Origin of the sequence: Bacillus sp. A260 (genome assembly GCF_009861435.1) — a bacterium.
Classification (GTDB): Bacteria; Bacillota; Bacilli; order Bacillales; family Bacillaceae_G; genus Bacillus_A; species Bacillus_A cereus.
On record NZ_CP046398.1, the window covers coordinates 5,236,544 to 5,286,434 of the forward strand.

Genomic DNA, 49,891 nt, shown 5'->3' on the forward strand with positions numbered 1-49,891 from the left:
TTTTAAACATAATAGACTAAATAAAATAACTAACCCGATTACCGATGAAGGCATTGGAATTGGTAAATGTGTTGCAATAATATTAGAAATTAACATAATAGATGAGAATATGAATGCTTGTGATAAGAAACTATATACTTTTTTCGTACTCATTTTGGCCACCTCTTTCGATTTGGTACCTTTATTGTATAGAATATAACCGCCTAAGTAAGCGTTTACATAACGGAATGTCAAATATACAGAATCAGTTACAAATATAAAAGGATGAAATACAAAAGCTGCTTCTTAAATACGAAGCAGCTTCTTGAGTTCTTTTGCATATGTACGACTAACAGGTACTTTTGATCCTTCTTTCATAATTAAATTATAAGTAGAGTTAAACCATGGCTGAATTTCAGTAATATGATTAATATTTGCAATAAAGCTACGATGAACACGCATGAAACTTACTTGCGGCAACTTCTTTTCCAAAATCACAAGTGTATCGTGTGTTACATATGTTTCCCTCATTGTTTTTACTGTCACTTTTCCGTCCACAAGTCCTACATATACAATATCTTCAATATTAACAAGTACGATTGATTCTTCAATTGGTAATGCTAATTTATGCATCTCTACTGTTACATCTGTCCCCTTTATTTCGTGCTTCGTTTCTATTTGCGATTGTTTTTGTTTTTTATACTTCTTTAATGTCTGCACAATACGCTCTTCATCAAATGGTTTTAAAATGTAGTCTAACGCATCTACTTCAAATGCTTGCAGTGCATATTGATCATAGGCAGTAGCAAATACAATTGCAGGTGGATTTTTCATCTTCTTTAATATATTGGCGATTTCAAATCCGTTATCATCGGATAATTGAATATCTAAAAACACAATATCTGGTCTACTTTGCATTAGTTCTTCTAATGCGTCTTCCACACAATCAGCCTCACCAATTATCTCAACTTCTTTCGTTCTCTCTAATAAATACTTTAGTTCATCACGTGCTAACATTTCATCGTCAACTACTAATACTTTTAACAATCTGCTCTTCCTCCCCTACTTTTTTTGGAATAACAAAAGTAATCTCTGTCCCCTCATTTAATTCACTTTCGATATGAAGCATCGTTTCTTTTCCAAATAATCCAATAAGACGTTCATTAATATTATATAAAGCTGTTCCAGTCCCTTTCTTTGACGAAACTACCATCTTTCCTAATTGTTCTAAACGTTCTTCCTCAATTCCCTGCCCATTATCTTTTACTTCAAAATGAACCATACCCTCTTTTTCAAAAACATGCACTTCTACTTCACATACTGGTTGCTTCTTCGGAAAAGCGTGTCGCAATGCATTTTCAACCAATAGTTGAAGAACAAATGGTGGTACTAAAGTTGTCTTTAGCTCGTCCTCAATATACATCTTTACCTCATACTTATTTGGGAACCTTGCTTGTTCTAAGGATAAATATGCCTGTACATGGTTTAATTCTTGTTCTAGTGGAATCAATAACTGACGTGCCCCTTGCAAATTACATCGGAAATATACGCTAAGCTGTAATAATAACTTCCTTGCTTTTTCTACATCTGTTCGGCATAAAGCTGATACTGTATTAATCGCATTAAATAAAAAATGCGGGTTAATTTGTGCTTGTAATGCCTTTATTTCCGCATCTTGCAATAATTTACTTTGCAACTCAGCTTCACCTAATTCAAGTTGTGTAGAGAATATTTTTGCTAATCCTTCTGCTAATTCCTCTTCCACACGACTTAACTGGTTAGGATTTTTGAAATACAGTTTTAATGTCCCTATTGTATTTCCATGTGAAGTTAGTGGAATAACAATCGCCGCTTGCAAAGGGCAGCCTTCATGTTGACAATTAATAACCTCACGTGATTTTGCTTTCATTATTTTCCCTGTGTGTAACACTTCTTTCGACAAACCAGTTATTAAACTATGTGACGGAATATGGTGATCTGATGCTAATCCAACATGAGCTAATATTTTCTCTGTATCTGTTAAGGATACCGCATCTGTTCCTGTAAAGCGGTGAATAATTTGTGCCACATGCTTACACGATTCTTCTGTTAAGCCTTGGCGAAAATATGGTAACGTTTTATCTGCAATACGTAATACCTTATGAGTCTGAAGTGCCTTTGCGTTCTCTTCCTGACGCAAAATAGCTTGTATCATAGAAAGTAAAATAAAACTTCCAAAACTATTTACAAGGATCATTGGTATCGCAATTGTTTTCACAATGCTCATTCCATCCTCTACAATTAATAGGATCATAATCATTTCTAAAGAAACGATAAAAACACTTAAAATCGCTGAAAACTTAGGGGTAATTGTACGGTTATATTTTTTAAAAATGTATCCGATATAACCAGTTATAACGCCTGCTAAAATTGAAGAGATTGCACAACTTAGAGCTGTCGTCCCTCCAAGCATATAACGGTGAATACCAGCAATTGATCCTACCCCAATTCCGACGATAGGACCACCAAGCAATCCACTAATTCCAACACCCATAATACGTGTATTTGCAATGGTACTCGATGATGAAACACCTTGTAACCAATTTTCATTCATAATCGTATTTCCTGCTATTTCAATCCCAGTGTAATTGCTTACAATTGTAAATACCGAAAAAATACAAATAAGCTTAAGCTTATCTACATAGCCATCCTGTTTATGAAGGAGGCGTCTGAAAGTTTTAATATGAGAGAGTAAAAATCCTAAAATAACTATAAGTCCGACTCGTTCAATCATCATGAGTACTAAATTTAGCATCTTTGATTCATTCCTTTTTATTTAGTTAGTTTTATTATGGGAAAATAATGAAGTCGGCGTCAAGAAGAACGAAATGTTTTTTGAAATATTTTACACATAATAACTTCCTCTTTATTTGACAATACATATAGAAGAGTGCTAAAAATAAAGTAATATAATACAGTCCTTTAACCCAACCCCGTGAGGTTGAGAAGGAAGTCGGAATACAATATACGTATGTTCTTTTCTTGGGGATACGTATGCTTTTTTGGCCTTCTCATCATATCAGGTGAGAAGGCCTTTTGTTATTCTTCCATAGCGACTGTAGAAAATAAGGAGGAGTAATAATGAACGTCACTACTGATGTACAACAAACAACAGAGGAGACAAAAGCGAAAAGATATAAAACATTATTTGGTTCTGCGCTAGGATATGCAGCAGAAGGTTTAGATATGTTGCTATTATCTTTCGTACTTGTCTATATTTTAAAAGAGTTTCACTTAAGTCCTGTTGAAGGTGGAAACTTAACTTTAGCTACCACAATAGGAATGTTAATTGGTTCTTATTTATTTGGATTTATTGCTGATTTATTTGGCCGTATTCGTACAATGGCCTTCACAATCTTACTGTTTTCACTAGCAACCGCACTCATTTATTTCGCAACAGACTACTGGCAATTATTAATTCTGCGCTTTTTAGTTGGAATGGGAGTTGGTGGTGAATTCGGAATCGGAATGGCCATCGTAACAGAAACATGGTCTAAAGAAATGCGCGCTAAAGCGACATCTGTTGTTGCACTTGGATGGCAATTTGGTGTACTGATTGCTTCACTCCTTCCAGCATTTATTGTCCCACACTTTGGATGGAGAGCCGTTTTCTTATTTGGATTAATTCCAGCTTTACTAGCTGTCTATGTCCGTAAAAGTTTAAGTGAACCGAAAATATGGGAGCAAAAACAACGCTACAAAAAGGAACTATTGCAAAAAGAAGCTGCAGGTAAATTAACAACTACTGAAGCAGAACAACTAAAACATATAAAAAAATTTCCACTTCGAAAGTTATTTACCAATAAAAAAGTAACAATTACAACAATTGGTCTTATTATTATGTCGTTCATCCAAAACTTCGGATATTACGGAATCTTCACATGGATGCCCACTATTTTAGCAAATAAATATAACTATACATTAGCAAAAGCAAGTGGCTGGATGTTCATTTCTACCATCGGTATGCTAATTGGAATTGCAATCTTTGGTATTCTAGCTGATAAAATTGGTCGCCGTAAAACTTTTGCAATCTATTATATTGGCGGTACAGTATACTGTCTCATTTACTTCTTCTTATTCACAGATTCAACATTATTATTATGGGGAAGTGCATTGCTTGGATTCTTTGCAAATGGAATGATGGGAGGATTTGGAGCAATTTTAGCTGAAAACTATCCTGCTGAAGCTCGCTCTACCGCCGAAAACTTTATTTTCGGTACAGGACGTGGGTTAGCTGGATTTGGGCCTGTTATTATTGGCTTACTTGCTACAGGTGGCAACCTACTTGGAGCATTGTCCTTGATTTTTATCATCTACCCAATCGGGTTAATTACAATGCTACTATGTGTACCAGAAACAAAGGGAAAAGTATTAGATTAAACGTAAAAGAGGAAGCATCTCATTTAAGATGCTTCCTCTTTTACGTTTTTATTTATTTTGATTTACTAGCCTTCTGAAATAAGAATGCAGTTTTATCTTCTTCTTTTACAATACCTTGTTTTAATGCTAATTCTCCCGCAACTTTAGGCGCTAACCATAGCATTGGGAATAACAAAATTGATACCGGAACTGCCGTCACCACGATAAACGATTGTAGCGCATTAATACTTCCTTCACCCATATATAAAAGAATTGCTGCAACTGCGCCCATAATAAGCGACCAAAAAATTCGCAAACTAATTCTAGGATCTCCGTCTCCAGTCACTGCCATTGAAATAGAATACGCCATTGAATCTCCTGTTGTCACTACAAATAAAATTGTTAATAAAAGAAATGCTGGTCCAATAATATTAGAAAGTGGCAATTGCCCTGTAATTGCAATCATAGCTGCCGGCATACCAGATTCACTTAATGCGTCCGAGATAGATCCAGGATTCATCAACTCATAAAACACGCCTGATCCACCTAATATAGTAAACCAAAATGTTGTAATAATAGGTGCGATAATTCCAATTGCAACGATGATTTCTCGAATCGTTCTCCCTCTTGAAATTCGACTCACTAAAATTGCCATCATTGGTCCGTATCCAATAAACCATCCCCAGAAAAAGATTGTCCAAGATCCTAACCAACTTGTATCACCACGGTATGTGCTCATCGGTATAAACTCATTTACATAAAATCCAAACGAAGAAACAAACGAATCAATAATAAATCCACCTGGCCCAAATAGTAATATGAATGCCATTAACACAATTGCTAATCTAACATTTAAATTACTTATAATTTGAATCCCTTTATCAATACCTGTTACTGCCGATATGGTAGACACGGCCACCACACAAACAATAATTGCTAATTGAGTAGTAAACACATCAAAAACTCCAAATAATTCTTGTAATCCATAACTTGCTTGTAAACCTAAAAATCCAATTGGGCCAATTGTACCTGCAGCTACTGCAATAATTGCAGCTGCATCAATTATCGTTCCAAGCAGGCTCTTTCTTAATTTTTCCCCAAAAATAGGATATAAAAGTGTTCGAGGTTTTAGCGGCATATCTTTATGATAATGTCCATACATCATAACTACCGCACTAATTGTACCTAAAATCGTCCATGCTAAAAATCCCCAATGCATATAACTTTGTGCTAAAGCAGGCATGACTGCTTCTTTCGTTCCAGCAGATATACCATCATGTATTGGTGGCACCGTCATCAAATGATACATTGGCTCTGCTGCTGCCCAAAAAACGCCACCTCCAGCAAGTAATGTAGACATAATAATAGCAAGCCATTTTGCCGTACTAATCTCAGGTTTTTCTAATCCCCCAAGCTTAACTCTCCCATATTTGGAGAAAGCCATACACATCGCAACAATAAATGTACCTAATAATAAAACTTGCCAGAAGGCACCGAAATATTTAATTGAAAAAGCGAAACTTTTATTAATCGCACTCTCTACATAATCCTTGTTCAAAAAAACTGCAATTACAAATAATAAAAGTGAACCACCACTAATAATAAATACAGGCCAATCAGTTTTTCGACTCTTCATCCTCATTTATACTTCCTCCTTCCTCAGCAATCTAAAAAAACAACTTTATTATGTTTTATTGTTTAAACCTAAAACATAATAATTATATATGCATAACATTTTATCGACTTCCCACATACTTATGTTGTCCCTAAAAATATGCCAAATCCCTTATTAAAAAGAAAAATTCTCTTCCTCTTACATAAAAAAGCAAAACAAAAGACCTTATATTTCTATAAGGTCTTCGAAACAGAAATTTGATTATAACATAAGGTACTCCTTGGTTCAAAAAGCCTCTTCCAAAAATAACCGAGAGTAAAGGCTTCCATTTGCTACATAACAGTAATTAAAAAAAATATATTTTGCAGAAAAAAACTGCACTAAATATTATTTATGAAAGAAATTTGGCTTCAAAATTTCATTCGGATACGGTTTATGATAAATGTGAGTGGTAGCTGGAGATAATGGCGGAATAAGCCATACCCAATTACCTGTTACAACACGACCACAAGCAGCTTCTTGCTTCTCAAATTGCTGAAATTGTTGTGCAGCAGTATGGTGATCAACAATACTAACTCCTTGTTTTTTAAAGGAGTGTAGTACGGCAATATTCAACTCAATTAGCGCCTTATCTTTCCATAAGGTACCGTTTCTCGATGTATCTAAATCCATCATCTCCGCAACAGCCGGAAGTAAATTATAACGATCATGATCTGCTAAGTTGCGCGCCCCAATTTCTGTTCCCATATACCATCCATTGAACGGAGCGGCTGTATAAGAAATACCGCCAATTTCTAAACGCATATCTGAAATCATTGGAACACCATACCATTTCACTCCAAGTGATGAAATAGGGTATTCTGGGTGTTCAATTGGCACTTCTTTTACTTCTTCTCTCGGAATTTCTTTATATGTAGGTGCCTTCCCGTTTATAGAGAACACAAGTGGCAATACATCGAAATTCGTACCTTCTCCTTGCCAACCAAGCCCCTGACAAAAGTCCGTAAATGTAGCGGAATGAGAATCACCAATCACTCCCGTTTCTGTTTTATATCCTGCATATCGAATCAATTGGTGATTATAAATTCTTATATTATTTTCTTCACCTTGATATTGCTTAAAAATCGTAATGGTTGGTTTAACTTTCCCGTCGTTCGTTGCATATTTAATATGATGAATTAATGCATTATATACACCCTCTTCATCATTTACTTCGCGCGCATCTAATATGTGCATCTTACTCCAAAATAGTCTTCCAATACATCTATTACTGTTACGCCATGCCATTCGTGAACCATGAACAAGTTCTTCAAATGTATGCTCATATGTCCCTGTCTTCTCTATCTCAATTTGAATTTCTTTTATACGTTCTTCTATCAATTGTTCTTTATGAAGCTCCTTATAACAAATCGTAATAAAATTACTTGCTTCTTCTATTAATTGTTTCGTTTTACTCATAAACAATCTCCTTCTATTTCAACAAAACCCTGCTACTTTACAGTATAAGCAAAAAGGATAGGAGTCACAAATGAAAGTGAGAGTGTTACTTTTATTGTAATATTTTTCAGAAAATTAATGGACTTACTATTGACTTATATGGAAAATGGGTGTATTTTTGACTCAGGTAAAGTATTTTTACCTAGACCAACTTTTCAAATAGAAAGGAGGTAATGTTATGTCTTCATTTCAATTGCCAAAGCTTTCATATGACTATGATGAACTAGAGCCACATATTGATAGCAATACACTTTCCATTCATCATGGAAAGCACCATGCGACATACGTAAACAATTTAAATGCTACTTTAGAAAATTATACTGAATTACATAATAAATCTTTAGAAGAATTGCTATGTAATTTAGATACTTTACCGAAGGAAATTGTTACAGCTGTACGAAATAACGGTGGCGGTCACTATTGTCATAGTCTTTTTTGGGAAGTGATGAGCCCACGAGGTGGCGGTGAGCCTAATGGAGACGTTGCAAAAGTAATTGATTATTATTTCAATACCTTTGACAACTTAAAAGATCAACTTTCCAAAGCAGCTATTAGTCGTTTTGGAAGTGGCTATGGATGGCTTGTTCTTGACGGTGAGGAACTCTCTGTTATGAGTACACCAAATCAAGATACGCCTTTGCAAGAAGGGAAAATCCCCTTACTCGTAATTGATGTATGGGAACATGCTTATTATTTAAAGTATCAAAATAGGCGCCCAGAGTTTGTTACCAACTGGTGGCATACAGTAAACTGGGACCAAGTAAACGAGAAGTATTTACAAGCAATTCAATCACAAAAACATTAGTCGTACGTATAAGGTAAATTTGGTAATGTAAAATCAGTATTGTCGAAATCCTCCAGAATCCCCCGGATTGCCACCGGGGGATTTATGATTACTTCATTGTATTTATATAATGTTTTAAAACATTTTTCATTTCTAGTTTCAGCTCTCGGAACAAAAATCCGAATTCACGAGCCTTTCCATTATGTAATGTACAGTTAGTTACCTCATTATAAGGAGCTATATTTTCCCCAGCTTTCTGAATGAGTGCTTTTATTCCTGTCTTCTCTTCTATGAAATGAATAATTTCTTCCGTAGAAACTACCCCGTTACTACAGGCGTTAATTGGCCCTTTCACATTTTCCATTCCGCACCAAGCTAGAAACTCTCCTGCCTCTTTTTCATGTATAAATGACAAAGTTCCATCTACATGATCCACAACGATAGGTTTTTGGTTCACAATACATTCAACGTAAAATTGTAACCTTTTCGTATAATCGTTTTCTCCAATAACAACTGGAAAACGAACTGCAACAACTGGGAATGTTGCTTGTTGAAATACAACGGCTTCAGCTAATCTCTTTCCTTCACCATAATTGAAGTCATTCCTATCTCCATACGCGATTGCATAATCGTACGGATTAAAGTCTTCTTCTGATAAGCTTAGGGCAGGTTCATAGACGGCCATTGAAGATGTCATAACATATTTCTTCGTTTTCCCTCGTAACACTTCACATGTTATCTTCGCTGCATTCGAGCTATAGCATAAATTATCGTATACAATATCATAACTTTTTCCTTCTAGACACTTTTCTAGTAGCTTTCCATCTTCTCTATCAATAATTATTCTTTTTACTGCGCTACCAAAAGAATCTTCAGTAACTCCCCTCGTCGCAATCGTTACATCGTGCCCCTCTTGCAAAAGTGCTTCTACTAAATGTTTACCAAAAAATCTTGTTCCCCCTAGCACCAATACTTTTTTCAACTTCATCATCCCCATTTTAGCAAATTGTAAAATACTACCTCTCTATTATAAGTGCCAACATATAAAAAGCATGGAATTCGTTTAACGATTCCATGCTTTTCTACAGAAAATATATTAACGTACTCGATATTTATAAATACAATAACAGAAGTACAAAATAGAAATTACTGATACATAAACCCATAGTTCATATACAAATCCCTCTCCCCACACTCCCATAAAATAAAAGAGTGAAGGTAAAGTCAATGTTACCCATGATTGTACGAAGGCAATCCTTCCAAGATATTGATTAATGTTCTTCTTTTGTGTATTTAATACAAAGAATAAATACCAAAGTAATGCCCACATAAACCACGTTAACGCATTAACAACATCATGGAATTGAACAAATGAAACAACCATATAGAATAAGGCTATAATTGCTACCCAAATACAAAACCATCCTAGACCACTACTATCCATTCCTTTTATAAAAGTAACACCTACATATAAATAAGTTAATCCAAATAAGAAAGTAGCCGCATATGAATACACTGTCCAATTGCTTTGGTCAGAAATCATGATCAAATAAAACGGAATAATAATTTGTAGTGCACCCACAAATAAATTAAAAACACCCGCACTTTTCATCTCTGCTTTCCCTAATATAACAAGACTATTTAAAAATAAAGCTGCCCCTGAAAGTAATAATCCTACATAACCCATATATATTCGTGTGAAAATCTTTACCTTTCACACTTTTAACCTCCCCACACTATAAAGTGATACTTATATTATTTTTCTTCCCATTTAAAACTACATACATAATTTTTCATTCAAATAAGTCAGACCTCCTACCTCAAAAAGGAGCGAACTTAAAACGCTTTCAATAATAAATAATCCTATCAAAACATGAACTAGGATTCCTTGATTATAAACGGACTCTATCAATGATACAAGTGTTGGAATACTTTTCAATAATACGCTTTCAATTTCTATAAAAAATTAATAAAATAATACATTCCTCTATCTCATTCTACTACCTTCTAGCATAAGATATTGTAAAATCACATCATTTAAAACAGCGAACGTTCTTTTCTAGGTTCGCTAATAAAATTAATAAAAAATGACCTCTTGCTTTTATGCAAAGGTCATTTTTTTATATTCATCATTAAACTTTTAAATAGCCATTTTTATTATTTGATTGCCATTTCCAAGAATCTGCACACATTTCTTCTAATCCGCGTGTTGCCTCCCAGCCTAATTCACGCTTTGCTTTCGATGCATCAGCAAAACATACTGCTACATCACCTGGGCGACGCTCTGTAATTTTATAAGGAACTTTCTTACCCGAAACTTTTTCAAACGCTTCAACCATCTCTAGTACACTATAGCCCATACCTGTTCCCAGGTTATAAGCATCTACTCCCGTTGTACTCAGTACTTTCTCAAGCGCCTTTACGTGACCATTTGCTAAGTCCACAACATGGATGTAATCACGGACTCCTGTTCCATCTTTCGTTGGATAGTCATTTCCGAATACGCTTAATTCTTTTAACTTACCTACCGCTACTTGCGTTACATATGGCATTAAGTTATTTGGGATTCCATTTGGATCTTCTCCGATACGCCCACTTTCGTGTGCACCAAATGGATTGAAATAGCGAAGTAATGCGATACTCCATTCTGCATCTGCAAATGCTACATCACGCATAATTTGCTCAATCATTAATTTCGTTTGACCATATGGATTTGTTGCACTTAATGGAAACTCCTCCGTAATCGGTGACGTTTCCGGGATACCATATACAGTTGCAGATGAACTAAAGATTATCTTCTTTACATTATGTTTCTGCATTACTTCACATAGCACTAACGTGCTTGTAATGTTGTTATGATAATATGTTAATGGAATCGCTACTGACTCCCCTACAGCTTTAAATCCTGCAAAGTGAATAACTGCTTCAATTGCATTTTCTTCAAAAATTGCGTCAAGCGCTTCGCGATTTAAAACATCTTCTTTATAAAACTTAAATTGTTTTCCTGTTATTTCTTTCACTCGATTTATAGATTCTACCGAGCTATTCGAAAGATTATCCACTACTATAACTTCGTAACCGCTATTTAGTAATTCTACACATGTATGACTACCAATATATCCTGCTCCACCTGTTACAAGTATTGCCATAATTATAGTCCTCCATATTTCATTCATTATAAACTTCTCAAAGTATATCACATATTTCTTATCCTATGTTTAACATGCGAACACAGAAACTTACATTTTATCCCATAATAAATTTATAACATATACGATTCTAATCAGGTAATAAAAAAACGCCACATAATTTTTATTATGTGGCGTTTTTTTATTAAATTACATAACAATATACACTTAGAAAATGCGCAAGACTACCTAATAATACAAAAACATGAAAAATTTCATGATGCCCCATATATTTAAACTCTAACCATTTTGGCTTTGTTCCATAAATAAATCCACCAATTGTATAAAAAATGCCCCCAAGTACTAAGAAAATAATGCCTCCTGTACTTAAATTCTCAGCTAACGGTGCAAAGAATAACACAATTAACCAACCCATCGTAATATAAATTGCTGTCGATAACCATCTTGGACAATTAAACCAAAACATTTTAAATACAATGCCACAAATCGCAGTTGCATAGACTAAACAAAATAATAGTAAACCACTTGCTGAATTTAATGTAATTAAGCAAAAGGGTGCATATGTACCTGCAATTAATATAAAAATCATAGAATGATCTAGCTTCCTAAAGAAGTAAATAACACGTTCATTGGCCACAACACTATGATACACAGCTGACGCCGTATAAAGGACCATCATTCCAATACCAAACAAAATAACAGCTGTAATTGCAGCAAATGATGGCATCTTGATAGAAACTTTCACAAGCATAGCTAATAAGGCAATAAATGATAATATTGCTCCACCTAAGTGAGTAAATGCATTAACCGGTTCCCTTACATAAGCATTCATAATAACACCCCTCATATAATTACATGTAGTTTTGATAACTACATGTAATTATATACACATTTCTTTTTAAGGTCAACATTTACAATTCATTTGTTTCGTAATACCATATTTAAAGATATATTAAACATTAAGTTCCACTAAGTTATAAAAGTGAGGGATTCTACGTGGAAAATATAAATGAATTACTTGAGACATTGCATTTAGAAAAAAACATTAAACTTGAGGATATTCCAAATGTTGACTTATATGTAGATCAAGTTGTTCAACTATTTGAGAATACTTATGCAGATACAACGAGAACTGATGATGAAAAAGTATTAACTAAAACCATGATTAATAATTACGCAAAAGGAAAACTATTCATCCCCATCAAAAATAAAAAGTATTCAAAAGAGCATATGATTTTAATTAGCCTAATTTATCAATTAAAGGGAGCTCTCTCCATTAACGATATAAAAAGTTCATTAGAAACTATAAATGACTCCTTATTAAATGATGATTCATTCGAATTAAATACGTTATACAAAAATTATCTTGCTCTTACTGAAAGCAATGTCGAAAGCTTTAAACAAGACGTAAATAACCGTGTTACAGAAGTAAATGAGATTTCTTCCTTAGAAGATACAAAGCTAGAAAAATTTCTACTACTAACATCCTTCGTGACTATGAGTAATATGTATAGACGTTTAGCGGAGCAACTAGTGGATGATTTAAAAGAATCATAAATAAAAAACTATCCACCTATTAAAGTGGATAGTTTTTTATTTACTTAATTGCTTCATGAACTTTTAGTTGTTTCCCTTTAATCGTTGTAGTCTTCATGACTTTCAAGACGAGTGGTCCTTTTCCATTTAATATTTCAACATAAGAAACATTATCTTGTATCGTAATAATACCTATATCTTCTGCTGTAACACCTTTAATTTTAGCAATTGTACCGACGAAATCTACCGCCCTAATTTTCTTTTTCTTCCCGCCATTAAAGTACAGCTTCATAATGCCTTTGTTGATGTCTGCATTTTTATCTTTCTTTATAATTGGTTTAGCATGTATCTTTTCTTCAAATGCAGCTTTCTCTTTCATAACTTCTTCTTTTGAAGGTCCAATTGCCTTTGGAATTTCAAATCCAATATACTCCTCAATCTCTTCTAAAAATCTATTTTCATATGGTGTTATAAATGTAATAGCTTTTCCACTATTTCCAGCTCGTCCCGTTCTTCCAGTACGATGTACATAGCTTTCTTTTTCAAGTGGAATATCATAATTAATAACATGTGTAATATTATCAATATCAATTCCTCTCGCAGCTACATCTGTTGCTACTAAATAGCGGAATTTTCCTTTTCTAAAATCATCCATGACTTCAAAACGATCTTCTTGTACCATACCACCATGTATTTTGTCACAGGGATAGTTAGCTCGTTTTAATTGTCTATATACATGATCTACATTTTCTTGTGTACGGCAAAAAATAATACAGCTATCAGGATTCTCAATCGTTGTTACATCTTTAAGTAGTGAAAGCTTCTCGTCTTCTATCACCTCAAAAAGAGTATGTTCAATTTTATCCGTCGTAATCCCAGCCGCTTTAATTTCAATATGAGTTGGTGAATTCATATATGTACGAGACAATTTCTCAACATCTTCTGGAAGTGTTGCTGAAAATAACATCGTCATTCTTTTTGTAGGTAATTCATCAATAATTGCCTCTACTTGATCGATAAAGCCCATATTTAGCATCTCATCTGCTTCATCAATAACTAAATACTTCAAACACTCTAAAGAAAGGGTACCCTTCTCAATATGATCCAACACACGACCAGGAGTCCCAACTACAATATGTGTCTTTTGCTTTAATTCTAATTTTTGACGTGCAAATGGAGATTTCCCATAAACTGCCGCAGCCTTAATCCTTTTGAATCGACCTATATTTGTAATATCTTCTTTTACCTGTACCGCAAGCTCTCTCGTTGGTGTTAAAACTAATGCTTGTGGTTTATTCTCTTCCCACTCCACCATTTCACAAAGTGGAATACCAAATGAAGCTGTTTTTCCACTTCCAGTCTGGGACTTCACAACAAGATCCTTCTTTTGTAATGCAACTGGAATAACCTCACCTTGTACTTCTGTTGGATGATCATACCCTAACCCAGTAAGTGCCCTTACAATTTCCTTACTTAATTTATAATCAGAAAAACTTTTTTTACTCATATATTAACCTCATTTTATTCTGTATTATTTTCTTTTTTATCTTTTGTATACGTTACTATCACCCTACTTATTATACTTGAAACCTCACATAAAAGGTGAATCATGCCAGATTCATCTTTTTATATAGAAATAAACCTTTTCATTTCATATATTGTTCAACTACTTGATAACATCTTTTGCTCGTATTGTTAGCATTAACCTTTTTATAGTATCCTACATCCAATCAAAAAAATAAAAAGAATACATACAACCTTGTATAATTATCTTAATTTTTCAACCCTTCCCATAAACGAACAATAAAAACAAAAAAATGTTTTAAATTCGTTTTTAACGTTTTTTTTCAGATGTAAAATCTACTTTTTTAAAAAATGTTAAGAAATCCTTTGACTTCTTAATAAAAATAATGTAAATTATCCTATGGACGAACATTTTTGATTAATAAAAATAAAATATTCGTATTTTAGGGGTGTAAATGATGGAAAACGTATTTGACTATGAAGATATTCAATTAATTCCTGCAAAATGTATTGTAAATAGCCGCTCTGAATGTGATACAACTGTCACTTTAGGAAAACATAAATTTAAATTACCTGTCGTGCCTGCAAATATGCAAACGATTATTGATGAAAGAATTGCAACTTATTTAGCTGAGAACAACTACTTTTATATCATGCATCGTTTCCAACCAGAGAAACGAATCTCATTCATTAGAGATATGCAATCACGTGGATTAATCGCTTCTATCAGCGTTGGTGTAAAAGAGGACGAATATGAATTCGTACAACAATTAGCTGCTGAGCAACTTACACCTGAATATATCACGATTGATATCGCACACGGTCATTCTAATGCTGTGATCAACATGATTCAACATATTAAAAAACATTTACCAGAGAGCTTCGTTATCGCTGGAAACGTTGGAACTCCAGAAGCGGTAAGAGAATTAGAAAATGCTGGTGCCGATGCAACAAAAGTTGGTATTGGACCTGGTAAAGTTTGTATTACTAAAATTAAAACAGGCTTCGGAACTGGTGGTTGGCAGCTAGCTGCACTTCGCTGGTGTGCAAAAGCTGCAAGTAAGCCAATTATCGCTGATGGTGGTATTCGTACACACGGCGACGTAGCTAAATCTATTCGCTTTGGGGCAACTATGGTCATGATCGGTTCTCTATTTGCTGGTCACGAAGAGTCTCCAGGGGAAACAATTGAAAGAGATGGAAAACTTTATAAAGAATACTTCGGTTCTGCTTCTGAATTCCAAAAGGGTGAGAAGAAAAACGTTGAAGGTAAGAAAATGTTCGTTGAGCATAAAGGTTCTTTAGAAGATACGTTAATCGAAATGGAACAAGATCTTCAATCTTCTATCTCTTACGCTGGCGGAACAAAATTAGACGCTATTCGTACTGTAGATTATGTTGTCGTGAAAAACTCGATTTTCAATGGTGACAAAGTATATTAATTCTTAAATTAACTCGAAGGACAAGCATTTTCATGCTTGTCCTTCTTTTTTGTATATGAAAATGTAAAATATTTTAATTTAACTGAATTTTCTAGTATTATGTGTTTAGATAGTCTTAATAAGGGGGAGATACGACTTGAAAAATGTAATAGAAAATCGTCTTAATCGCGCAGAGGTACCCGCTGAACTAACATGGGATTTATCCGATTTGTATAATTCTGATGCCGAATGGCATACTGCATTAAACGCATTGGAAAATGATATACAGAAACTTGATTCATTTAAAGGGCATTTACATACTAGCTCCCACACTTTATTAAATTGCCTACTTTTAGAAGAAGAGCTTTTAATGACGTTAACAAAACTGTACTCATATGCAAATTTAAAAGAAGCTACTGATCGTACAAATCCAAGTATTCAAGCGAACTCTTCCAAAATTTCTGCTTTATGGACGAAAGTACATACTGCACTATCCTTTATTCATAATGAAATCCTCTCATTCGACGAAGGAACAATTGAAAGATGTTTAACTGAAGAAACAAAACTCGAACCTTTCCGTAAATCTTTACTAGAAATACTACAAAAAAGACAGCACACACTCTCTCCTGAAACAGAAGAAGCACTTGCTGCACTTGGCGAAGTTCATAGTTCTCCATACAAAATTTACGGCATGACTAAATTGGCCGATATGGATTTCACTTCTATACAAGACGAACAAGGAAACGAACTTCCTGTTTCATTCTCATTATTTGAAAGCAAATATGAATTTTCTCCAAGCACATATATACGTCGAAAAGCATATTCATCATTTGTTTCCACACTGAAACGATATAAAAATACAATTGCCACAACATATGCTACTGAAGTAAAAAAACAAGTAACACTTTCTCGTTTACGTAAATATGAATCCGTTACTCATATGCTATTAGAACCACAAAAGGTTCCACTTGAAATGTATAACAACCAACTTGATATTATTTATAAAGAACTAGCACCTCATATGCGCCGTTTTGCAGATTTAAAAAAGAGAGTATTAGGACTCGATCAAATGCTTTTCTGTGACTTACATGCACCTTTAGATCCCGAATTTAATCCGGCGATTACTTATGAAGAAGCAGGCACGCTCATTCAAGATTCTTTAAAAGTATTAGGCGATGAATATAGTTCCATAATCCAAAAAGGATTCAAAGAAAGATGGGTAGATCTTGCAGATAACGTAGGCAAATCAACAGGGGCATTTTGCTCAAGTCCATACGGCTCTCATCCCTATATTTTAATTACATGGCAAAATACGATGCGTGGATGCTTTACATTAGCACATGAATTTGGACATGCTGGTCATTTCTATTTAGCAAATAAAAACCAACGTATCATGAACGTACGCCCATCTATGTACTTTGTTGAAGCACCATCAACCATGAATGAATTACTATTAGCTCAGCATTTACTAGCGACTACTGACGATAAGAGAATGCGCAGATGGGTCATTCTACAACTACTTGGCACATATTATCACAACTTTGTTACTCATTTACTTGAGGGTGAATATCAACGTAGAGTATATGCTCTAGCAGAAAAAGGACAGGCCCTTACAGCTACAACTTTAACTGAAATTAAAACAAATGTCCTTTCGACATTCTGGGGAGATTCTGTAGAAATCGATGAAGGTGCGGGCTTAACTTGGATGCGTCAGCCTCATTATTATATGGGTCTATATGCTTATACATATTCCGCAGGCCTCACTGCATCCACTGCAGTAGCTCAAATGATTAAAGAGGAAGGACAACCTGCTATTGATCGCTGGTTAGATGTGCTTCGTGCTGGTGGTACAATGAAACCACTTGAACTAATGAAACATGCCGGAGTAGATATGTCAAAACCAGATGCAATCCGTAAAGCTGTTTCTTACGTTGGTTCATTAATTGATGAATTAGAGCATTCTTATCAAGAATAAAAAAATAAGCCCTCGCTTTAATGAGGGCTTATTTCATATTTACTTCCCAAAACGTTTGCGATATCCACATTTCCTGCAAAGTTCTTCAACCGCAACTCTTTTCGAAAATCCATCGACAATGTTTGTTGCCCTTTCACCTTCAATAATGTTAGAAAATGAATCATTATTAATATTCCCAAGGTTAATAATCCCTTCACCATCTAAACAACAAGGAATAACTGTTCCATTCGCTAAAATACCCGCTTGATTACGAAGTCCATGACAGAATCCTTTCCCATCATCCTCTTCCTCATGTAATGCTGGCCACTGGAATTCATAGTCTTGATTAATAAAGACACGTTCTGCAATTTTTATACCTTTTCCTGGTGTAAGCTTCTCTTCAATTTGATAAGCTAGATCAAATTCATTTTCAATTATAGATAATAACTCTCTATTTTTCTGGATTTCAGCATTTGTTTTATTATCCTGAGTTAAATTCCATAACCTTAACGATACAATTAAATCTGATTGACTTGTCGCTTCCCTAATGAAGGAAAGTATACTCCTTACATAGCCCTCTTTATCTTGCGAACCTGGATGTCCATCAAAACTATGCAGTGAAAAATTCATTTGTCTTAACGCAGGCTTATTTAACAGCCTATGTCTTCTCTTATTAATTAACGTTCCGTTCGTTGTAATATTAACTTTAAATCCTTTTTCATGACTTAAGTCTAATAGTTGATCTATTTTCGGATGGAGCAACGGCTCACCCTTCACGTGCAAATAAATGTAGTCTGTGTGAGGTTTAATTTGGTCTAATCTTTTAGCAAAATCCTCCACAGAAATGAATTGCTTCTGCCTTTCCGTCGGCGGACAAAAGCTACACGCAAGATTACATACACTCGTAATCTCCAAGTAAAACTTCTTAAACTTCTTCACCTTTAATTCCTCACTTCTCTAACTACTTATACTTTTTCCTCTTCATATTACAGCATATTTTTATGGAAATAGAAACATACTTATTTTAGGAAATCTACACACCATCTAATAATATTTAAAAGACCATCGGTAATTTTTGTCCAATGGTCTTTTTATCCTTTTATATACAAAGAATAAATTTATTTATGATACGGCTCATCGTAACTATTCTAAATAAGGTTATTTTTTATTATTTTCATAATTAAATTTAACAAAAAAGGTAGTGCCTTCCGATCCTGTTTGAATTTCTATTTTTGCATTATGGCGGGCAGCAATGGCATAACATACACCTAACCCCAATCCAGTTCCATTATCTTTGGTCGTGTAAAACGGCGTACCCAGTTTCTCTAATACTTCAGGCCTGATACCTTTTCCTTGATCCCGCACTGCAAGCACCACACAATTTTGACCTTCCTTGTAAGTGCTAATGGTTAGAACTTTCCCTGTATTCATCGCTTCTAAGCCATTACGATATAGATTCATTAATAATTGCCGTATCTCATTACGATTTAAAAGTAATTCTGGAATGTCATTTGTATCGACTTGAATATATTTATTTTGATTGTACGTATCAATCTTTATTAAAGGAATAATATCGCGGATAATTGAATTTAAATCTAACATCTGCAAATCCAATTTCCTTGTATTACCCATTGAGAGAAATTCAGTAATAATAGAATTGGCACGGTTAAGTTCTTCAATCATTAAATGAAAGTACTTATTATGTTTCTCATAGGTATTCTCTTCTTTTAATAACTGTAAAAATCCCAGTACTGTTGTCATTGGATTTCTAATTTCATGGCTGATACCTGCTGCCATTTGCCCTATTAAATCTATATTGGATAATCTTTTCAATTCCTGTTCATATTTCTTTTTTTCCGTTATGTTTTTAAAAATACAACAAATACCATCATCATATGGGTATGCAATAACTTCGTGCCAATATTCATCTGCAGTAGAAAGAAATTCGAAATGAACTGTAGTTCGCTCTGACATCGCACGATGAAATTCCTTATACATAACTGTTTCAATTTCACTCGGGAAAACATTCCATATATTCTTTCCTAATACATCTTTTGCTGTTTTTCTTTTCGGAAAATATTGGTGCTTATTTACGTACGTAAATTCCCATTTATTATTTAAAATAAAAAATCCATCCGTAATACATTCAATCACACTTGTAACTTTTTCATTAGCAGCAGCTAGCTCTCTCGTTCGCTCTTCCACTATGCTCTCTAGTTGATCCATATACAACAAATTCGAAAACGTAGGGGCTGTGGCATCAACGATAGATTTTGCTAGTTGAAGTTGGGAATCATCATAATTGTGAGCTTTTCCTTCTTTGCCAACGATGATTACCCCTAATACTTCTCCCATTGAAACCAATGGAATCATCAATAGACCCTTACTATCTATATTTTTTGTTTGAATAACCTCTTGGATCTTGGCTTCATAGCTTTTCTCTGTCCAATCCGCTTCTGTCCAATGACAGTCCTTACTTAATTTCGTTGTTTTAATTGTTGTTTTGTCTAGCGGATCTAGAAGATGAGCAGTCATATTTTTACTCTCTAAAATCTGTTCTAGGTAAAAAAAGCATTTATCAAAACTCTCCTGTATCGAGGAACACATCGATAAATCACGTGTAACATTTAGTAACAGTTGTTTCTCAGCAATAAGGTTTTCCTTTTGTTTTAAATTATTTGCGTTTTGAATTGCAACCGCAGCCATATTTACATAAGCTTCAACACTTTGAATTTCTGAATCTGTTAAGTTCATCGGAATTCCATAATCAAATAAAAAAACCAGACCAAATAACTCTTGCCCAAATGAGATAGGCAGAGCTAATAAGGACTTAATTTTGAATGCATTAACCGGTCTCGGATCTGGTCGATGATCCTTTGAGGTATCAGGAATATAGATGGTTCTTTTCGTTTCAATAACTTCTTTTGCCAGTAAGTCTATTTCAGGATCAATTACTTGAGTATCGAGCGTTACACCATTTATAGTCTCTGGTTTTCCTGCAAACCCTCTAAATGTTCCATCTTCCTGGGGTAAATAAATTCCAACAGCGTCGCACCTAACAATCTCCTCTGATATCGCCATTGTCACACGCTGCAATACGTCACGTAGTTCTAATTTCGTATTTATTATTTTTGTTATATTCGCGAGCCTAGAATATCTCGTCTGATCACTTACCATTCACATAGCCTCCAGTTATAGGCATAATAAAATAAATATGATAATATCAGTGTTTTATATAGAATACATTACTTATGATACGGTTCCCCACGATTAATCCGAAACGCTCTATACACTTGCTCAAGCAACACTAATCGCATTAATTGGTGTGGTAATGTCATCTTTGAAAAAGAAAGTGATTCATTTGAACGCTTCATCACTTCTGAGCTTAGTCCAAGTGATCCACCAATTACAAATGCGACTTTACTCTTTCCGTATGTAGCAAGGCGATCTAGACTTATCGCGAATTCTTCTGATGACTTTTGCTTTCCTTCTATAGCTAATGCAATCACATGTGTGTCATCAGAAATTTTATCCAGTATACGTATACCTTCTTTTTCCTTTACAATTAACATTTCTGCTTCACTTAAATTTTCTGGCGCCTTTTCATCAGGCAATTCAATTACTTCTACTTTTGCGTATGCAGATAATCGTTTTAAGTATTCTGCTATACCTTGTTTCAAATATTTTTCTTTTAATTTCCCAATTGAAATAATCGAGATATTCACACGTATCCTCCACCTTACAAACATGTTATCCACAAAACTTATCCACATATCCACAAATACTACCCACATATTGTGTGAGAATCTGTGTTCGATACAACATATGTCGCCTCATTTTGACAAAATTCACATGTTTTTTTCTCTTTTTCCGAGTTATCCACATTGTTGATAACTGGCGCAACTTCACACTCATCCACAATAATATCTAACGCTAATTCAACATGCTCTAAACAACAAGGTAAATTCATTTTCTTCACCTCACTTTTCTACAATAGAAAACAGGAGGTAGGCCCTCCTGTTTTTAATACTTTTGAATGCCTAATTTCACTGTTGTTGTTACTCTTTTTGTGCCACGATAAAACGTAAGAGTCATTTTATCATTAATTTCCTTATCATATAAGGCCGTACGGAATCCAATAATATCGCGAATCGGTTTTCCATCTACCGCCACAATAACATCATGTTCTCTTAAACCAGCATCCGCACCTGGCGAAGGACTTTTCACATCCAAAATACAAACTCCCTCTGTTACAGTACCTGGTAAATGTAATGTTTTTGACCAATAATAGTTTGGAATTTCATTTAATGACCTAAGTTCAATCCCAACATATGGTCTTCTTACTTTTCCATACTTCTCAAGTTCATTCATAATCGGAACAGCTCTAGTCACCGGAATAGCAAGGCCGATTCCTTCTACTTCTTTTGCAGCAATTTTCATTGAATTAATACCAATTAATTGTCCTGCTGCATTTACAAGCGCACCGCCACTATTCCCCGGATTAATCGCTGCATCTGTTTGTAACACTTCTACTTGCCAATCATAATGTCCATCTTGATCTAAATCTACAGGGACAATACGTTCATTAGCTGAAATAATACCTTGTGTAACTGTTCCAGAAAATTGCAGTCCAAGCGGGTTTCCAATCGCAATAACTGGCTCTCCTCTGCGAACAGTATTAGAATCGCCAATTTCAATTATTTTTTTCACATGCTTTGCATCTATTTCTAATACAGCTAAGTCTGTGACTACATCGGTTCCTAATACTTTTCCAGGAACCTTCTTACCGTCACTTAGACTTACTTCAATACGATTCGCTCCAGCTACAACATGATTATTCGTTACAATATAAGCTTGACCATCTGTCTTTTTATAAATTACTCCTGATCCTGTACCGGCCTCTGAATCTGCCTCTGAAAAGTTATCTCGTTGAATGTTAATAACACCCACAACAGCTTCAGATGCACGATCAACAGCATCTACAAAGCTAATCTGTTTAATCCCTTGAGTTTCGGCCATATTACTTCCGCTTGCTTCAGCTTGCGGAAGCGTATCAGCAGAATTTGAAAATAAAGGCGCTCCAAACGCGAATAAAGAAGCTCCTACAATTGTTCCCGCTATACTAGAAAGAACTATACCTTTGTGCTTCTTTTTTCCTGCACGTTTCATACGATAATTTTCTTCATCAATAAAGGACATATTTGTTCACCTATCTTCCTGAAAACAACTATATTCACCTTTATTGTTTACTAAAATGAAGAATTATACGTATTGAATTTTTGTAGGCATTTTTGGATCTGTATCGTGAATTTCAAAGGATTCACCCACTCCAAATCCTTTTTCCTCTAGTACTTGTGATACTGACATACGCGCTAGTTCTTTCATGTTATTATCTAAGCTTAAATGGGCTAAATAAATATGCTTTGTCTCATCTGTAATTACATCTGCCATCGCTAATGCAGCATCCTCATTACAAACATGCCCAACGTCACTTAAAATACGTCGTTTAATGCTCCATGGATAACGTCCCATACGAAGCATTTCTACATCATGATTACTTTCAAATACGAAAGCATTAGCTCCCTTAATAACGCCTTTCATACGGTCACTTACGTATCCCGTATCTGTAATAAGCGCTAACTTCCTATTATTGTTATGGAAAGCATAAAACATCGGTTCTGCCGCATCATGAGAAACTCCAAATGACTCGACTTCAATATCACCAAAGGTTTTCACATCACCAACTGAGAAAATAAACTTTTGTTCAGTTGGGATATTTCCTATTAAATGTTCCATTGCATTCCATGTTTTCTCATTCGCATAAACAGGTAAATCATATTTACGTGCCAGTACACCTAAACCTTTAATATGATCACTATGCTCATGCGTTACAAGAATACCTGATACATCATTTATATTCAGTTCTGCTTGTTTAAATAAAGCCTCTGTTGCTTTACCACTTAAACCTGCGTCGACTAGTAATTTTTTTTCATCGGTTCCTACGTATAGCATATTTCCTGTACTTCCACTTGCAAGTACGCTAAAATGCAACCCCATTCTTTCTCACTCCAGTATGTTCATCAACCACTTGATTTTCCTTTTCTCCTAATTCCATAACTTGTCCTTCAATTGCATTCACAAAGAAGTCCTGCTTCTGCTCCGTTTTCAAATTCCACGTTGGAGCCAGTACTTGGTTATTAGAAGTAGATGCGGTAAGAGTGGCATAACCAATTTGCGCTTCTTTAACATGCGTATTTCCATGAATTTTATTTTTTAAATACAAATTTTCTAAAGCTGTTTGAGCCGTAATAATTTCTTGCTCTTTCGTTTTTTCACCTTCGCCCATTTCTTTTAAATCAGTTAGCATTGTCTGCGTATATGAAACAAGTTCATTTTTTTCATTTAATTCCACAACAATCATCGCCTGATTATTATAGAAAATAGGCTTATCTTTATATTTTTGGAAGAAATAAATTTTAGAGTCTTTCACCGCTCCAAATTCATACTTTTGTCCATCCAATACATAGTTCTTCAAAAATTCATTATACTTATCTTTTGATAATGATTTCGTATTTAAAAAAGGCTCTTTTAGCTTACTTTCTATCTTGTACATATTTTGTATATGCACCGTTTGATTTTTCAAAGACTGTATATCTTCTTCTTTAAAAGCTTTATTTTCTGCTCTAATAAATGACTCTTTTTTCGGTTCTTTAGGGATATTTCCCATCGTAATTTTGTTTGCTTTTAATTCTTGATCTATCTTTGTTTCTGCAATAAGCTCCAATTGATTACTATCTTGCTTTTGAATGAATTGGAAAATGAGAAAGAGGTCCAAAACAAAAAAGGTCACAATAAATATGGTTTTAATCCGATCCCAATCCATTTAGTCCTCCCTCACTCCACTCATAGATTTTCTGTTTACCTGTTTCATCTTCAACAAGCTTTACATACCAAATTGGTTGTAATCGAACTACTTGTCCATCTAGTGATAACTTGTATCCAATACCAATATCCTTAATTACTTGTTTCTTTATCTCTGGATTATTTTCTAGGGATGCTATTACAACATGCCCTGACGGAAGAGTAACCTTCTGTTCTATACCTTTAGTATTTAAAGACAGCAACGGTCTTTCATATTCCATTACTTCTTCTGATCCCCATATTTGTCTCAATTCAGCTAATCCATCTTCATTGAATACTGAATATCCATCTTCATTTAAACGAAATACTGTCTCTCCTTTATTCATATAGTCCAAACGATATGAATCCAAACTTCCACTGTGACCACTTACGAATTCAAAGCTTTTTTGTAAAAGCATTAAATTATCTATCGTTTTCTCAGTTAAGACAGAAGAGTTTTTATACTTTAGCATGTGACGATCGTTTTCAATTTCCATGGATCTAATACCATCTGTAAATGTTTCTTTCGACATCTCGGTAATCGGACTTAAATAACGAGGATCACTAAACAGAGCATTCTTAAACGTATCAACTGCTAAATTAGATGAAATATATGTTATATTGTTTAACTCTGTCGTTCCATCTGGTAAAAATAACTTTTTCATATCATTAAGTTGATAATCAAAATAAGGCTTTGCTGATACTATAAATTGATTTTGGGCATTTACAATATCTTTTAAATACACGCCACTTAATTTTGCCTCGTATATTTTAAAGTTATCACCATCAGAAACAAAGTTAATTTTAATTTCTTGATCCTTACTTCGAGAAGGATCGAGGAGAATACGGTTAAAATGTTTAGGCTTATCTGTACTCTTCTCTTTCATGTTAAACATGGATTTTACTGCATCAAATGGGATATCGGTAGGGAAAACAAGTTCAACTTTCCCTTCACCATGCACATATGAAAGGAAATCACCCTTAGTGATTGATATCTCTTTAAAATCATGTAGTTCCCCTACTTCCAGAGGCTTATAGATTGATTCTATATCTGCCTCTCTTCTGCTCCCATAATGATTTTTATCTTTATGCACGATGATAGAAGTAGGACGGACAACATCGGAAATTTTAGTTTGGTTCATTCCTTCATTTCCCTGCACAAATTTCGCGTTTTGCATGGATGTAGAATCTGGCACATACGTCCATAGGTTAAAAGTAAGAAATAGGCTAATTACAACTAGGTTAATTAAAACTATTGTTTTAAAGTTTTCCATACTCATTCCCAATCGTCCTCTTCATCTGCTGCCATTGGTAACGTGAAATAAATAGTTGTCCCTTTTCCTTCTTCACTCTTCGCCCAAATAGAGCCACCATGTGCCTCAATCATTTCTTTTGCAATTGCTAATCCAAGCCCAGTACCACCCATTTGTCTTGAACGAGCTTTATCTACGCGATAAAAACGTTCAAAGATTTTATCAACGTTTTCTTTTGGAATACCCATTCCTTGGTCACTTACACTAATTTCTAATAAATCACCGCGATCACGTAAACGATATGTTACTGTTCCACCTTCTGGTGAATACTTTAATGCGTTAGAAATAATGTTATACAGCACTTGAGTAATTTTGTCAGTATCCATATCAATAAATCTAGATTTCTTAGAGAAAGATCGTTTGAAACTTACATTTTGCTCTTTAGACATTTCAAAGCGATCAATAATATTATTAAAGAAATCAGTAAAGTCGACCCATTCTTTCATTAAACGATGCTCTGTACTATCAAGTTTAGATAGCTGTAACAACGCATTTACAAGTCTAATCATTCTTTCTGTTTCTTCTTGTGTAACCGTTAAAAATTGTGGTGCAATATTTGGATCCTGCCATGCTCCATCTGTAAGTGCCTCTAAATAACTGCGCATCGTCGTTAATGGCGTCCTTAATTCATGAGAGACATTCGCCACAAACTCACGGCGTTCCCGTTCTATACGCTCCTGCTCTGTTACATCATATAGTACAGCAATTAAGCCGTTTGCCTTCCCTGTTTCTTTTTGAATAACAGAGAAACTAGCACGTAAAATATATGGTTCGTTTCTCGTACTAAAATCTAATAAAACAGAATCTGGCTCTTCATATAAATGATCGAGCGTAAATTCTTCCTGTATCCCTAATACCTCTAAAACAGATTGATCGAGCGCTGTTTCACGAGAAACATTTAACATCTTTTCCGCAGGATCATTTAGTAAAATAATATCCCCTTTTCGGTCAGTAGCAATTACTCCATCTGTCATATGTGATAAAACAGATGATAATTTACGCCTTTCACTTTCTGTAGAAGAACGAGCTTGTTGTAATTTTTTTGATAAATTATTGAAGGATAATGCCAGTTGTCCAATTTCATCATGGCTATGCACTTTTACTTTTCTCGAATAATTTCCTTTTGCCATTTCGATTGCTTGTCTCCGCATATCTGAAATTGGTCTTGTAATTGTTTGAGCCAATAAAATCCCAAGTACGGCCGTTACTAATAAAGCAATTACTGTTCCCGTAGCAAAAATTTGATTTATATCCTTCATTTGTTTATATACATCTTCCATAGATGCCACAATGTAAATAACACCAAGCGCATCCTTACCGTTATCATCTAGAATCGGAGTAAGCATAACTTGAACACGATGACCTGTACTACCATCCTTCTCAATTTTCACTTCCGGCTTTTTTTGTACTAACACTCGCTGAACAGCTATATCAGTTGATGTTCGATTCACCTTATTCTGCTTTGATTCATCTGAAATAGCCAGTAACTTTCTGTGCGAATCAAATACACTTACCTCTTGTATAACTTTCTTCTGATCAGAGGCAAATTTTCGAATTGAAGTTTTAATCGTTTCATCTGTTGACTCTGTTTCTGCTTTTGTATAACTTTTTTTAAACTCTTGCTTCAAATTATATGATAATAAGTTTGTTTGCTGCGTTAAAGAATCCCTAAAACCTTGTACTAAGCTCTTCTCTAATTCCCTTACGAAATATACTCCAATAACTTGCATCGCTATTAATATTAATAGCATATATATAAGCACAAATTTTAAATGAATAGATTGAAAAAAACCAACTTTCTTCATATACTATTCCTGCTCTGGGTCACGCAAGTAATACCCTACTCCACGTCTAGTTACAATTAAAGTAGGATGGCTTGGATTATCTTCAATTTTTTCACGCAAACGACGTACTGTAACGTCTACTGTGCGCACATCTCCAAAATAGTCATAACCCCAAACTGTTTGTAATAAATGTTCGCGTGTCATAACTTGTCCTAAATGTTTCGCTAAATAATGTAGCAACTCAAATTCACGATGTGTAAGCTCGATATTTTCCTCGCGCTTCGTTACACTATATGCATTTGGATTGATCACAATTGGTCCAATAACCATTTCTGTATTTTCTTCTTTTTCCGCAGCACCACCTTGTTGATGGCGGCGTAAATTCGCCTTCACACGAGCAAGTAATTCCCTCGTACTAAATGGCTTCGTTACATAATCATCTGCCCCAAGCTCGAGCCCTAATACTTTATCAATCTCAGAGTCCTTTGCTGTAAGCATAATAATCGGCATTTCTGAGCTTTTACGTATTTCACGGCAAACCTCTAAGCCATCTTTACCTGGTAGCATAATATCTAATAAAACCATATCTGGTTGCTCTTCATTAGCCTTTTCAATTGCTTCATCACCATCATGCGCCATTACTATTTCAAAACCTTCTTTTTCTAGGTTAAACTTCAAAATATCTGCAATCGGCTTTTCATCATCAACTACTAAAATTTTCTTTCCCATCATCGTCTATTTCCTCCTTATAAAAATATGGTCAATAATCCCTAAACATATTGATGTTTACATAGTATGTCCTATATGACCGCATCCTTTGTTTAAGTATTTTCTCCTCTATTCTCATAGACTCATGTATGATCCACTTTTACACGGCATCCTATACGATCTATAGAAAAACCTCTAGCTTCAACTGCTAGAGGCTCCTCGTTCTATTTTAAAATAACTACTCAGTTTTGTAAAATTACATAAATAAAAAGGATATTAAGTGGGCCCACTTAATATCCTGAGAGTGGCTCGGGACGGAATCGAACCGCCGACACGAGGATTTTCAGTCCTCTGCTCTACCGACTGAGCTACCGAGCCAAAACTATATATAAAACCACTAATGGTGGTATAAACAAAAGTGGCGGTCCCGACCGGGGTCGAACCGGCGATCTCCTGCGTGACAGGCAGGCATGTTAACCACTACACCACGGGACCAAAAATAAGCAAAAAAAAAACATGACCCGTACGGGATTCGAACCCGTGTTACCGCCGTGAAAGGGCGGTGTCTTAACCACTTGACCAACGGGCCACGAAAAATAAAATGGTGAGCCATGAAGGACTCGAACCTTCGACCCTCTGATTAAAAGTCAGATGCTCTACCAACTGAGCTAATGGCTCATACTCACCAACGTCATATTTTCGTGACGACAAGATGTATCATAACATGTATTCTGTATTTATTGCAATACTTTTTTTTGTTTTTTTATAAAAGAATAAGAAAAAAACTCATGCAGACATGAGTTTTTTTTCAAAAAATGTTAATTAAGCTTCGTATACGTTACGTACAATATTTGTTTGGTTACGATCTGGTCCAACTGAGAACATAGATATTTGAATTCCTGTTAACTCAGAAACACGTTCTACGTATTTTCGTGCATTTTCAGGAAGTTCATCTAATGATTTTACACCAGTAATATCTTCTTCCCAACCTGGAAGCTCTTCATATACAGGCTCACATTTCGCTAAAATGTTTAAGTTAGCTGGAACTTCATCAATAACTTCGCCATTGTATTTGTAAGCTACACAAATTTTAAGAGTTGGAATACCTGTTAAAACGTCGATAGAATTTAATGATAGATCCGTTAAACCACTAACACGACGTGCATGTCTTACAACAACGCTATCGAACCAACCTACGCGGCGTGGACGACCAGTTGTCGTTCCATACTCGCGACCAACTTCACGAATTTGATGACCAATTTCATCATGAAGCTCAGTAGGGAATGGACCATCACCAACGCGGCTTGTATATGCTTTACATACACCTACAACGCGAGTAACTTTCGCAGGACCAACTCCAGTTCCAACTGTTACACCACCAGCAATTGGGTTAGAAGATGTAACGAACGGGTACGTACCGTGGTCAATATCAAGCATAACACCTTGCGCACCTTCAAATAATACACGGTGATTATTATCTAATGCATCATTTAATACAACAGACGTATCACATACATATTGCGCGATTTGTTGCCCGTACTCGAAGTACTCTTCGAAAATTTCTTCTACAGTGAAACCTTCTGTATCGTACATTTTTTCAAATAAACGATTTTTTTCTACTAAATTGCGCTCAAGCTTCTCTTTAAATGCTTCACGGTCTAAAAGATCAGCCATACGAATACCAATACGAGCAGCTTTATCCATATATGCAGGACCGATACCTTTTTTCGTTGTACCGATTTTGTTATCACCTTTACTTGCTTCTTCTAACTCATCTTGTTTTAAGTGGTAAGGTAAAATAACATGTGCACGGTTACTTACACGTAAATTATCAGTACTTACACCACGATCGTGTAAGTATTTTAACTCTTCAAGTAATGCTTTTGGATCTACTACTAATCCGTTTCCGATTACACAAATTTTCTCTTTATAGAAAATACCAGATGGAATTAAGTGTAATTTATATTTAACTCCGCCGAAAACAATTGTATGTCCCGCGTTATTTCCACCTTGATATCTTGCAACTACTTCCGCATGCTCAGAAAGAAAATCAGTGATTTTACCTTTTCCTTCGTCGCCCCATTGTGTTCCTACAACTACTACTGAAGACATTATTAAAGCACCTCCGCAATTTTCAAACGATCTATTCAAACAATATAATTGTACCAAAACCGAAAGAGAAGTCAACCGAAAAGCGAACATTTTTTCACAAAAAAACATTTTCGTTCGTAAGAATTATATATTTAACTTATGAAAGCCTTATCTTTCTTATAAAAAAAAAGAAACACATCTTATTATAAGAAATGTGTTTCTTTTTTATACTGCCTTTATGCCGGTGGAGCATGTCCATCCTCAAAACGACGTTCTAAGTTAACGAACTTATTGAACTCTTTGACGAATGCAAGTTCCACTGAACCTACTGGACCGTTACGTTGTTTTGCAATAATAATTTCAATTGTATTTTTGTTTTCCGTTTCTCGATCATAGTAGTCTTCACGATATAGGAAAGCTACAATATCAGCATCCTGCTCAATACTTCCAGATTCACGAATATCAGACATCATCGGGCGTTTATCTTGACGAGATTCTACACCACGAGATAACTGTGATAAAGCAATAACAGGCACTTGCAATTCACGCGCAATCCCTTTTAAGGTACGAGAAATCTCAGATACTTCCTGCTGACGGTTTTCTCCTGATTTCCCACTTCCTTGAATAAGCTGCAAATAGTCAATCAAAATCATACCAAGACCTTGTTCTTGCTTTAATCTACGGCATTTTGCTCGAATCTCATTTACTTTAATACCTGGCGTATCATCAATATATATACCAGCATTTGAGAGACTCCCCATTGCCATTGTTAATTTTGCCCAATCATCGGAAGTTAATGAACCAGTACGAAGTCTTTGTGCATCAATATTCCCTTCTGCACAAAGCATACGCATAACAAGCTGATCAGCACCCATCTCCAAACTAAAAATCGCTACATTTTCATCCGTTTTCGTCGCTACGTTTTGTGCAATATTTAATGAAAATGCCGTTTTCCCTACTGATGGACGTGCTGCCACGATAATTAAATCATTTCGTTGGAAACCTGCTGTCATCTTATCTAATTCAGTAAACCCAGTTGGTATCCCAGTAACTTCACCCTTTTGATTATGCAAAAGTTCAATTTTGTCATAAGCATCTACAAGAACATCTTTAATGTTTTGGAATGCTTTTGCATTCGTTTGATGGGATACTTCTAATATTTTTTTCTCAGCCTCGTTTAAAAGACCATCCACATCATCTTCTCTCTCGTATCCATCCGATACAATATGAGTCGCCGTGCGAATTAAACGACGTAAAAGCGCCTTTTCAGCGATGATGCGTGCGTAATATTCTACGTTAGCTGCAGTTGGCACAACTTCTGCTAACTCTGCTAAGTAAGAAACCCCACCAACCTCTTCTAGTAATCCTTGATCAGCCATTGCTGATGTCATCATTACTAAGTCGATCGGCTCTCCCTTATCAGATAGCCCAAGCATGACTTCAAAAATCTTTTGATGTTTCGTTCGATAGAACGAATCAGGTACCAATAACTCTGATGCTGAAGTTAACGCATCTTGATCAATCAATATGGCCCCTAAAACCGCCTGCTCAGCCTCTATATTATGCGGAGGGGTACGATCAGCAAGTACATCACTCATACGCAATCCTCCTTGCTTAATTTATTTTTATTGTTCACTAACATGAACTTTTACTGTTGCTGTTACTTGTGGATGCAATTTCACAGTAACGTTTGTATAACCTAACGCGCGGATTGCATCGTCCATTTCAAATTTACGTTTATCAAGTTTAATCTTGTGTGATTTTTGCATTGCATCTACGATTTGTTTGCTTGTGATAGAACCAAATAAACGGCCACCTTCTCCAGATTTCGCCTTTAATTCTACAGTTAATTTCTCTAAAGTCTCTTTTAACTCTTTTGCATTTTCAAGCTCTGCTGCTGCATCTTTTTCTTCTTTACGCTTTTGAGCTTCTAAAGTTTTCATACTGCTATTTGTTGCTTCAGCAGCTAATCCTTGTTTTAGTAAGAAGTTGTTTGCATAGCCATCTGGTACGTTTTTTACTTCTCCTTTTTTACCTTTACCTTTTACGTCTTTTAGAAAAATTACTTTCATGATTGTGTGCCTCCCTGTAAATAGTCATCAATAACAAATCGAAGCTTCTCCTCAGCTTCATCTACTGTAACATTTTTCATCTGTGTGGCTGCATTCGTCAAATGCCCGCCACCGCCTAAGTTTTCCATAATTAGCTGCACATTCACTTCACCTAAAGACCTGCTGCTAATTCCAATGAGATTCTCGCCACGTTTCGCAACAACAAATGATGCAATAATCCCTGTCATCGTTAATAACGTGTCTGCCGATTGCGCAATAAGCACTTGATCGTAGTAATCATCACTATCAACTTTAGCAATCGCAATTCCATTTTTATAAATGTACGCATTTTTTATAGCTTTTGCAACCCGTAAATACTGATCCATATCTTCCTTTAAAAGTTCTTGTACAAGTACAGTATCTGCACCATGTGAGCGTAAATAAGAAGCAGCATCAAATGTACGAGCCCCTGTCCGGAATGTGAAACTTTTCGTGTCGACAATAATACCCGCTAACAATGCCGTCGCTTCTAACATTGTCATCTTTAAATTTTTAGGTTGATACTCAAGTAATTCTGTAACCAATTCTGCCGTTGAAGAAGCATATGGTTCCATATAAACTAGCAATGGGTCTTCAATAAAATCTTCTCCACGGCGATGATGATCAATAACTACTACATTTTCAATTTTATGTAACAGTTTTTGCTCCATCACCATAGAAGGTTTATGCGTATCGACAACAACAAGTAACGACTCATCATTTGCAAATTCCATCGCTTGCTCTGGAGTAATAAAATGAGACCATAACTCCTCATTTTGTTTCACTTTGTCCATCAAACGCTTAATTCCTTTATCGGAATCATTTTCATCTAACACAATATATCCTTTACGCTCATTTAATTGAGCCACTTTTAAAATACCAATCGCAGCACCAATTGCGTCCATATCGGGAGCCCTATGCCCCATAATAATGACATTACTACTTTCTAATACTAAATCCTTTAACGCATGCGAAATGACCCTGGCGCGTACACGGGTACGTTTTTCAACCGGATTTGTCTTACCTCCATAGAACTTAACTTTACCTGTCGCTTGTTTAATAGCTACTTGGTCTCCCCCACGCCCAAGCGCAAGATCTAAACCAGATTGAGCCATTGCTCCAAGCTCTGATAAAGGTAAATCACCTGATCCGACACCCACACTTAATGTAAGTGGTATATTCCTTTTAGATGTTTCTTCACGCACCTGATCTAAAATGCTAAATTTCCCTTTCTCCATCTGCGTCAAAATACTTTCATTTAGCACAACGAAGAATCTTTCTGAAGATGCACGTTTTAAATAAGCACCATACTTAAGTGCCCATTCATTTAGTCGCGATGTCACAAGACTTGTTATATTCGTACGTAATTGATCATCTAATCCTTGTGTAACTTCATCATAATTATCCAAATAGATGACAGCTAAAACAGTCCTTTGATCCTCGTACATCTTTTCGATTTCTGTTTGTTCCGTTACATCAAAGAAATAAATTAACTTTTCTTCTTTCCTTACAAAAACGCGAAACTTTCGATTATTTAAAGAGACTATATCATCAGAAGTTTCTCCTTTAATGAAAAGAAGTAATGTTTCTGATACATCGTAAAGGTGCCATCCAGCTAATGCGTGCTGTCCCAGACATGAAGATAAATAAGGATTTGCCCAATCAATCCCATAATCCTTATTGTATAACAAAATACCAATCGGCATTTGGTTAAATGCTTCATTACTTACTTTCTTTACTCTTGTAATCATATCTGTCGTATGCTTTTCGAAATTCCTTTGAAAATTAAGTTCAAATCGTATAACGATAAAGAATACGATACAAAAAATGACAAAAGCAGCTATACCCATAATTAAATGAAAATAACAGAGAATTGAAATGAGCACAAACACAAAAAATGCCAATACATAAACAGGATATAAAAACCACTGTTTCTTATCAAATTCAGGCATGTATACAACTCCTATAAAGTAAAACTAACTTACCTTCCAGTTAGTTAAACAGATTAAAATAGTATAAGGAATATTATTTTATCCCCCTATTTTAGAACGCAATGAAATCCCTAAGTCAATTATACCTAAGATTGTCACAAGAGGAAACAGCATCGGAATAAACATGCATGCAATAAAACTAATAATAGGAACCCCTTTAGTAAAACCTTTTCTATACGCTAAAAAGGCGATAAATGTCAGACCTTGCAGTACAAGCAATAGTGCAAATATGACATTTAGGTTAGAAAATACCATATGTAAATATGATGTTGGTTCTACTTTTATAAAAGTTGCTAACAAAATAAATATAACGTAATACCAAATGATACTCTTTGGTAATTGTATATCTTTAAATTTAGGCCAAGATATAACTTCATGTTTTAACTTTTTCAAAACACTACCTGATATTATCACTGTAATCCAAGAAAAACATACTGAAACTAGCACAAGTATACTTGGAAGTAACGATTGTAATATATCATTCATTTGTGCAAGTAGCTCTTTTTGTTCCTTACTAATCGGCATACCTGTAGCACTTACTATCTTTTCGCTTTTCGCCATACTTTCACTAAACATACTTTGCATTTGCTTCATTATATCTATGTTGAAAAACTTTATACTCGCAACATAAATAAGTACAAAACCAATTAAGTATGCAAGCGTCCCCGCTATTAAGATTTCAACTGGCTTTTTTCTTGTTTTATACATATATCCTAAAACAATCCCTATCAATCCAAACATAATTGTCTTCACTAAATTCAGCGGTTGACTCACAATAATAGTAACAAAAAGTGCTGCTACAAAAACCACGAGCACATTAGATAGTTTATGTCTTATCATTAATAGTATAAATGGTAACGGCAACGCAAAAGTTACAACTGTACCCAAAATCGGAACATACATAGATATAAGCAATAAAATTGCATATATAGCTAATAATGCTGCACCTTCTGTAATAAACTTTGTTTGTTTCACATTTTAACCTCTCTTTCAAAAAGAAAAGCATAGCAAAATGCACAGTAGAGTCCGACTCTACTGTGCATTTCATACGCTATTATTCACCAACATATGGTAAAAGTGCCATTTGACGAGCACGTTTAATTGCAACTGTAAGTTTGCGTTGGTATTTTGCGCTTGTTCCTGTTACACGACGAGGTAAAATTTTACCACGCTCAGAAACGAAACGTTTTAATAAATCAACATCTTTATAGTCAATGCGAGTGATGCCGTTAGCTGTGAAGAAACACACCTTACGACGTTTCGCACGTCCACCTTTGCGTCCTGCCATGTCTATTTCCCTCCATTCTTTGTTAAAACTAACAAATTTACTGTATTAGAACGGTAAATCGTCGTCGGAAATGTCGATCGGTTGACCTACATTTGAAAATGGATCGTCATTCTTCGTAAATCCAGAGTTACCTTGGTTACCTGAATTACTAGATTGACCAAATGGGTTAGAGCCTTGGTTACCGAAACCAGCTCCTGATGGTTGCTGATTAAATGAACCACGTTGCTCCCCACCGCCATTACGCGGCTCTAAAAATTGCACGCTTTCCGCAAGAACTTCTGTTACGTATACACGTTTACCATCTTGTCCCTCGTAATTACGAGTTTGAAGACGCCCATCTACGCCTGCTAAGCTACCTTTTTTCAAATAATTTGCTACGTTTTCTGCTTGTTTACGCCATATTACACAATTAATAAAGTCAGCTTCACGCTCACCTTGCTGATTGGCAAATGCGCGATTCACAGCTAACGTAAAAGTAGCTACTGCGACACCATTGGGCGTGTAACGTAAGTCAGGGTCCTTAGTTAAACGACCAACGAGGATAACACGATTCATCAATCGAACCACTCTCCCTTATATATCAATTATTTTTCTTCTTCTTTAACAACGATATGACGAAGGATGTCTTCGTTGATCTTAGCTAAACGGTCGAATTCGTTAATCGCTTCTGCGTTAGATTTCACGTTTAAGATCATGTAGAAACCTTCACGTAAGTCGTTGATTTCGTAAGCTAAACGACGCTTACCCCACTCTTTCGTGTTAATGATTTCTGCACCATTGTTTGTTAAAACACCTGCAAAACGTTCAACTAAAGCTTTTTGAGCTTCTTCTTCAACGCCAGGACGAATGATGTACATAATTTCGTACTTTCTCATTACACTTTCACCTCCTTTTGGTCTAAACGGCCCGTAATGGGCAAGGAGCAATTAATTTATAGTAATTACTCACGAGTTTAGATTATATCATAGTAAGTTATATGAATCAACTCACCAATACATAAAAAACTTGGCAAACATATAATATATTTGCCAAGTTCATATCTTTATTTTTCCTAGGAAATATTAAATTAAACGTTAAAACGGAAGTGCATAACATCTCCGTCTTTTACGATATATTCTTTTCCTTCTAAACGTACTTTTCCAGCTTCTTTTGCAGCTGTCATAGAACCGTTTGTCATTAAATCATCGTAAGAAACTGTTTCTGCACGAATAAATCCACGCTCAAAGTCTGTATGAATAACACCAGCACATTGTGGTGCCTTCATTCCTTGTTTAAATGTCCAAGCACGTACTTCTTGAACGCCAGCTGTAAAGTACGTAGCAAGTCCTAATAGGTCATATGCTGCACGAATTAATTGATCTAAACCAGACTCTTCAATTCCTAATTCTTCAAGGAATACTTTTTTCTCTTCTTCGTCTAATTCAGCGATTTCTGATTCAATTTTTGCACATACAACGATTACTTGAGAATTTTCATTTGCTGCAAATTCTTTTACCATTTGTACGTATTTATTTTCCGAAGGATCAATAATATCGTCTTCACTTACATTCGCTACGTATAACATTTCTTTTGTTGTAAGTAAATGAAGGCCTTTAACAATCTTCATCTGCTCTTCTGTAAATTCAACAGTACGAGCTGGTTTTCCCTCTTCAAAAGCTTCTTTTAAACGAACTAAAATTTCATGCTCATATACCGCTTCTTTATCTTTTTGTCTTGCTAATTTCGCAACACGCTCGATACGCTTATCAACAGACTCTAAATCCGCTAAAATTAGCTCTAAATTGATTGTTTCAATATCATCAATTGGATCTACTTTCCCTGAAACGTGCGTAATATTTTCGTCTTCAAAACAACGAACAACTTGGCAAATTGCATCTACTTGACGAATGTGAGATAAGAATTTATTTCCTAAACCTTCACCTTTACTAGCACCTTTTACGATACCTGCAATATCAGTAAACTCGAATACAGTCGGAACAGTCTTTTTCGGTTCTACTAATTCCGTTAATTTATTTAAACGCTCATCTGGTACTTCTACAATCCCTACGTTTGGATCAATTGTACAGAATGGATAGTTCGCAGATTCTGCTCCTGCTTGTGTAATTGCATTAAATAAAGTGGACTTCCCTACGTTAGGTAATCCAACAATCCCAGCCGTTAATCCCATATTTTTCACTCCTATGTCTCAATCTTTCATCATTATAGATAGTAACGAAAAAAATGACAAGTTTCCGCCAAACGAAAAAAAGTAACAGTTACCTACTGTAACTGTTACTCTCCCTCTATTCTTCATGCTTCACAAGTATTTTTTTCACCTTACGATCAAACTCTCTTCGAGGAATCATTACTGAATGGTCACACCCCTCGCACTTAATGCGGATATCCATTCCCATACGAATAATTTTCCAACGATTCTCGCCACATGGATGGGCTTTCTTCATTTCCACAACATCATACAAGTTATATTCCTTTTGCTCCATTCTCCAAACTCCTCTCCATACTAAATTGCTTTTCCACTAACTAATTCTTCACGATTATATAAAACCATACGTGGATATGGAATTTCAATTCCATGTAAATCAAGACGATTTTTAATCTCTTTACGAAGTGCCCTTGCAATAACTGCATGTTGCATCGGTTCTACTTCAGCAATAACACGTAATATAACTTCTGATGCAGCTAATGTTTGCACACCTAATAATTGAGGCGTTGTTACCATTTTTTCGTACTTTGAAGGTAATTCTACTAATAAATCTTCAATAACTTGCTCTGCTTTCGCAATATCAGCCTCATATGAAATAGATACATCAACAAACGCTACACTATTACTAACTGAGTAGTTAGTAACTTGAATAATACTTCCATTTGGTAAAGTATGAATTTCACCTGTCCAACTCTTTACTTTCGTTGTACGAAGTCCAATTTCTAAAACGACTCCTTCAAATTGACCGATTTTAACATAATCGCCAACTGAAAACTGATCTTCTAACAAAATAAATAAACCTGTAATAACGTCTTTCACTAAACTTTGAGCACCAAATCCGACTGCTAAACCAATTACCCCAGCACCCGCTAATAAACCTGATGCATTAATATCAAATACACCTAAAATCGCAATTAGCATAATGAACATAACAACGTACGCTACAATATTTTCAAGTAATTTCGCTACTGTAACTGTACGACGTTCTGAAATTTGAATTGGAGAACGACTCCCCATACGAAACGCATTTCGTACAACCGCCCTTGCAATTCGCACAACAACTGCACCAATTGTTAAAATAATACATATTTTTAATGTCGCAACTCCAATATGAGCCCAACGATCAGCATCTAATAAATACTGTTTCATAGAATTAAACCACTTCGCTAATAAATCCATGTACCTCTACCTCTCTAGCTAAAATTTCTTTTTAGTTACCCTTATTATTGTATCAGAAGTCCCCTAATTGCTGAAAAAATTTTATGATTTTAATCCTATTTTATCCCCGACATCCAGGTATAAAATGGAACGAATATATATATACTAGTACTATTATTTCCGTTTTCATTCACATTTTGCAAAAATTACGCACTTATAACTTTCCATTTTCCTCACCATATAACATATATTGAAAATTTATTAAAAGGATGGGTGCTTCATGAATATTGGAAGTTTTCGCTTACCATTTTTTGAGAAAGAAACTCAAAACGTTATGCACCAAGATCTAGAAGCCTCTGAGATAATCAGTAATTTCTTACTTACCCATATTCCTATTAAAACTAATATACCACTCATTCTCGTTTGTATCGGCACAGATCGCTCTACAGGTGACGCACTCGGCCCATTAGTTGGTACAAAACTTGAACAAATAGACATCCAAAACCTCCAAGTATTCGGTACACTAGATGAGCCAGTACATGCGCTAAATTTAGAGGAGAAAATTCAGAATATACAGAAAGAATATCCTACTGCATTTATAATTGCTGTTGATGCATGTTTAGGAAAGTCCCAAAATATCGGATCAATCACTACTGGAAAGGGACCTAGTAAACCTGGAGCTGCTATGAATAAGAAATTACCTGCAGTTGGTGATTTGCACATACACGGTATCGTCAATCTAAATGGGTTTATGGAGTTTTTCGTTCTTCAAAATACAAGATTAAGTTTAGTCATGAAAATGGCTGATGTAATCGCAAAAAGTATAAAAGAGACGGATCAAAAATTATCCGCATTAAAAAAAGCAAACCATCTATAAATAATAAGATGGTTTGCTTTTTAATTTTTCTGTGCTAATAGTTCTAAAATACGATTTAAATCTTCTTTATTAAAAAATTCAATTTCGATTTTACCTTTTTCTTTTTTCGTCTCTTTAATTTTCACATCTGTGCCAAACTTTTCTCTTAAGAACGTTTCACGTTCTACGAAAAATATATTTCGCTCTTTTTTCACTTTTTTTGTTTCACGTGAAACGTGTTGATTAATCTCTTGGACGATTTTCTCTAATTGACGAACATTTAATCCTTCTTTTTCAATGCGTTTCAATAAGGACTTCAATTGTTCTTCATCTTTTATCGTAAGTAAAGTTCTCCCATGAGCCATTGAAAGTTGACCATTTGCAATCATATCTTGTACGAAAGAAGGTAGGCTTAATAACCGAGTATAATTTGCAATGTAAGGTCTGCTTTTACCAAGACGTTTCGCTAATTGTTCTTGCGTTACATTTAGCTCATTCATTAACATCTGGTATGCCATTGCCTCTTCCATAGGATTTAAATCTTCTCGTTGTAAGTTTTCTAACAAAGCAAATTCCATCATTTGCTGTTCAGTTAATTGTCTTACAACCGCAGGTACTTTTTCTAAACCAGCCTCTTTTGCAGCACGAAATCGTCTTTCACCTGCAACAATTTCATATCCTTTAATACTCTTCCTAGCAATTAATGGTTGTAGAATACCGTGTTCCTTAATCGAAATTGCTAATTCCTGAATCGCCTCTTTATTAAAGTGTTTACGCGGTTGATATGGATTCGGCCTTAATTCAGTTACAAGAATCTCCTGAATTGTTTCCTCTTCTTTCACATCTAAATCAGGAAAAAACACATTAATTCCTCTTCCTAATCCTTTAGCCACCTGCAATCACTTCCTCTGCTAAATCTATATACACTTCTGCTCCTCTTGATTTAGCGTCATACTGCATAATAGGTTTCCCATGACTTGGAGCCTCGCTCAAGCGTACATTACGCGGAATAATCGAGCGATATACTTTATCCCTAAAATACTTTTTCACTTCATCTATAACTTGAATCCCTAAATTTGTACGGGCATCCAACATTGTTAACAATACACCTTGAATTGCTAAATTTTTATTTAAATGTTTTTGTACAAGTCGAACTGTATTTAATAGCTGACTTAACCCTTCTAGTGCGTAATATTCACACTGTACAGGAATAATAACAGAATCTGCTGCTGTTAATGCATTAATCGTTAATAACCCTAAAGATGGGGGACAGTCGATAATAATATAGTCATATTCATCACGAACTGGCTGTAATGCTCTTTGCAAACGTACTTCCCGGGAAATAGTCGGTACCAATTCAATTTCAGCACCAGCCAATTGAATTGTAGCGGGTAGAACATCTAAGTTTTCAGTTGCGGTTTTCTGTATAACCCCTTGAACATCTGCATCTTCCACAAGAACGTTGTAAATACATTGATCTAATTCAGATTTTTCAATTCCCACACCAGTCGTTGCATTTCCTTGAGCATCAATATCTACAAGAAGGACTTTTTTACCTACTTGCGCCAATCCAGCCCCTAAATTAACAGATGTTGTTGTTTTTCCAACACCGCCTTTTTGATTAGCAATAGCAATGATTTTTCCCATGATGTCACCTACTTTCAACCTTTCTATCTTATTCTAGTAACAATTACGTTTATTGTAACATGAAATAAAACTTTTTCTTTTACGTCCTTTATTAAACTTCAAAATTTATTTCTAAACTCCTTCTTCATTTAACAAGAAAATATAGTAAAAGAGACCTCTCCAATAGGATAAGGTCTCTAGCACGTCATTATTATTTTTTCTTTGGAATTTTAATTGTAATTTGATAGTACTCATCAAATTCTTCTTCCTCAGAATTAACATTCAAACCACTTTCAGTAACCATTTGTAAAGATTGTCTAATTGTATTCATAGCAATCCTCGTATCTCGACTTACTGCTTTTTGCTTTGCCTTACGCTTCGGTTTCGCTTCCTCTAGTAACTTCGCAATTCGTTCTTCTGTTTGCTTTACATTTAGTTGTTTCTCAACAATTTCCTGTAAAACCTTCAGTTGTAATTCCTCATTTTTTAAAGGAATGAGAGCGCGGGCATGACGTTCTGTAATGCTTTTTTCTAATAATGCACTTTTTATTTCTTCAGGCAACTTTAACAAGCGCAACTTATTTGCGATTGTAGATTGTCCTTTTCCAAGTCGTTGTGCCAATGCTTCTTGTGTTAAATTATGTAACTCAATCAGCTTTTGATATGCCACAGCTTCCTCGATTGCCGTTAGTTCCTCACGTTGCAAGTTTTCAATTAAAGCTACAGAAGCTGTCTCTGTATCATTTAAATTCTTTATAATTGCAGGAACCTTTTCCCAACCTAACTTTGTTGCCGCGCGAAAACGTCTTTCTCCAGCAATAATCTCGTACTTATCATCCTCATATTGCCTTACAACAATCGGTTGAATAAGTCCATGTGTACGAATTGTTAATGCTAGCTCATCAATACGCGCATCATCAAAAACTGTTCTTGGTTGATAACGGTTAGGGGTAATATTTACTATCGGAATTTCTTGTATTTCTTCATATACCTTTTTATCTATCTCTTCATGGCTTTCGTCTTGTAATTCGAATTCGCTCTCTTTATCTCCAAAGCCAAATAAACGAGAAAACGTATTTTTCATACATATTCCACCACCTTTTAGGCCTATTGACTATTCTCCATAAAATGTTTCCTATGAAACATTTACGTTTTCATTTATATAATTTAATCTTACGTCTAATAAGATTTATTTTTCAATAGGTAATTTATTGGGTGTTCCCGGTTTGCGTGGATATTTCTTTGGTGTCTTGCGCTTTTTCTCGATTAATAAAATATTACGTTCACTCTCTTCAAACGGCAATTGGAACGTAGACATCTCTTTTAACTCTCCGCCTAGCACCTCTAAAGCATACTTGCCATTTTCAATTTCTTCGTTTGCTGCTGCACCTTTCATTGCAATGAATGTTCCTCCAACTTTTACAAGTGGTAAACATAGCTCACTTAATACAGAAAGACGCGCAACTGCACGTGCCATTACAATATCGTATGATTCACGTACACCTTCTTTTTTCCCAAATGTTTCAGCACGATCGTGACAAAATGCAACATCACTTAATTCTAACTTTTGGGCTAAGTGATTTAAGAAATTAATACGTTTTTGCAATGAATCTACAATTGTTACTTTTAAGTGCGGGAAACAGATTTTTAAAGGAATACTTGGGAATCCAGCCCCTGCACCAACATCACAAATTGAGAATGGTTTTGAAAAATCATAATAAAAAGCAGCTGTAATGGAATCAAAAAAGTGTTTTAAATATACTTCTTCTTTTTCTGTAATAGCCGTTAAGTTCATTTTTTCATTCCACTCTACTAATGTTTCAAAGTAGATTTTGAACTGCTCTAACTGTCTAGAAGAGAGGGTGATTCCCTTCTCTTCTAGCATAGATTGAAATTGTTCTATGTTCATCTAGCAATATCTCCTTACTATTTATTGGTTCGATACGCGTGCAATTTTTCCTTGTTCTATATACACAAGTAAAATGGAAATATCCGCTGGATTTACGCCAGAAATACGTGAAGCCTGCCCCATTGAAAGTGGACGAACATCTTTCAATTTCTGTCTAGCTTCTGAAGCAAGGCTAGAAATCGCATCATAATCAATATCTACAGGGATTTTTTTACTCTCCATTTTCTTCATACGCTCTACTTGCTGTAAAGATTTTTCAATATACCCTTCATACTTAATCTGAATTTCAACTTGTTCTTTAACTTCATCACTTAATTCTACTTCACTTGGTACTAAAAGATGAATATGCTCATATGTCATCTCTGGACGACGTAATAAGTCACTTGCACGTATTCCATCTTTCAATTCACTTCCGCCAATATTGCGAATTAATTCTTGAACTTCAGGACGTGGTTTAATAATAATGCTGCTTAAACGTTCCTTTTCCTGTTCAATTTGTAATTTTTTATTTGTAAATCGCTCATAGCGCTCTTCTTTAATTAATCCAATTTCACGACCAACTTCAGTTAAACGAAGATCAGCATTATCGTGGCGTAATAATAGACGGTATTCTGCACGAGACGTTAATAAACGATATGGTTCATTTGTACCTTTCGTTACAAGATCATCAATTAAGACGCCAATATAAGCATCCTCGCGACCTAAAACAACTTCTTTTTTACCTAAAGAACGGCATGCTGCATTAATTCCAGCCATAAGCCCTTGTCCGGCCGCCTCTTCGTAACCAGAAGTTCCATTAATTTGTCCTGCTGTATATAAATTTTTAATCTTTTTCGTTTCAAGTGTTGGCCATAGTTGTGTTGGCACAATTGCATCATATTCAATTGCATAACCTGTACGCATCATTTCAACATTTTCTAGGCCTGGAATTGTTCTAAGCATGTCACGTTGTACATCTTCTGGTAAGCTTGTGGATAAACCTTGTACATATACTTCTTGTGTATTACGCCCTTCTGGCTCTAAGAAAATTTGATGGCGTGGTTTATCATTAAATCTTACTACTTTGTCTTCAATAGAAGGACAGTATCTAGGGCCTGTTCCTTTAATCATACCAGAATACATAGCTGAACGATGTAAATTTTCATCTATTAAACGGTGTGTTTCTGTACTTGTATATGTCAACCAACATGGAATTTGATCCATAATAAATTTCGTTGTTTCAAAAGAGAACGCACGTGGCTTATCATCACCTGGTTGAATTTCTGTTTTACTGTAGTCAATTGTATTACTGTTTACACGCGGAGGTGTCCCTGTTTTAAATCTAACAAGATCAAATCCAAGTTCCTCTAAATGCTCAGATAATGTAATAGACGGTTGCTGATTATTTGGACCGCTTGAATATTTTAAGTCGCCCATGATAATCTCGCCGCGTAAAAATGTTCCAGTTGTAATTACAACAGTTTTTGCTGTATATTCTGCACCAGCTTGTGTAACTACCCCTTTACATACACCTTCTTCAACGATTAAACGCTCTACCATTCCTTGGAACAACGTTAAGTTTGGTGTTTCTTCAATTGTTTTCTTTAATTCATGTTGGTAAGCGAATTTATCAGCTTGCGCTCGAAGTGCACGTACGGCTGGTCCCTTACCTGTATTTAGCATACGCATTTGAATATGAGTTTTATCAATATTACGTCCCATTTCTCCGCCTAATGCATCAATTTCACGAACAACAATCCCTTTTGCTGGTCCACCAACAGAAGGGTTACATGGCATGAATGCTACCATATCCAAATTAATTGTTAACATTAATGTTTTTGAGCCCATTCGTGCTGCCGCAAGACCAGCTTCACATCCTGCATGACCTGCACCGATTACTATGACATCGTATGAACTGGCATTGTATCCCATTGTTTATTCCTCCTAATAATCTCTATCTTTCTACAACTTCACTATATTATTTTCCTAAACAAAATTGAGAGAACAACTGGTCAATTAAGCTTTCATGCACTGTGTCCCCAGTAATTTCACCAAGTATTTCCCACGTTCTTGTTAAATCAATTTGTACCATATCAATTGGTACACCATTTTCAATCGCCTCAACTGCATCACCGATTGTTTTTCCTGCTTGTGTTAATAATCCAATATGTCTCGCATTAGAAACATATGTCATATCTGCAGAATCGATTGTTCCTTCAAAGAATAAATCAGCTATTGCCTTTTCTAGTTCAGCTATTCCTTGTTCCTCAATTAAGGATGTTGTAATAACACGATTTCCCGCGGCTAACTCTGTAACACGTTCCATATCAATCGCTTGCGGTAAATCAGTCTTATTCACAATAACAATAAAGTCTTTTCCTTGTACCGCACGGAATAGATCTTCATCCTCATTTGTTAAAGCCTCGCTATAGTTGACAACAACTAATACTAAATCCGCTTGGCTCATCATTTCTTTTGAACGTTCCACACCAATTCGTTCAACAACATCTTCTGTCTCCCGAATACCGGCTGTATCTATAAGTTTAAGAGGTACACCACGCACGTTAACGTACTCTTCAATAACATCACGAGTTGTTCCTGCAATATCAGTTACAATTGCCTTTTTCTCCTGAACAAGACTATTTAATAACGATGATTTCCCAACGTTAGGTCTACCGATAATTGCTGTAGCAATACCTTCACGTAAAATTTTCCCCTGTTTTGATGTTTCTAATATTTTTTCGATTTCCGAACGAACATGCGTCGCTTTCTCAATTAAAATATTATGTGTCATCTCTTCTACATCATCGTATTCTGGATAATCTATATTTACCTCAACATGAGCTAATGTTTCTAATATTTCTTGACGCAAAAGACCAATTAATTTAGATAATCGCCCTTCCATTTGATTAATTGCTACATTCATCGCACGATCTGTTTTTGCTCGAATCAAATCCATAACAGCTTCTGCTTGTGATAAGTCGATACGTCCATTTAAAAAAGCACGTTTTGTAAATTCGCCCGGTTCTGCCAATCGTACTCCTTGTGCTAGAATAAGTTGCAATACTTTATTTACTGAAACAAGTCCACCGTGACAGTTAATTTCCACTATATTTTCACGTGTAAAAGTCCTTGGTGCGCGCATAATAGACACCATAACTTCTTCAATAACTTGATTTGTATCTAAATCAACAATATGACCATAATGAATAGTGTGAGAAGGAACCTCTGTTAAATCCTTCCCCTTAAAAATACGATCAACTTTCTCAACCGCATCATCCCCACTTACTCGAACAATGGCAATTGCACCCTCTCCAAGCGCTGTGGAAATCGCAGCAATTGTATCAAATTCCATGTCCTTTCACCTCACTTGCTTATTTATCTCTATTTCAACATGATTATTTCTTTCACTAAATTATTAGGATACCATAACGAACCTATCTACAAAAGAAGAATAACTCATTTTATTATATCCCCATGTAAAAAACACTAAACTTATTCACAGTGGATAAGTTTAGTGTTTTTTAGTTATCCACATCTATTTTCCGCTCAAAAAAACCGGCACTCATTTGAGCAACCGGTCATTTAGGAGATATTACAACATGCCGATGTGGTTCATTTCCTTCAGAAGTTGTATTGATACCTTGATGATTTGATAATGCCTGATGAATAATTTTTCGTTCAAAAGATGGCATCGGTTCTAAAATAACTCTTTTTTTCGTATTAAATACTTGTTTCGCTAATCGATAAGAAAGTGATTCTAACGTACTTTTTCTTTTACTACGATAATTTTCAGCATCTAGTGTAATACCGATATACTGCTTCGTGTTACGATTCGCGACAAGTTTTGTTAAATACTGTAAAGAGTTCAATGTATTACCTCTTTTCCCAATTAAAACACCTACATTATCACCAGAAATTGTGAATTCGATTTCGCGTCCTTTTACAATTTTACTAATCTCGACTTCCACACCCATATCGTGAATAACATTTCTTAAATATTCTTCACATTCTTGAATTGGATCTTTCTTCAATACAACTTCTACTACTGCAGGGCGATTCCCAAATAAACCTAAGAATCCCCTTTTACCCTCATCGACAATATTTATATCTACTCGATCTTTTGATGTATTTAATTGCCTTAAAGCATCCTCTACTGCCAGCTCGACTGTTTGTCCTTTAGCAGTAATTATACTCACTTGCTTGAGCCTCCAGCTTTGTTAGCCTTAATCTCTGGCCCTTTGATAAAGTACATTTGAGCAATACCAAAGATATTACCAACAACCCAGTAAAGTGATAATGCAGCTGGGAAGTTAATTGCAAAGATTAAAATCATAATCGGCATAAGCCAAATCATCATTGCCATTTGTGGATTTTGACCAGCAGTTCCTGCCATTGCAAGCTTTTGCTGAATAAATGTCGTAATCGCTGCAACAACCGGTAAGATATAGTAAGGGTCTGCCTGTCCTAAATCAAACCATAAAAATGTATGTTTACTAATTTCTGATGTTCTCATAATCGCATGATAAAATGCGAATAAAATAGGCATCTGAACAAATATTGGTAAACAACCGGCTAATGGATTTACACCATTTTTTTGATATAGCTGCATCATTTCTTGTTGTAATTTTTGCTGTGTTGCTTGGTCTTTCGAGCTATATTTCTCTTTTAACTTTACCATTTCTGGTTGTAACGCCTGCATAGCTTTCGTACTCTTCGTTTGCTTAATCATTAATGGTAATAATGCAAAACGAATAATAAGGGTCGTAATAACGATCGCTAAACCGTAATTATCACCAAGCCATGTCGCAAAATACGTGATTAACTGAGAAAGCGGGTATACGAAATATTCATTCCAAATCCCAGTGCTCTTCGATGTAATCGGCTGACCCGTTTCACTACAGCCGGTAGCAATTGCCATTAATGTAATAACCATGGCCAGTAAACCTATTTTCTTTTTCAAAGCCTGCTCCTCCTTGTTTCGGTATGTATATAGTGTAATTCATTTCCTTACGCTACTTTTTTATTCTTTTCATACCAGAGCGTTTAAAGACATGAATTAAGCTTTTCTTTACTTCTTCATATGTCATCTCTGCACAAGGCTTCCTTGCTATTATAACAAAATCTTTTCCAGAATCTATCTCATCTTTTAGCTCTGTAATAGCCTGACGGACCATGCGCTTAATTCGATTACGAACTACTGCATTTCCTATTTTTTTGCTAACAGAAAGGCCGATGCGAAAGTTTGGCTGTTCTTCTTTATCTAATTGGTATACAACAAACTGACGATTCGCATTTGATTTTCCTTTTTGAAAAACCGCCTGGAATTCATCATTCTTCTTTATACGATGTTTTTTCTTCATATCAATTGACACTCCTGTATTTCATCAGCGGAAATTCACTATTATTAGAAAAAAAGACCACTGAACGATCAGTGGTCTACGCAGATAATACTTTTCTTCCTTTACGACGACGAGCTGCTAGCACTTTACGTCCGTTCGCTGTGCTCATACGGCTGCGGAAACCATGTACTTTGCTGCGCTTACGTTTATTTGGTTGGTAAGTTCTTTTCATTATATGACACCTCCCTGAGGAATATCTGTTAAAGACAGTCCTATAAATTATAGTTAATTAACTAGGAAAATGTCAATGGTTCTAGAAATTTTCATCAAATATTCATTTTGAACCTATTCACATACTTTTTCACAGCACCTATATTTCCTTGTGGATAAATATTTTTTCGCGTTTTTTATATCCACAAACTTTTTTCACACTTTTACACAGTATATCGTGTTGTGGACAAGTTTATTCCACAAGGTATTGATTTTGTGGATAACTTTCTTAAATTCATTGCTATAGCCACTTTTTTTTGATATTATAGTTGTGTTTTCACTTTGAATAAGTTTTCCACATCTTTATCTTATCCACAATTTGTGTATAACATGTGGACAGTTTTAATCACATGTGGGTAAATAGTTGTCCACATTTACTTTTTTTGTCGAAAACCCTATCTCATATACAAACGACGTTTTTAGGTTTTAAAATACGTTTCGTATAAATATACATTTTATATTTATTAGGTTGTACATTTGTTGCGCAACCTTATTCTTTTACCAACTTAGTAAAGGAGGGACACCT

At 35.2% G+C, this 49,891-nt stretch carries 47 protein-coding genes and 4 tRNA genes (1 of these 51 only partly in view); 6 read left to right on the plus strand and 45 right to left on the minus strand.

Annotated elements, in window-relative coordinates:
* The 3 genes from lrgA to lytS form a co-directional block, all read right to left on the minus strand.
* A protein-coding gene (gene lrgA / locus GD442_RS26550; protein ID WP_159365236.1) for an antiholin-like murein hydrolase modulator LrgA crosses the window boundary here: on the minus strand, positions 1–153 show its 5' portion. The gene continues 279 nt to the left of window position 1, outside the view; the window shows 153 of its 432 coding nt (coding positions 1–153); its start codon is at positions 151–153; the stop codon falls past the left edge of the window.
* 132 nt (positions 154–285) lie between these two features.
* Positions 286–1,026, minus strand: coding sequence for a LytR/AlgR family response regulator transcription factor (locus GD442_RS26555; RefSeq protein ID WP_000921843.1), 741 nt, complete (start codon positions 1,024–1,026; stop codon positions 286–288).
* The gene (gene lytS, locus GD442_RS26560; protein WP_000933561.1) at positions 1,004–2,773 is read right to left on the minus strand and encodes a two-component system sensor histidine kinase LytS; all 1,770 of its coding nucleotides are present in this window, start codon (positions 2,771–2,773) and stop codon (positions 1,004–1,006) included. The genes GD442_RS26555 and lytS overlap by 23 nt, the downstream gene beginning before the upstream one ends.
* A gap of 326 nt (positions 2,774–3,099) precedes the next feature.
* Here lytS and GD442_RS26565 point away from each other — a divergent pair, with 326 nt between their 5' ends.
* Entirely contained in the window at positions 3,100–4,398 is a 1,299-nt protein-coding gene (locus tag GD442_RS26565) for an MFS transporter (protein WP_072770019.1), read from the plus strand.
* Between the two features lie 52 nt (positions 4,399–4,450).
* Here GD442_RS26565 and GD442_RS26570 read toward each other — a convergent pair whose 3' ends face one another.
* Both GD442_RS26570 and GD442_RS26575 read right to left on the minus strand, forming a co-directional pair.
* Positions 4,451–6,019, minus strand: a complete 1,569-nt coding sequence (locus tag GD442_RS26570; RefSeq protein ID WP_159365237.1) for a BCCT family transporter — start codon at positions 6,017–6,019, stop codon at positions 4,451–4,453.
* Positions 6,020–6,379: 360 nt separating this feature from the next.
* Complete coding sequence (locus GD442_RS26575) at positions 6,380–7,450, minus strand: nitric oxide synthase oxygenase (protein WP_000047627.1); 1,071 nt, start codon at positions 7,448–7,450, stop codon at positions 6,380–6,382.
* Positions 7,451–7,667: 217 nt separating this feature from the next.
* On the opposite strand from GD442_RS26575, the gene sodA reads away from it, so the two are divergent.
* Complete coding sequence (gene sodA / locus GD442_RS26580; protein ID WP_000094042.1) at positions 7,668–8,294, plus strand: superoxide dismutase [Mn]; 627 nt, start codon at positions 7,668–7,670, stop codon at positions 8,292–8,294.
* Positions 8,295–8,382: 88 nt separating this feature from the next.
* Here sodA and GD442_RS26585 read toward each other — a convergent pair whose 3' ends face one another.
* From GD442_RS26585 to trhA, 4 genes are all read right to left on the minus strand, one after another.
* Positions 8,383–9,270, minus strand: coding sequence for an NAD-dependent epimerase/dehydratase family protein (locus GD442_RS26585; RefSeq protein ID WP_002195968.1), 888 nt, complete (start codon positions 9,268–9,270; stop codon positions 8,383–8,385).
* Between the two features lie 99 nt (positions 9,271–9,369).
* A complete protein-coding gene (locus GD442_RS26590; protein WP_000542569.1) occupies positions 9,370–9,960 on the minus strand; it encodes an AmiS/UreI family transporter in 591 nt (196 codons plus the stop codon).
* A gap of 445 nt (positions 9,961–10,405) precedes the next feature.
* Positions 10,406–11,422 carry a UDP-glucose 4-epimerase GalE gene (galE, locus tag GD442_RS26595; protein WP_000996541.1) on the minus strand — a complete coding sequence of 339 codons (1,017 nt, stop codon included), beginning with the start codon at positions 11,420–11,422 and terminating at the stop codon, positions 10,406–10,408.
* A 184-nt stretch (positions 11,423–11,606) separates the two neighbouring features.
* A complete protein-coding gene (trhA, locus tag GD442_RS26600; RefSeq protein WP_000995363.1) occupies positions 11,607–12,254 on the minus strand; it encodes a PAQR family membrane homeostasis protein TrhA in 648 nt (215 codons plus the stop codon).
* A gap of 164 nt (positions 12,255–12,418) precedes the next feature.
* On the opposite strand from trhA, the gene GD442_RS26605 reads away from it, so the two are divergent.
* Positions 12,419–12,979: a DUF1836 domain-containing protein gene (locus tag GD442_RS26605; RefSeq protein WP_000427879.1), complete on the plus strand. Its 561-nt coding sequence runs from the start codon at positions 12,419–12,421 to the stop codon at positions 12,977–12,979.
* A gap of 40 nt (positions 12,980–13,019) precedes the next feature.
* Here the strand turns inward: GD442_RS26605 and dbpA are convergent, their stop codons facing one another.
* Positions 13,020–14,465, minus strand: coding sequence for an ATP-dependent RNA helicase DbpA (gene dbpA, locus GD442_RS26610; protein ID WP_000039350.1), 1,446 nt, complete (start codon positions 14,463–14,465; stop codon positions 13,020–13,022).
* 475 nt (positions 14,466–14,940) lie between these two features.
* Here dbpA and guaC point away from each other — a divergent pair, with 475 nt between their 5' ends.
* Complete coding sequence (gene guaC / locus GD442_RS26615) at positions 14,941–15,924, plus strand: GMP reductase (RefSeq protein ID WP_000432447.1); 984 nt, start codon at positions 14,941–14,943, stop codon at positions 15,922–15,924.
* A 136-nt stretch (positions 15,925–16,060) separates the two neighbouring features.
* Complete coding sequence (gene pepF, locus GD442_RS26620; protein ID WP_000800003.1) at positions 16,061–17,878, plus strand: oligoendopeptidase F; 1,818 nt, start codon at positions 16,061–16,063, stop codon at positions 17,876–17,878.
* Between the two features lie 39 nt (positions 17,879–17,917).
* On the opposite strand, the gene GD442_RS26625 is transcribed toward pepF, so the two are convergent.
* The 25 genes from GD442_RS26625 to GD442_RS26745 all read right to left on the minus strand — a co-directional run bounded on the left by GD442_RS26625 (position 17,918) and on the right by GD442_RS26745 (position 39,404).
* The gene (locus GD442_RS26625) at positions 17,918–18,796 is read right to left on the minus strand and encodes a radical SAM/SPASM domain-containing protein (RefSeq protein WP_000713630.1); all 879 of its coding nucleotides are present in this window, start codon (positions 18,794–18,796) and stop codon (positions 17,918–17,920) included.
* 219 nt (positions 18,797–19,015) lie between these two features.
* On the minus strand, positions 19,016–21,034 hold the full coding sequence (locus GD442_RS26630; protein ID WP_047792071.1) for a GAF domain-containing sensor histidine kinase: 2,019 nt from the start codon (positions 21,032–21,034) through the stop codon (positions 19,016–19,018).
* A 68-nt stretch (positions 21,035–21,102) separates the two neighbouring features.
* Positions 21,103–21,582 carry a 23S rRNA (pseudouridine(1915)-N(3))-methyltransferase RlmH gene (gene rlmH / locus GD442_RS26635; RefSeq protein ID WP_001027000.1) on the minus strand — a complete coding sequence of 160 codons (480 nt, stop codon included), beginning with the start codon at positions 21,580–21,582 and terminating at the stop codon, positions 21,103–21,105.
* 59 nt (positions 21,583–21,641) lie between these two features.
* Positions 21,642–21,827, minus strand: coding sequence for a CxxH/CxxC protein (locus GD442_RS26640; protein ID WP_001052827.1), 186 nt, complete (start codon positions 21,825–21,827; stop codon positions 21,642–21,644).
* A 53-nt stretch (positions 21,828–21,880) separates the two neighbouring features.
* A complete protein-coding gene (locus GD442_RS26645; RefSeq protein ID WP_000008033.1) occupies positions 21,881–23,056 on the minus strand; it encodes a S1C family serine protease in 1,176 nt (391 codons plus the stop codon).
* A gap of 63 nt (positions 23,057–23,119) precedes the next feature.
* A complete protein-coding gene (locus tag GD442_RS26650) occupies positions 23,120–23,914 on the minus strand; it encodes an MBL fold metallo-hydrolase (RefSeq protein ID WP_000522837.1) in 795 nt (264 codons plus the stop codon).
* Positions 23,898–24,740: a two-component system regulatory protein YycI gene (locus GD442_RS26655; protein ID WP_000383740.1), complete on the minus strand. Its 843-nt coding sequence runs from the start codon at positions 24,738–24,740 to the stop codon at positions 23,898–23,900. The genes GD442_RS26650 and GD442_RS26655 overlap by 17 nt, the downstream gene beginning before the upstream one ends.
* Positions 24,721–26,037 (minus strand): YycH family regulatory protein, encoded by a 1,317-nt coding sequence (locus GD442_RS26660; RefSeq protein ID WP_000061560.1) that lies wholly within the window; start codon positions 26,035–26,037, stop codon positions 24,721–24,723. The genes GD442_RS26655 and GD442_RS26660 overlap by 20 nt, the downstream gene beginning before the upstream one ends.
* On the minus strand, positions 26,034–27,875 hold the full coding sequence (gene walK, locus GD442_RS26665; protein ID WP_000755367.1) for a cell wall metabolism sensor histidine kinase WalK: 1,842 nt from the start codon (positions 27,873–27,875) through the stop codon (positions 26,034–26,036). The genes GD442_RS26660 and walK overlap by 4 nt, the downstream gene beginning before the upstream one ends.
* A gap of 3 nt (positions 27,876–27,878) precedes the next feature.
* Complete coding sequence (walR, locus tag GD442_RS26670) at positions 27,879–28,586, minus strand: cell wall metabolism DNA-binding response regulator WalR (RefSeq protein ID WP_000971865.1); 708 nt, start codon at positions 28,584–28,586, stop codon at positions 27,879–27,881.
* Between the two features lie 281 nt (positions 28,587–28,867).
* A tRNA-Phe gene (locus GD442_RS26675) sits at positions 28,868–28,940 on the minus strand.
* A gap of 41 nt (positions 28,941–28,981) precedes the next feature.
* Positions 28,982–29,057: transfer RNA gene (locus GD442_RS26680), tRNA-Asp, on the minus strand.
* 22 nt (positions 29,058–29,079) lie between these two features.
* Positions 29,080–29,151 (minus strand) — tRNA-Glu (locus tag GD442_RS26685).
* A gap of 13 nt (positions 29,152–29,164) precedes the next feature.
* Positions 29,165–29,240: transfer RNA gene (locus GD442_RS26690), tRNA-Lys, on the minus strand.
* A gap of 144 nt (positions 29,241–29,384) precedes the next feature.
* Positions 29,385–30,674 (minus strand): adenylosuccinate synthase, encoded by a 1,290-nt coding sequence (locus GD442_RS26695; RefSeq protein WP_000100238.1) that lies wholly within the window; start codon positions 30,672–30,674, stop codon positions 29,385–29,387.
* Positions 30,675–30,889: 215 nt separating this feature from the next.
* A complete protein-coding gene (gene dnaB / locus GD442_RS26700) occupies positions 30,890–32,251 on the minus strand; it encodes a replicative DNA helicase (RefSeq protein WP_001286148.1) in 1,362 nt (453 codons plus the stop codon).
* A gap of 27 nt (positions 32,252–32,278) precedes the next feature.
* Positions 32,279–32,725, minus strand: a complete 447-nt coding sequence (gene rplI / locus GD442_RS26705; protein ID WP_000864228.1) for a 50S ribosomal protein L9 — start codon at positions 32,723–32,725, stop codon at positions 32,279–32,281.
* Positions 32,722–34,695, minus strand: coding sequence for a DHH family phosphoesterase (locus tag GD442_RS26710; RefSeq protein ID WP_001113785.1), 1,974 nt, complete (start codon positions 34,693–34,695; stop codon positions 32,722–32,724). Before GD442_RS26710 ends, rplI begins: the two co-directional genes overlap by 4 nt.
* A 78-nt stretch (positions 34,696–34,773) precedes the next feature.
* On the minus strand, positions 34,774–35,709 hold the full coding sequence (locus GD442_RS26715; RefSeq protein ID WP_000814840.1) for a YybS family protein: 936 nt from the start codon (positions 35,707–35,709) through the stop codon (positions 34,774–34,776).
* 79 nt (positions 35,710–35,788) lie between these two features.
* The gene (gene rpsR / locus GD442_RS26720) at positions 35,789–36,022 is read right to left on the minus strand and encodes a 30S ribosomal protein S18 (RefSeq protein WP_000918873.1); all 234 of its coding nucleotides are present in this window, start codon (positions 36,020–36,022) and stop codon (positions 35,789–35,791) included.
* 45 nt (positions 36,023–36,067) lie between these two features.
* Positions 36,068–36,580: a single-stranded DNA-binding protein gene (gene ssb, locus GD442_RS26725; protein ID WP_000981966.1), complete on the minus strand. Its 513-nt coding sequence runs from the start codon at positions 36,578–36,580 to the stop codon at positions 36,068–36,070.
* Between the two features lie 26 nt (positions 36,581–36,606).
* A complete protein-coding gene (rpsF, locus tag GD442_RS26730) occupies positions 36,607–36,897 on the minus strand; it encodes a 30S ribosomal protein S6 (RefSeq protein ID WP_001233778.1) in 291 nt (96 codons plus the stop codon).
* Positions 36,898–37,088: 191 nt separating this feature from the next.
* Entirely contained in the window at positions 37,089–38,189 is a 1,101-nt protein-coding gene (ychF, locus tag GD442_RS26735) for a redox-regulated ATPase YchF (RefSeq protein ID WP_000524657.1), read from the minus strand.
* A gap of 115 nt (positions 38,190–38,304) precedes the next feature.
* Positions 38,305–38,502, minus strand: a complete 198-nt coding sequence (locus GD442_RS26740; RefSeq protein ID WP_000435485.1) for a DUF951 domain-containing protein — start codon at positions 38,500–38,502, stop codon at positions 38,305–38,307.
* 20 nt (positions 38,503–38,522) lie between these two features.
* Positions 38,523–39,404, minus strand: a complete 882-nt coding sequence (locus GD442_RS26745) for a mechanosensitive ion channel family protein (RefSeq protein ID WP_000364814.1) — start codon at positions 39,402–39,404, stop codon at positions 38,523–38,525.
* Positions 39,405–39,663: 259 nt separating this feature from the next.
* Between GD442_RS26745 and yyaC the strand changes: the two genes are divergently transcribed.
* Positions 39,664–40,260: a spore protease YyaC gene (gene yyaC, locus GD442_RS26750; RefSeq protein ID WP_001020714.1), complete on the plus strand. Its 597-nt coding sequence runs from the start codon at positions 39,664–39,666 to the stop codon at positions 40,258–40,260.
* 20 nt (positions 40,261–40,280) lie between these two features.
* Here the strand turns inward: yyaC and spo0J are convergent, their stop codons facing one another.
* The 10 genes from spo0J to rpmH form a co-directional block, all read right to left on the minus strand.
* Positions 40,281–41,132 carry a stage 0 sporulation protein Spo0J gene (spo0J, locus tag GD442_RS26755; protein WP_001051832.1) on the minus strand — a complete coding sequence of 284 codons (852 nt, stop codon included), beginning with the start codon at positions 41,130–41,132 and terminating at the stop codon, positions 40,281–40,283.
* Positions 41,125–41,886, minus strand: a complete 762-nt coding sequence (gene soj, locus GD442_RS26760) for a sporulation initiation inhibitor protein Soj (protein WP_000516114.1) — start codon at positions 41,884–41,886, stop codon at positions 41,125–41,127. Before soj ends, spo0J begins: the two co-directional genes overlap by 8 nt.
* A gap of 190 nt (positions 41,887–42,076) precedes the next feature.
* On the minus strand, positions 42,077–42,949 hold the full coding sequence (gene noc / locus GD442_RS26765; RefSeq protein ID WP_000799016.1) for a nucleoid occlusion protein: 873 nt from the start codon (positions 42,947–42,949) through the stop codon (positions 42,077–42,079).
* A 105-nt stretch (positions 42,950–43,054) separates the two neighbouring features.
* Positions 43,055–43,774 carry a 16S rRNA (guanine(527)-N(7))-methyltransferase RsmG gene (gene rsmG, locus GD442_RS26770; protein ID WP_001019628.1) on the minus strand — a complete coding sequence of 240 codons (720 nt, stop codon included), beginning with the start codon at positions 43,772–43,774 and terminating at the stop codon, positions 43,055–43,057.
* Positions 43,775–43,795: 21 nt separating this feature from the next.
* Positions 43,796–45,685, minus strand: a complete 1,890-nt coding sequence (gene mnmG / locus GD442_RS26775) for a tRNA uridine-5-carboxymethylaminomethyl(34) synthesis enzyme MnmG (RefSeq protein ID WP_159365238.1) — start codon at positions 45,683–45,685, stop codon at positions 43,796–43,798.
* 46 nt (positions 45,686–45,731) lie between these two features.
* Entirely contained in the window at positions 45,732–47,108 is a 1,377-nt protein-coding gene (mnmE, locus tag GD442_RS26780) for a tRNA uridine-5-carboxymethylaminomethyl(34) synthesis GTPase MnmE (RefSeq protein ID WP_074555682.1), read from the minus strand.
* A 226-nt stretch (positions 47,109–47,334) separates the two neighbouring features.
* The gene (jag, locus tag GD442_RS26785; protein ID WP_000022792.1) at positions 47,335–47,952 is read right to left on the minus strand and encodes an RNA-binding cell elongation regulator Jag/EloR; all 618 of its coding nucleotides are present in this window, start codon (positions 47,950–47,952) and stop codon (positions 47,335–47,337) included.
* The gene (gene spoIIIJ / locus GD442_RS26790) at positions 47,949–48,716 is read right to left on the minus strand and encodes a YidC family membrane integrase SpoIIIJ (protein ID WP_000726764.1); all 768 of its coding nucleotides are present in this window, start codon (positions 48,714–48,716) and stop codon (positions 47,949–47,951) included. Before spoIIIJ ends, jag begins: the two co-directional genes overlap by 4 nt.
* A 52-nt stretch (positions 48,717–48,768) precedes the next feature.
* Complete coding sequence (gene rnpA, locus GD442_RS26795; RefSeq protein ID WP_000726621.1) at positions 48,769–49,116, minus strand: ribonuclease P protein component; 348 nt, start codon at positions 49,114–49,116, stop codon at positions 48,769–48,771.
* Between the two features lie 76 nt (positions 49,117–49,192).
* On the minus strand, positions 49,193–49,327 hold the full coding sequence (gene rpmH, locus GD442_RS26800) for a 50S ribosomal protein L34 (protein WP_000831901.1): 135 nt from the start codon (positions 49,325–49,327) through the stop codon (positions 49,193–49,195).
* Positions 49,328–49,891 lie beyond the last annotated feature (564 nt).

Excerpts from the sequence above, each read along its gene's own strand:
- lytS (WP_000933561.1), bottom strand. The coding sequence starts at position 2,773 with ATGCTAAATTTAGTACTCATGATGATTGAACGAGTCGGACTTATAGTT.
- GD442_RS26565 (WP_072770019.1), top strand. The coding sequence starts at position 3,100 with ATGAACGTCACTACTGATGTACAACAAACAACAGAGGAGACAAAAGCG.
- GD442_RS26570 (WP_159365237.1), bottom strand. The coding sequence starts at position 6,019 with ATGAGGATGAAGAGTCGAAAAACTGATTGGCCTGTATTTATTATTAGT.
- GD442_RS26575 (WP_000047627.1), bottom strand. The coding sequence starts at position 7,450 with ATGAGTAAAACGAAACAATTAATAGAAGAAGCAAGTAATTTTATTACG.
- sodA (WP_000094042.1), top strand. The coding sequence starts at position 7,668 with ATGTCTTCATTTCAATTGCCAAAGCTTTCATATGACTATGATGAACTA.
- GD442_RS26585 (WP_002195968.1), bottom strand. The coding sequence starts at position 9,270 with ATGGGGATGATGAAGTTGAAAAAAGTATTGGTGCTAGGGGGAACAAGA.
- GD442_RS26590 (WP_000542569.1), bottom strand. The coding sequence starts at position 9,960 with ATGGGTTATGTAGGATTATTACTTTCAGGGGCAGCTTTATTTTTAAAT.
- galE (WP_000996541.1), bottom strand. The coding sequence starts at position 11,422 with ATGGCAATACTTGTAACAGGTGGAGCAGGATATATTGGTAGTCATACA.
- trhA (WP_000995363.1), bottom strand. The coding sequence starts at position 12,254 with ATGAATGCTTATGTAAGGGAACCGGTTAATGCATTTACTCACTTAGGT.
- dbpA (WP_000039350.1), bottom strand. The coding sequence starts at position 14,465 with ATGAGTAAAAAAAGTTTTTCTGATTATAAATTAAGTAAGGAAATTGTA.
- guaC (WP_000432447.1), top strand. The coding sequence starts at position 14,941 with ATGGAAAACGTATTTGACTATGAAGATATTCAATTAATTCCTGCAAAA.
- GD442_RS26630 (WP_047792071.1), bottom strand. The coding sequence starts at position 21,034 with ATGGTAAGTGATCAGACGAGATATTCTAGGCTCGCGAATATAACAAAA.
- GD442_RS26640 (WP_001052827.1), bottom strand. The coding sequence starts at position 21,827 with ATGAATTTACCTTGTTGTTTAGAGCATGTTGAATTAGCGTTAGATATT.
- GD442_RS26645 (WP_000008033.1), bottom strand. The coding sequence starts at position 23,056 with ATGTCCTTTATTGATGAAGAAAATTATCGTATGAAACGTGCAGGAAAA.
- GD442_RS26650 (WP_000522837.1), bottom strand. The coding sequence starts at position 23,914 with ATGGGGTTGCATTTTAGCGTACTTGCAAGTGGAAGTACAGGAAATATG.
- GD442_RS26655 (WP_000383740.1), bottom strand. The coding sequence starts at position 24,740 with ATGGATTGGGATCGGATTAAAACCATATTTATTGTGACCTTTTTTGTT.
- GD442_RS26660 (WP_000061560.1), bottom strand. The coding sequence starts at position 26,037 with ATGAGTATGGAAAACTTTAAAACAATAGTTTTAATTAACCTAGTTGTA.
- walK (WP_000755367.1), bottom strand. The coding sequence starts at position 27,875 with ATGAAGAAAGTTGGTTTTTTTCAATCTATTCATTTAAAATTTGTGCTT.
- walR (WP_000971865.1), bottom strand. The coding sequence starts at position 28,586 with ATGATGGGAAAGAAAATTTTAGTAGTTGATGATGAAAAGCCGATTGCA.
- GD442_RS26695 (WP_000100238.1), bottom strand. The coding sequence starts at position 30,674 with ATGTCTTCAGTAGTAGTTGTAGGAACACAATGGGGCGACGAAGGAAAA.
- dnaB (WP_001286148.1), bottom strand. The coding sequence starts at position 32,251 with ATGAGTGATGTACTTGCTGATCGTACCCCTCCGCATAATATAGAGGCT.
- rplI (WP_000864228.1), bottom strand. The coding sequence starts at position 32,725 with ATGAAAGTAATTTTTCTAAAAGACGTAAAAGGTAAAGGTAAAAAAGGA.
- GD442_RS26710 (WP_001113785.1), bottom strand. The coding sequence starts at position 34,695 with ATGCCTGAATTTGATAAGAAACAGTGGTTTTTATATCCTGTTTATGTA.
- rpsR (WP_000918873.1), bottom strand. The coding sequence starts at position 36,022 with ATGGCAGGACGCAAAGGTGGACGTGCGAAACGTCGTAAGGTGTGTTTC.
- rpsF (WP_001233778.1), bottom strand. The coding sequence starts at position 36,897 with ATGAGAAAGTACGAAATTATGTACATCATTCGTCCTGGCGTTGAAGAA.
- ychF (WP_000524657.1), bottom strand. The coding sequence starts at position 38,189 with ATGGGATTAACGGCTGGGATTGTTGGATTACCTAACGTAGGGAAGTCC.
- GD442_RS26740 (WP_000435485.1), bottom strand. The coding sequence starts at position 38,502 with ATGGAGCAAAAGGAATATAACTTGTATGATGTTGTGGAAATGAAGAAA.
- GD442_RS26745 (WP_000364814.1), bottom strand. The coding sequence starts at position 39,404 with ATGGATTTATTAGCGAAGTGGTTTAATTCTATGAAACAGTATTTATTA.
- yyaC (WP_001020714.1), top strand. The coding sequence starts at position 39,664 with ATGAATATTGGAAGTTTTCGCTTACCATTTTTTGAGAAAGAAACTCAA.
- soj (WP_000516114.1), bottom strand. The coding sequence starts at position 41,886 with ATGGGAAAAATCATTGCTATTGCTAATCAAAAAGGCGGTGTTGGAAAA.
- noc (WP_000799016.1), bottom strand. The coding sequence starts at position 42,949 with ATGAAAAATACGTTTTCTCGTTTATTTGGCTTTGGAGATAAAGAGAGC.
- rsmG (WP_001019628.1), bottom strand. The coding sequence starts at position 43,774 with ATGAACATAGAACAATTTCAATCTATGCTAGAAGAGAAGGGAATCACC.
- mnmG (WP_159365238.1), bottom strand. The coding sequence starts at position 45,685 with ATGGGATACAATGCCAGTTCATACGATGTCATAGTAATCGGTGCAGGT.
- mnmE (WP_074555682.1), bottom strand. The coding sequence starts at position 47,108 with ATGGAATTTGATACAATTGCTGCGATTTCCACAGCGCTTGGAGAGGGT.
- rnpA (WP_000726621.1), bottom strand. The coding sequence starts at position 49,116 with ATGAAGAAAAAACATCGTATAAAGAAGAATGATGAATTCCAGGCGGTT.
- rpmH (WP_000831901.1), bottom strand. The coding sequence starts at position 49,327 with ATGAAAAGAACTTACCAACCAAATAAACGTAAGCGCAGCAAAGTACAT.